This window comes from Segatella copri (genome assembly GCF_009494835.1).
GTDB lineage: Bacteria > Bacteroidota > Bacteroidia > Bacteroidales > Bacteroidaceae > Prevotella > Prevotella copri_F.
Genome location: NZ_VZBE01000089.1, coordinates 1 through 57,671, shown reverse-complemented (window position 1 = coordinate 57,671; position 57,671 = coordinate 1). Strand labels below are relative to the sequence as shown.

Sequence of the window (57,671 nt, the reverse complement as noted above, 5' to 3'; positions counted from 1 at the left end):
TGCTGAGGCTTTGCAGTATGCCAAGCATAAGAGAATCCATACCGGTATCGGTACCAGCGACAGTCATATCAAGTATAAGTTCAATTCTACCCGCGAGGAAATCATCGAACGTGCTGTAGCTGCTGTCAAGTATGCTAAAAAGTATGTTGAGGACGTAGAGTTCTATGCTGAGGATGCAGGCCGTACCGATAATGAGTATCTGGCTCGTGTCGTAGAGGCTGTTGTCAAGGCGGGTGCTACTGTAGTGAACATTCCTGATACTACAGGTTATTGTCTGCCTGATGAATATGGTGACAAAATCAAGTATCTCATGGAGCATGTTGATGGCATTGACAAGGCACGCCTTTCTACCCACTGTCATAACGACCTCGGTATGGCTACTGCCAATACCCTGCAGGGTGTTTTGAATGGTGCACGCCAGGTTGAGGTTACCATCAATGGTATCGGTGAGCGTGCAGGTAATACTTCGCTCGAAGAGATTGCCATGATTCTTAAGTGTCACAAGCATATCGATATTGATACCAACATCAATACCACCAAGATTATTCCTACCTCACGCATGGTGAGCAGCCTGATGAATATGCCTGTCCAGCCAAATAAGGCTATTGTGGGTCGCAATGCCTTTGCTCATTCTTCCGGTATCCATCAGGATGGTGTCTTGAAGAATGTTCAGACTTACGAAATCATTGATCCTAAGGATGTGGGATTGGATGACAATGCTATCGTATTGACAGCCCGTTCTGGTCGTGCTGCATTGAAGTACCGTCTCCATGTCAATGGTGTAGAGATTAATGATGAGGAGAAGCTCGACAAGATTTACAAGAAGTTCCTCCAGTTGGCTGATAAGAAGAAGGAAGTTACCGATGAGGATGTTTTGATGCTTGCCGGTGCTGATTCTGCTGATAAGCATGGTGTTCAGCTCGACTGGTTGCAGGTTACTACAGGTAAGGGCGTGAAGAGCGTGGCAAGTATCGGTCTTGATATTGCAGGTCAGAAGTTTGAGGCTGCATCATCTGGTAATGGTCCGGTAGATGCTGCTATCAATGCTCTCAAGAAGGTCATCACCAAGGAGATGAACCTCAAGGAGTTCACCATCCAGGCTATCGACAAGGGCTCTGATGATGTGGGCAAGGTTCACATGCAGGTAGAATACGATGGTCATGTATATTATGGCTTCGGTGCAGATACCGACATCGTTACGGCTTCTGTTGAGGCTTATATTGATTGTATTAACAAGTTTAAGATTAGATAAACATATATATAACAAGAGATATTATGAATACATTATTCGACAAGATTTGGGACAAGCATGTTGTCCAGATTGTTCCGGACGGTCCTACACAGCTTTACATCGACCGTCTCTACTGTCACGAAGTAACATCACCTCAGGCATTCGCTGGTATGCGAGCACGCGGACTCAAGATGTTCCGTCCAGACCAGATTTTCTGTATGCCTGACCACAATACTCCTACTCACGATCAGGATAAACCAATCGAGGATCCTATCTCAAAGAAGCAGGTAGATACCTTGGCAAAGAATACCGCTGATTTCGGTGTTACTCACTTTGCCATGAACACAAAGGATAATGGTATCATCCACGTAGTAGGTCCAGAGAAGGGTCTTTCTCTTCCTGGTATGACTATCGTTTGCGGTGACTCTCATACTTCTACTCATGGTGCAATGGGTGCCGTTGCTTTCGGTATCGGTACTTCTGAGGTGGAGATGGTAATGGCTTCACAATGTATTCTCCAGAGCAAGCCAAAGTCTATGCGTATCAGCATCAACGGTAAGCTCAGCAAGGGCGTTACTGCCAAGGACGTTGCTCTCTATCTGATGAGCCAGCTCACTACTTCAGGTGCTACCGGTTACTTCGTTGAGTACAGTGGCGATGTAGTGAAGGATATGTCTATGGAAGGTCGTCTTACCCTCTGTAACCTCTCTATCGAGATGGGTGCCCGTGGTGGTTTCGTAGCTCCTGATGAGACAACATTCGAGTACATCAAGGGTCGTGAATATGCACCTAAGGGTGAAGAGTGGGACAAGGCTGTGGCTTACTGGAAGACCTTGAAGAGTGGCGATGATGCAGTCTTCGACAAAGAGTTGACTTTCGAGGCAAAGGATATCGAACCACGTATCACCTATGGTACCAACCCAGGTATGGGTATCGGCATTACCGAGAATATCCCAACTCTCGATGAGATTCCAGAGGAAGAGCAGGCTGGTTTCAAGAAGAGCCTGAACTACATGGGCTTCCAGCCAGGCGAGAAACTCGAGGGTCATCCTATCGATTATGTATTCCTCGGCGCATGTACCAATGGTCGTATCGAAGATTTCCGTGCCTTTGCTTCATTGGTTAAAGGAAAGAAGAAGGCAGATGGCGTAACTGCTTGGCTTGTACCAGGTTCATGGTTGGTTGATAAACAAATACGTGAAGAGGGAATTGATAAGATTGTTGAGGCAGCCGGTTTCGAAATCCGTCAGCCTGGATGCTCTGCCTGCCTGGCAATGAACGATGATAAGATTCCTGCAGGCAAGTACTCTGTAAGTACCTCCAACCGTAACTTCGAGGGTCGTCAGGGACCAGGTTCCCGCACCATCCTTGCCAGTCCATACGTAGCAGCAGCTGCCGCTATTACAGGTAAGATTACCGACCCAAGAGAGTTTATGTAATTTTTAATTAATAATGTACAATTAATAGTGTACAATTGATAAGTACAGTTATGAAACAGAAATTCAATGTAATTACATCAAGCTGCATTCCTCTTCCTTTGGAGAATGTAGATACAGACCAGATCATCCCAGCCCGTTTCCTCAAGGCCATCGATAAAGAGGGTATGGGCGACAACCTCTTCCGCGACTGGCGCTACAATGCCGACGGAACTCCAAAGCCAGACTTCGTGATGAACGACCCTTCTTACAGTGGTGTCATCCTCGTAGCTGGCAAGAACTTCGGTTCAGGTTCTTCACGTGAGCACGCTGCCTGGGCTATCGCAGGTGCAGGCTTCCGTGTAGTCATCAGCTCTTTCTTTGCTGATATCCACAAGAACAACGAGTTGAACAACCTCGTATTGCCAGTAGTAGTAAGCGAGGAATTCCTGAAAGAACTCTTCGAGAGCATCGACAAGGATCACAAGACAGAGGTGAAGGTAGATCTTCCTAACCAGACCGTGACCAATCTTGCTACCGGCAAGAGCGAGCACTTTGAAATCAACGGCTACAAGAAACACTGTTTGGAGAATGGTTTGGACGATGTAGACTTCCTCGTTCAGAACCGCGACAAGGTTGAGGCTTGGGAAGAGAAGAATAAATAGGTAATGTTGAATGTTGAGTGTTGAATGTTGACTTGCAGGGTAAGAAGCAGGTTGATAGGGCGAAAGCCTCATTTAACACTTAACATTTAACACTTAACATTAATAATTAAGATGAACGTTAACGCAAAGAGAGATAATTCCCGCATCAAGGAGATTGAGATCATGGACTGCACGCTGCGCGACGGCGAGCAGACCAATGGTGTCAGTTTCCTTCCTCACGAGAAGTTGATGATAGCAAGAATGCTGTTGCACGACATCAATGTAGATCGCATTGAGGTGGCTTCAGCGCGTGTGTCAGAAGGTGAAAAGGATGCTGTCGCTCGAATTTGCCGTTATGCTAAGACTATAGGTAAACTGGATTCCGTTGAGGTATTGGGATTCGTGGATAACAACAAGAGCGTGGATTGGATTGCTGAATGCGGCGGTCATGTCATCAACCTCTTGGCTAAGGGTAGCTACAAGCACTGTACCCAGCAACTCAAGATGTCGCCTGAGGAGCATCTCGCTCATATCAAGCAGACTATTGACTATGCTTTGAGTAAGAATTTCACCGTGAATCTCTATTTGGAGGATTGGTCGAGTGGCATGCGTGATAGCCGTGACTATCTCTTCATGATGATGGACGAGCTGGTGAAGTTGCCTATCAAGCGCTTCCTGCTTCCTGATACGCTGGGTATTCTGAATCCGTTACAGTGTGTGGAGTACATGCGACAGATGGTTCGCCGGTATCCGAATTCTCACTTCGACTTCCATGCCCATAACGACTACGATTTGGCGGTGAGCAACTCTCTGGCTGCCGTATTGAGCGGCGCCAAGGGTCTTCATGTTACCGTGAATGGCTTGGGCGAGCGCTGTGGTAATGCACCATTGGCGAGTGTTCAGGTGATTCTGAAGGATATGTTCGAGGCAAAGACCAATATTAAGGAAGACCGTCTGAACGATATTTCCCGATTGGTTGAAGGATATAGTGGCATTGCCGTGGCTCCGAATACTCCGGTAGTAGGAGACAACGTCTTTACCCAGGTAGCTGGTGTGCATGCCGATGGTGACAACAAGGACAAGCTTTATTGCAACGACCTGGTACCTGAGCGTTTCGGCAGACATCGTGAGTATGCGTTGGGTAAGAACTCAGGTAAGGCGAATATCGTGCAGAACCTCAATGAACTGGGATTGGAACTGACGCCTGAGCAGACCAAGGCGGTGACCAAGCGAATCACAGAACTCGGCGACCGCAAGGAACTGGTAACCCAGGACGACCTGCCATACATCGTGAGTGATGTGTTGAAGCATGGAGCTCCAGAGGATAAGGTGAAACTGGTAAGTTACATGGTATCAACCTCCTACGGTTTGAAGCCTATCGCCAGTGTAAAGGTAGAAATAGAGGGTAAGGAGTATGAAGACCGTAGCTCTGGTGATGGTCAGTATGATGCTTTCGTAAAAGCCCTCCGCAATATCTACAAGGTGAAGCTCGGCAAGACCTTCCCTAAGCTCGACAACTATCAGGTAACCATCCCACCTGGTGGTCGTACCGATGCCCTCGTTCAGACCGTCATCACCTGGCGTGAAGGAGATCGTATCTGGCGCACCCGAGGCTTGGATGCCGACCAGACAGAAGCAGCTATCAAGGCAACGCTGAAGATGATTAACATGTACGAGGCTGACAAGAGCGATGAACAGGCTGTTTCGCCTCGAAATCTGGATATGGAATAATATCTCCGAAGATTACAGAAATATCTCCGAAGGTTACGAAATTATCTCCGAAGGATATGAAAATATCTCCGAAGGTTACAAAAAATAAACAATTAAAAAATCAAATAAGATGAAATTAAACATTGCAGTTCTCGCCGGTGATGGTATCGGACCAGAGATTATGAAGCAGGGCGTAGCAGTTATGCAGGCCATTGCAGAGAAGTTCAACCACGAGTTTACTTACAACGAGGCTATCTGCGGCGCTCACGCTATCGACGAGGTAGGTGATCCATTCCCAGAGGAAACCTTCAAGACTTGTATGGATGCTGACGCTGTGCTCTTCGCAGCCGTTGGCGACCCACGTTTCGACAACAACCCTACAGCCAAGGTTCGTCCTGAGCAGGGCTTGCTCGCTATGCGTAAGAAGTTGGGTCTCTTCGCCAATGTTCGCCCAGTAGCTACATTCGATTGCCTGCTCCACAAGTCACCATTGAAGGATGAACTCCTGAAGGGTGCTGACTTCGTAGTTATCCGCGAGTTGACTGGCGGTATGTACTTCGGTGAGAAGTATCAGGATAACGATAAGGCATACGATACAGATATCTATACACGTCCTGAGATTGAGCGCATCCTGAAGGTAGCTTTCGAGTTTGCCATGAAGCGCAACAAGCACTTGACAGTAGTAGATAAGGCAAACGTATTGGCATCTTCTCGTCTCTGGCGTCAGATTGCCAAGGAGATGGAGCCACAATATCCTGAGGTAAACACCGATTATATGTTCATCGACAACGCTTCTATGCGCGTATTGACTGAGCCTACATTCTTCGATGTTATCGTTACAGAGAATACCTTCGGTGATATCCTGACCGATGAGACTTCTTGCATCACCGGTTCTATGGGCTTGCAGCCATCTAGCTCTCTCGGTGAGCACACACCATTGTTCGAGCCTGTTCATGGTTCATGGCCACAGGCAGCTGGCAAGAACCTGGCTAACCCTGTAGCTCAGATTCTTTCTGCAGCTATGTTGTTGGAGCACTTCGGTTTGAACGAGGAGGGCGCCTTGATTCGCAAGGCAGTAGATGCTTCTCTCGATGCCAATGTCCGCACACCTGAAATTCAGGTTGAGGGTGGTGCTCAGTATGGCACAACTGAGGTTGGTGCATGGATCGTTAACTGGATTAAGAATGCTTAATCTGTAAATGGATTTTTCGGCGCTGGGTGAATTTTCTATCCAGATGCTTTCTTGATAAAAGCCTTAAGAGGAGTGTTCCTTTCTCTTAAGGCTTTTCTTGTTGATTGTCCTGTCTTTCTGAAATTTAGTTCTTTTTGTAAACTCAAATAAGTTTTATAGTTTTTTATTTGGCAGTTTGCAAAAGTCTTCTTAACTTTGCACCATGAAAAGTTTTTATACATTATTATTGGCATCGATGGTTTCTTTGTCTGTATCTGCGCAGAACGTAGATGCCGACAAGGCACGTGCTGCTCAGAATAATGCCTTGCGCGATTCACTCTCCAAGGCTACAGAAGTGCTTGCATATCATCCCGACAGTATCGATCTGCGACTGAAAAAGGCTGCTTGGAATATCCAGCTGGAGCAGTGGCAATATGCGAAGGATGATCTTGATAAGGTACTCTTTCTGAACAATACCAATATCGCCGGTTTGTTCTATCGTGCCTTTGTCAATGAGAAGTTGCTCCGTTATAACTTTGCGCGTCTAGATTATCAGAATCTTCTGGTACTTGTTCCTGGCAATTTCCAGGCGCAACTTGGTCTGGCTTTGCTCAATGAGAAAGATAAGCATTATACCGAGGCATACGACGGCATCAATAGTCTGATAGAGCAATACCCTGACAGTGCGATGGCTTATGCTGCAAGAGGTGGCATGGAGAAGGAGAGGGGTATGCTTGAGCTGGCAGAGTTTGATTACGCCAAGGCGATGGAGTTGGATGCCGGTAATGAGGATTTTGCTTTCAATCATTTAGACATCCTGATTCTGCTTGGAAGAAAAGACGAAGCCTATCGTGATTTGAAGAAACTGCTCGATGCCGGTTGCCAGCCTGGCAGGTTGCAAGGTTTCTATGCAAGGTTGAAAAAGAAGAAAAAGTAGTATTTAAGAGTTATAAGAAAGAGTTTTTAAAGATAATAAGATAAGAAATGCATAAAATTATTCCCTATATCCTGGCTGCCTGTTGTCTCTGTATGGTGGCATCCTGCGATACCGTCTTCGATGTTCATCCGTATGATGTGCATGTCGACGGCGATAGAAATCTGAATGTTGCCAATATTCAGAAGATTGAGGCTGCAGTAAAGTCGAAAGATACAATCCGTTTTGCTATGATCAGCGATTCACACCAGTGGTTGGATGATTTGAAGAGTGAGGTTAATGATATCAATCGCCGCAGTGATTCCCTCGATTTCGTGATTCATTGTGGAGACCTTACCGACTTTGGTGCTACCCGTGAGTTTCAGTGGACCCGTGACCATCTTCAGAAGTTGAAGATACCTTTCGTGGCTCTGCTGGGTAATCATGACTGTTTGGGAACAGGTAACCAGTCTTATCAGAAAATCTTTGGTAATCCCGATTTCAGTTTCATTGCCGGTAAGGTAAAGTTTGTCTGTCTCAATACCAATGCCATAGAGTTTGACTATTCCCGCCCTGTACCTAATTTCGATTTCATGGAAGAGCAGGTTAAGGCAGATGCAGATGACTTTTCGCGTACCATTGTCTGTATGCATGCTGCCCCTTATTCAGAGCAGTTTAATAATAATGTAGCTAAGGTCTTCAATTTTTATACGCATCAGTTCCCGGGTTTGATGTGCTGCCTTTGCGGTCATGGTCATCATACCAAGCAAGAAGATATTTATGGCGATGGAATTATCTATTATCAGGTGGCTAATGCCGCTAAGCATCAGTACTATATATTCACCATTACTCCAAAAGGTTATCGTTATGAAATTATTGAGTTTTAAGCATATATTCATTCTGGGAGCTTTGCTTGCTGCTGGTTCTGTACAGGTTCATGCTGCCGATGAGGTTACCGGGAAAAGTGAGGAGTTGGAACTGAAGGATAGTATCGTTCATGATACTCTGGTGTTGGCGGATGGCAAACTGACCCGATATGACCGCCGCGTCATGCGCTACCGTAAGCATTGGGATTTGCTGATACCTACTAGTGGCATCATTCAGACCTGTGGCAATATGGGTATCATTTCGCTGGGTATCGGATGGGAATATGGTAAGCGCCGCCAGTGGGAAACGCAGCTCTTGTTTGGCTACATCCCGAAGTTCAGTTCTGACGATGAGAAGTTAACCATGACGCTCAAGGAGAATTTCATTCCTTGGCGTCGCAATATCGGTAAGGGCTGGTGGTTTGAACCGCTGGAGTGCAGCCTGTATTTCAATACGGTGTTCGGACATGATTTCTGGACTAAGCAGCCTACCAAGTATGAAAGCGGCTACTATCCGTTCTCTACCAGAGTCCGTCCTAATATCGCCTTGGGTGAACGTTTTAAGTATGATATTCCGCACAATAAACGTAAGCGTATCAAGAGTATTACGTTCTTCTATGAGTTGGGTACAACGGATATCTACTTTATGCGTTTCTACCGTAACGGAAATGCCGGTTTCTGGGATGTCTTCGGCCTCTCTATCGGTGCCAAGGTGCAGTACCTTTAAACCAAGAACTGGTTGATGAGTTTGCTTACTCTGATGATATCTTCATCGTTGAGCGATGAGTTGCAAGGCAGACTCAGTTCTTCGTCAGCTATTCTCTTGGCTACCGGAAATTCCAGATGGTTCATTTCCGGATAGCATGGCTGCAGATAGGGTGGGCGGAAGTAATGAATCTTTGTGCCGACCCCATTCTCTGCCAGAAATGCTTTCAGTTGGTCTCGCTTCGGGGTAAGGAAAGGGAAGACGTGGAAAACATTTTCATGAGCAGGAGAGATGAGTTTCGCAGCGATGCATCTGTCCTTGATGCTGTCATCCAGATGCTCCAGATATAGCTGTACCTGTCTGTATCTCGCTTTCTGTTCGTTTTCAGGATATTGCAGTTTCACATTCAGTACTGCAGCCTGCATCTCATCCATGCGCGAGTTTACGCCCTGATATCTGAAGATGCCGTCTTCAATCTTTCCATATTCATGTAGTGACATGATGGCTTCCGCCAATTCCCTGTTATTGGTAGTTACAGCTCCGGCATCTCCCAAAGCTCCCAGATTCTTGCTAGGATAAAAACTATGGGCGGCAGCATCCGAAAGATTTCCGGTATATCTTCTTTTCGATGGTTTTTCAGAAGAATCAGCTAGAGTAGTGGAGCATCCGAATCCCTGCGCATTGTCTTCGAAAAGCAAGAGATGATGCTTCTTGCAGATTTCAGCAATCTTCGGAGTCCATGCCAGTTTGCCATAGAGATGAACAATCATGATGGCTTTGGTCTTCGGTGTGATTCGGGCTTCTATCAGCCGGTCATCTATCTGTAATGTATCGATATTGGCATCCACCAATACAGGAGTCAGTCCTACGCTGCTGATGGCAAGTACGGTAGCGAAATAAGTGTTGGCAGGCACAATCACTTCATCACCTTTCAGCAGATTTCCGATAGCCAGTTCGCCCATCAGCATCAGTTTGAGCGCATCCGTCCCATTAGCGCAGCTGATGCAGTATTCTGTACCGATAAACTGTGCATACGATTTCTCAAACCTTTTTACGGCTTCACCTTGCAGATACCATCCGCTGTTGACCACCTTGTTGATAGCATCCTTTATCTCCTTCTCGTATGGCTCATTGATAGCCTTCAGGTTGAGATAAGGAATCTTCTTAACTTCTGTTTCCATTGTTTCTTCTGTGATGATTTATACAAGTGATAAGACTTGTTTCTATAAATAAAAACGGATGTTTTGCGGTATTTATTATATGGGGAGCTATAAAAAAGACAAGAGCAGCTATCTTCTCAGACAACTGCTCTACATTCAATAGGTATTAGTTTTCTTTAAGGTAAAAAGATTGTATTCAGGATAACGTTTGCAAAGGTACTAAAAAAAACTGAAATAAAAAAATAAAATGGCAACAAATTTACCATCAACTTAAAAAAAATTTTAAAAACCTTTTGCAGAGTCTTTTCTATTTGTACGAGAAAACAGATTTTTATATAAATAATGCCAAATAAAAAGCTGTGAAATGGAAAAACTGTCACGAAACCGTCTTTTTCCCTTTCACAGCGTTCGATGTCTAAAATCTTTCGATTTGTATGGTTGAAATTACTCAACTGAGCCCTTCGGCCTGTTTCAACCATACAGTTCGCACCAATTTCTTCTGCAACTTTCGAGAATCGGATATATTTTTCAGTCCTTATCGTTTAAAAGATTCTAAAAACCAATAATTATTATTTAAGAGTTCCCACTGTGGGAACTCTCATTTATTTTATTTTTTGTATCTTTGCACCGTGTTACACAGATTAGAACCTTATTACCTACTTTGGAGGCGTCGCGACAAAAACAGTAATGTACGGATCTCTACTTCCGAAAGCCAACGGAGGCGGAGACAGGAGAGATTATGCCCATAGCAAGAGAGCTATACAGCGCATTCTCAGCTCTGTGTTCACGGTGACACGGTGACAGGGTGACACGAGTTTTCCAACTTTTCGCCTCGCACGCGGGCAGGCAGGAAAAATCAGGCCGAAAGTTCCTGCCTGCCCGCGCGAGAGTAAATCTTCAGAATTCCCTGTCACCTCTGTCACCCTGTCACCCAGAAGTCGGTTGCTTCCGAGACGGAAATCAAAGACTTACGATGCAAAAGTCAGTTACTTACGTTGCAAAAGTCAGGGACTTATGATGCAAAAGTCAGTTACTTGCGATGCGAAAGTTAGTTACTTACGCCCCGTAATCCACTGGCTTACGACGCGAATTACAAGTGTTAACTCCTTTAAGATCAAACAAGCTATGGAGATAGAAGTTACATCAGGAGCAAACAGAGTCAGATCTGTTACCTTCATTTTTATGTTAATTCTTTAAAAAATCAATAAATAATCATCTATTTATTTGCATATATAAAAGAATTACCATATCTTTGCAATCGGATAAAGGCTTCTTTATTCAGGATTGGGGTGTCCCCGGTCGGGAAAGGGTTACTTCACTGTGACTCTTTTTTTTGTATTATTTTCCTTGTTCTTTTGGGAAAATCTTCATACCATATACCTTTCCGTTTAATTGGAAGATATTCTTTTTCAGTACATCAAAAGCAAGATTCACTCCATTAGGATTCAAAACATGTCGAGTTACCGGATAAGCTATCAAGTCAGCAATCTGAAGTCCAATTATATTTTCAGATTTCCATCTCATGTCGAACTTTTTAAAAACTTTTTTCATTCGATGACTATCCACCCAATATGTTCCTCTGTCTAACAGCTGATTATAATAATTAAGAAGGGATGCATCTTCCTTTTTGCCACGTTTTTCGATAATGGTACAAAGTTCTATGTCAGTCAAACCAAGAGAGTCTAAATAAAACACGACTCTTTCCATGATATACGATAAAGACAACCCATATACATCATTCAGTTTACCATACTGCCTGATATATGGTTCTTTTAATATCGAGCAGCAAACTACGACATATCCATTATCTCCAAGTATATCATTAACACCCTGGAAGAATCGTTTTTTGACATCAAGGTCAAACAAAACCTCGAATCCATTTTGACACTTTCTTATATCCCGACTATGAAAAATAATATTTATATTGTTCCAGATTTCCTTTTTAAGGACATTGATTCGTTCTGTCAACACTTTGTCCTGTTCCTCGGAGACAACAATACCACAAAGTGTAAATATAGGGAATTGTGGGTCAAAACTTGCTAAGTTTTGATCTCCGCATTCATCAAGATACAATATAAATTTATTCGCCATAATTTTTGCCTATTTAGAATGCAAAAATACAACTTTCTTTTCTATTTACAAAGTTTGCTGAGATAAAATAACTTAAAAGATCGCTATGAACAAGTATTCACCCCTTTATTGCATCAGTAGCTCATCATTAAAATATTTTGCCAAACATGATGTTCATCATTGTTTTGAACAGAATCTTGGCATCAAACCACCAGGATCTGTGCTCCAGGTAGTAGAGGTCAAGACTCAGTCTTCTCAGCATCTTCGGCATTGTATCCGTATATCCGTTATACAGGGTGGCATAAGAAGTAGCACCCGGTCGGATCTGATACAGATAAGTATAGCGAGGATCATGCTTGATGATTTGGTCGATGTAGTATTTCCGTTCCGGTCGGGGACCGACTAATGACATATCGCCTTTTACGATGTTCCACAATTGAGGAAGTTCGTCCAAATGGTGGGCCCTAATGAATTTTCCTACACGTGTGAGTCGAGTGTCGCCTTCAATCTCTAGTAGATTTGGACCATCTTTTTCTGCATCAGCCTTCATAGATCTGAATTTATAGATGTTGAAAGGTTTCCCGTGCAAACCTATACGTTCTTGCTTGTAGATGATAGGTAATCCATCTTCCCATTTGATAGCTAAGGAGATAATGACAAATAGGGGAGAAGATAGAACGAGACAAGGTACAGAAACAAGAATATCTGTAGAACGTTTTACGAAACGCTCCATTCTGTTGTTTCTATTCTTGGTTTCTGTTTTGTTTTGTATGGTCATTTCTCTACTTTTTTCTTTAGTTTGATTTTTTGATTGATACCGATGTGTAGCATCGTATAGAGGGCTATATCGATAAGTAAGATACCTGTTAATCCTACATTCATATTGCCAAGTATTACGTTGGTGCCAACGAAAGTTAGGGTTAGTAGGATGATAAAGAATAACGTATAGTGTTGGTTATATCCCATAGCCAATATCTTGTGATGTATGTGGCTTTTGTCTGCATCAAAGATTGGTTTCCTGTTTCTGATGCGATGTAACACTACTCGTACGACATCAAAAGTAGGTATGATGAGCAAACTGTATGCTATCAGTACGCGTTTTGGAGACATTGGCATAATATTGGGATTTACGGCAATTGCTTTGACAAATAGGAATGCCAAGAAGAATCCCAACGTTAAGCTGCCCGAATCACCCATGAATATCTTGGTACCTTTTTCTACTTTCCCCCACATATTATAATATAGGTATACTGTCAGTACGCCAACCAAACCTGCAATCATTACTTCATAAGCAATCAGGTTGTATGGTATGAAACAATAGAAGAAACCAAGCAGAGCAATGATGGAGAGACTTGTTGCCAATCCATCAATGCCGTCTATCAGATTGAGTGCATTATCTATGAACACAAACGTAAAGATTGTGAGAGGAATACCAATACTCGAAGGTATCTCGTAAATACCAAACAAACCATAGAGGTCATTAATCTGGAGCCCACATATAGGCATGATGCTGGCAGCGAGAATTTGAGCGGCAAATTTCACTTTAGCATTAAGACCGATTAAATCGTCAATGATTCCTACAGAGTAGATAATCGACAGACTCAAGATAAAACCTACGCTCCACATACTGAGAGAGATTTTGTCTTGAATATTATTTGTAGCTATGATAAGCAATACTGCCACAGCTGAAATCATCATGCTTGGTATGAATGCAATGCCACCCAATCGTGGTATAGGTGCGCTATGCACTTTTCTTAGGGTTGGAATATCATACAATTTTTTCTTCTTGCAGAATTTCAGCACTGATGGAATGAAAAATGCACCACATGTCATGCTCAGTATGAATGCTCCTATGATTGGTAATAATTCAGTTAACATATTTATATCTTCATTTTATTATATAAACTGAAAAGGTACGTGAATATTGTATAAAACATAAAAATTGTTTGGCTGTTTCATATAAAAGGAGTATATTTGCAGAAAAATGAGACAATATGACGCAACTGAATAGAAAATTGCCTTTAGGCATACAGGATTTTGAAGAGATGCGTAGAGATCATTATATCTATGCTGATAAGACTGATATGGTTTGGAAACTGGCTAATGGTACTAAATACAATTACCTGAGCCGTCCACGCCGTTTCGGTAAGTCTCTTTTGTGCTCTACCCTTAAGTGTTATTTTGAGGGTAGAAAGGAACTCTTTGAAGGTCTCAAAATTATGGAACTTGAATCGGAGTGGGTAAAACGTCCTGTAATCTATTTCAGTATGAGTTTGGGCGGTTCTTCTGCACAGACGCTTACAGAATATTTGAACAATGTATTGTCTTCATACGAGAAGATATATGGCAGAAATCCGGATGAGCAGTCTTTAGGTAATCGTTTAAATGGTATCATTCAGAGAGCATACGAACAGGCGGGAGTACAGATAGCCATTATTGTAGATGAGTATGATATTCCTTTGCAGCATACCTATGAAACCAATCATCATGATGCATGCCGTGAGATATATCGTAACTTCTTTACAGGGTTAAAAGACTATGGTTACTGCATCAAGTGCGTCTTTATTACTGGCATTACTAAGTTTACTCAGATAAGTTTGTTTAGTATGCTTAATACATTAACTAATGTCAGTTTTAGGAATGAGTATGCAACAATATGTGGTTTGACTAAAGATGAAATTCAGTTCTATTTTTCAGAACAGCTATCTGAATTGGCAGATAACTATGCTATCACGAAGAGTGCCCTTATGGATACAATGAGTTCTATCTATGATGGCTATCATTTCTCTCGTAGTCTCGTCGGTGTTTACAATCCTTTTAGTGTCTGTAATGCCTTGGCTAATCTGCGTCTAAATTCTTATTGGATAGCTTCTGGTTCCAACGAAATGTTGCTCAAGGTCTTGCGTAAATTCATCAACGAGATTCCTGAGCTGGACAATTGTTTGATTGATTCTGACTATTTGGAAATGAGTGATGTCAATATGAATGATCCAAAACTCTTCCTTTATCAGTCCGGTTATCTTACAATCAAAAAGGTAGTAGGTAGCAGTTATATATTAGGTTATCCTAACCGAGAAGTCCGAAATGCGATGTTTGGTATGATTCTTCCGATAATGTTGGATAAGGAGTCTTCGCAAGTAAGCAATGCTATTCAAGAATTAAAGATATCGATGCTAGCTGCTAATATCGATAGGAGTATGCTTTGTCTTAAGCAGTTGGTTGCTGGTACTCCTTACAGTACTCAAAAGAAGGAAAACTTTGTTTTTGAGGAGCATTTCCGTTTTATTCTGAAGAACATTTTCTATCTCTGTGGCTTTAAGGTCTCTGAGGAACAGCAGATGTCTGCAGGTAGAATAGATTTGGTGGTTGAAACTTCAGAAAATATCTACATTTTAGAACTTAAGATGTCTGATAATGGTGGTGTAGTTTCTGCCTCATATCAAATCTCTTCTCGTCATTATGTTGATGCCTATGCTGCATCTTCCAAGCCTGTTATCTCTTTAGCCCTCGAGTTTGACAGGCAAAGTAGAGGGCTGATAGATTGGAAGATGCTTTAAAGGAGTATAGTGAAGTAAAATTCTTATAGGTAGAAATAATGAATTATTTTTGAGCTAATGTTCAGGTAAGAAAGTGTGTCCTGAGACAGAATGAAGTCTGATATTGGCTATATTTGATAGATTTATTAGATTTCATTCTGTCTCAGGACACACTTACAAACTGCAAAGATAAGCTAATATTATTAATTTTCATTCACGTTGGTGACTATTTATTTGTCATGAGGGCTTCATTCTGATGAATAATCTTTGTATATTTAGCTATTACTCTTTGGACATCAAATAGGTTTTCGGCTTTTTTACGGCTCTCATCCGAAAAGTCCTGTTTCTCTTGTGGAGAGAGGTGTAGGTATCTTAACATAGCTTCCGCTAATGCGTCAGCATTGCGGGCAGGTACAAGAAAGCCATTTTTGCCTTCAATCACAGCTTCACGACAGCCTGGTATATCTGAAGTAATAATAGGCTTGCCTGATGCGCATGCTTCCATTAGGGCACGATTCATACCTTCGCTATATGACGGCACAGTAATAACAATGCCTTTTCTTTGGAACACCTTGTCCATATCGTGTGTGAAACCGATATATTTTACTATTCCATCTTCTTCGTCTTTACGAAGGCGCACTTCAGGTACGCTTTTCGGATATTTGGGGTCAAGAGAGCCTAATAACTCAAAGTTCACATTAGGATATAAAACTTTTACCTTACGGGCTGCTTTCGTAAACTCATCATAACCCTTATCCCACAAAATTCTGCCGATAAACAAAAATGTTGTATCATTAGAGGCATTGTTATATTTCTTATAGTTGTCTATGTTGATGCCTTCACCGCCTTCTAAAAAAACAATTTTTTTAGGAGCACATAAATGCTTTTGTTCAATTAGCCGGCGATTATAGTCATTGAGCACTATTATATGTTCTGCAAATGAAAGTCCAAATTGATAGAATGCTCTTGCTGCACGTAGTATGATACTGTCATTTATGAAAATATATCCTAACCCAGCCATCATAGCAGTAGAGCGACATCCTGCTAGTCTTGCGGCAATTGATCCATATATGTTTGGCTTGATGGTATATGTAAAAATGTAATCTGGTTGTTCTTTGCGGAAAATATGAAGCATCGTACGAAAATATTTCATGTCCTTTATTGGGTTCAGAGATGTGCGCTCCATTTTGATTGGAATGTAATGCACACCATCTGGAATGGTTGTTCTCATTTGTTTGTCTTCTTTTTCTGGAGCGACAAGTACAACTTCATGTCCTTTGTTTTTGAGATATTTTATAACTTCGCCTCGAAAATTTACCAATCCCCATAAGGTATTATCGCAAAATATAATTTTCATAATTTGATCTTCTTTAAAATAGATTTGTTATTTATCTTTCTTTTGTTTTAGCAACTGATTGTAGAAATTTACATATTGAGCTGCCATGTTCTTGATGTCAAATTTACTAGCCTGTTTTTGGCATCTTATTCCAATGTCTTTGAGCATTTTCTTATCGTTATAAAACTGCAATATTTTTACTGCAAGCTCATGCTCGTCGTTTGGAGAAAATAAAAGTTGTTTGTTACCAACAACTTCGGCAAGTCCAGGAACATTTGATGCAATGACAGGCTTGGCGTATGCCATACCTTCCACAGCAGCTAAGCCAAAACCTTCCCAGTGTGATGACATTACACCTAAGTCTGCTATACTCCATAGTTGGGCAATATCTTCTCGCATACCTAAAAAATGAGTTCGCTCAGATACACCTTCTTCCTCAGCTAATTGGCGACAGACTTCTTCACGTTTCCCATATCCGGCAAATAGTACATGAATGTTGTCTGGTAGCAATTTTAGAGCGCGAATTAAGCAGTCTTGATTCTTTTGCGTAGAGAAACGTGCAACTTGTAATAATACGAAGTTGGTATCTGACAATCCGCTAACAATGTCTTTGCGCTGGCTATTCAAGTTTTTTTGGCTGCTGATAGATGGTAATCGAACACCATTTTCTATGACCTTGATAATGGCTTTATGGGGTGTACGCTTACGAATAAAATCAGCAGTTGCTTCCGAAATGCAGATAATGCCATCATACAAGCCATATATACATTTGTCAATTTGTGTAGTGAGCCAATACTTCGCACGTGTATTTGATGTACTATGCTCTGTTGTTACTAGTATTCCTTTTTTGATGCCACAATGAGCTAGTGCAGCCCAGTATTGTGATGGAAACAAATGGGAGTGTACAACATCTGCATCTTTTATTAGTTGGTGGAGTTTGGCTATGAGGCAAATATTATACGCTTCATGTTTATGGTTGAGAGCAATCACTTCAATCCCATTTTGTTTCAGCTTCTTTTCAAAATAGCTGTTTGACGAATATAGTAGGATAACTTTTACGTCATGTTTCATTTGTTTGATTTCTGGCAAAGTTTCTACTAATAGTCTCTCTGCTCCTCCTATTTCAAGAGCGTTTATAATATGAATAATATTCATTTCTCGTTTTCTAATTATTTGATGATTTTTAAGTCCATTATATGAATAATATATCCGAAAGGTTTGATGATTTTTGACCATTGGGGTATTTTGAACAAATTGTCATACAGTTCTTCTGGCTTATGACAGGCATGAAAACGCCAAAAGTTGAGCCATGAACGCAATTTGACCTTAAAGGGTACAGAACTATTTGCAAGTTCAGAATAACACAAGCAGGTTCCTTTCCAACTGTTCATTCTAATCTTTGTGATTTTTGCAGAGAGTCCATCAGTCAAGTATTCACACAAGTATACATTTTTATTAAAATAATGTGTCTTGTATTTTCTTGCTATCCGATTAAACAGAAATGCTTCAGGGCAAAATCGTTCATCATCAAATACAGGAAATGGATATTTCTTAATAACGGTTGTACGAATAGCTTCTGCAGCATCGCCTTTAATATGATATTTATATCTAAAATCAAGAGCAGAACAATCGATTTCTTTGAAATTTAAATTGCCTCCAACTCGTTCTCCATTTTTATAAAATCTCATGCCACAGAGTACAGCAATATCTTTGTTGTCACTAATTTTTTTTGATTCTTTTATGATATTTTCTATACTGTGTTCTGGTAATTGGTCATCGCTGTCAACAATGAAGAACCATTCACCCAAAGCTTTTTGTGCCCCAAAGTTTATAGCAACATGTTTGCCATGGTTTTGAGTTTTAAAATAGTGAATGGGAAACAAATCAGAATTAAATCTATGGCATAGTTCCTCTGTATTGTCCGTAGAGCCATCATCAACAATAATCCATTCAAAATCTAGACAAGTCTGCTTTCGCAGGCTTTCATACAGCGCACCTAAGGTATAGGCGCGATTATATGTTGGTGTAAATATTGATATTTTCATACAAATTTTCTTAATAAAACTTTTATTGCCAATATAGAAGTTCGTCCATATAATTTATAGCCTTTTGCAAGTACATGAAAGAATCTTCGTATACGGCATTCTTTTTCAAAACGGAAATAGTCGGAAAATATTTTCTTGTTGTCATCAGAAATATACGTTTCATACTTTTGGTACAAACTTTTTAATGCCTGATAGTGTTTGTGAGACATAACTGTTTTGTCCATATCAAAGAATGAATTGTATCTATCTGACAGTTTCTTAGCAGTATGTCCAGTAACAGTAGATTGGTGTCTACGATATAGCATCAGCCTCTTGTTGAGATAAGATAATTCTCCTAGGGCAGCAGCACAAACTGTCAATACATGATCATGCATTGCTACTATGTCTGGTGCATTTTTACAAATGTCTCGCAGTGCTGCGTTAAACATTAGAGCACAACCCTGTATGCCACTGTTTAGAAACAATACATCTTTTAGTTTTTTTGGAAAGCAAAGAGTAGCATAGCCGCTAATATCAGATGTTTCCGGTATATATACATAAGAATTAGAATATACAGCCTGTGGTATTGTATTATCTTTTGCTTCAATGAATCTAAGCATCAGTTCTAGTTTGTTCTCTAGCCAGATGTCATCTTGGTCGCAGAAAATACAGAATGGAGCTTTTGAAAATTTTAGAAGGTGCATGAAATTGAGCCCACTTTCATGAAATCTTATCCCGTCCTCAATTATATTGATTCTACTGTCCATTGCTTTCATTTCTTTTAAGATGCTCATGGTGTCATCATAAGAACCATCGTCATGAATATATAATTTCCAATCGGTCAAAGTTTGGGCTTGTAACGACTGAATTTGAGTTCTTATGTAAGATGCTCCATTGTATGTTGCCATCAAAATATCAATGTTGTTCATTTCTTCAAAATTAAATATTTAAAACCGAATTAGTTTCAAGCCAAATTACCTTTTTGCTTGCTGAAAAGAAAAGGTAAAGAGGCAAAGAATACATACTGTATCGTAATGGAAAAATTTGTAAATATAAATTCTCCGATAAATTCCATCAATACAAATGTTAAAAAAATCGCGTAGAGTATCAATTCTAGTTTTCCTCCAGTTCTACTTTTTTTGTATAAGTACCCATAAAAGATGCCATATATTATTGAAAATAGAAATACTCCAGCGATACCAAAATCTTCATAAAAGGGATACATATTTGTATATGTATTGGTAATATCTGGTATTGATACAAATTCAAGTATCGTGTCTGTTGGCGCTTCTGTAAGTCCGATAGCATGGCCTATTGCATAGATAATTCGGAATGTATGCATGCCTATTATAGGGGAAGAGCATGGAACTGCATAATAGTCGAATGCAACCATACTGCTGGATAAATAAAGTGCAAGGAAATTAGTAGCTTCCATGTCTTCTCCAACGGCACGCACAGATTGTAATACGAAACTAAATCCAATAAAAATTATCAATCCTATAATCAAATGCTTAACTTTGATTTTTCCTTGTTGAAAACAAAGGTATAACGATGAGAACATTACACCCAAGAAGGAAGTTTTTGCCATAGTTACTGTTGCCAATAAAAGATTCAGTAGAATTATGATGATTTTCATTGTTTTACTTTTGAAATAAAGCAAAGAAAAAAATATCATAACAAAGGAAAGTGATACAAAATAGAGTAATATGCCAAGTTTTGGCATCTCTATATTTTCATCTTGACCAGTGCTCATCATTCTCATGTATCGAAATATATTTTCTGGATCTTCCATAAATGCTTGTTTTATAATTACTGCACAAACTATGGGAATAGAAATACATGTTATGATAGAATAGACCAATAAAATATTCTGGTTCGGCTGTATTTCTTTTGAAATTTTTGAGGCTGGTGGTGCTATATAATCACATGCGATAGATGCAACAACAAATCCTACAATCCATACTGTAAGGATGAATGGAAAATTATTCTTGATAGGATAAAATGTATTTGGCAGGAAATAGTATATAAGTATAGCAATAGCCCATACACCTGGTACTGCTACGTATGGCGAAAATATATCATGCGATATATAATAGCCTATGCCAACTATTAAAATTGCTAAAAGAAAAGTTACAATCAACATTATTTCATATATTTTTTATAGTTATATATCATTAAGATAGCCACGGCAACTTCTGTTGTTGTTACAACAATACTAGCGCCAACGGCTTGAAGGGAGGGTATGAAAATTAACATCATGCAGATTGATGCAATCGCTGCTATGAAATATACATCACGAAAACGATGGCTAGTGTGCTCGTTCCCTAGAGCTATTAGCCCCATTTGCCCATAAACACCTCCAACTCCAATAGCAAATGGAGTAAGTGCGAAAATTTTCAAATAGATATCAAGACCAGAGTAGTCTTCACCAAGTACTGATGGTAGCCAAATACTACTAGTCCAGATTGCTACTCCTACAATTGCCATGACCATTAATACAAGTATGCGTACTTGTCCAAATAAGCGGCGTGCCTCACTGCAATTCTTTGCAGATACAGAACTGATCTTTGGAAAGAATACCTGGTTGAGTGGGGTGTAAACAAGAAAGCACACTGCTCGCATGATACGCTCTGCAGAAGAGTATTTGCCAATGATATCTGTTGTACAATAGAAGCCGAGTACAACAACGATTAGTTGTGTATATATGCTTGTTGAAGCCGATGAGAGAAATAGAGGAAAACTAGTATGTAGCTCACTTTGTATCCCAGTCCATATTGGTGGCACCCAATTTATAAGTCGTTTGTATATTATATATACATTAGAAATAATTGCAGTAAACAGAAATACTGCAGCTTGAAGAAATGCTGCTAGTACATAGTCATTAGGACTCTTCACGAAAATAAATATGAGTGGCAGAAGGGTAGCCTTAGATATTGTGTTTATAATAGAAAATAAACGTATTTTACCTACTCCTTGAAAAAACCACATAAATGTAAATACCGAGCCTAGTAGCATTGGAAATGTAGCGATGATTGCTCTAGAGTAGAATTGAAAAGTGGGTACAGCGACAAGCAAAGTACCAAGTATAACTGCTGAAACAGTTAACAATACTGATTTGGCTGCAATTACATTCCAAAAAACACGACTCCGTTCAACATAGTCATCTTTTACCATTGCTATATGTTTGGTTGCACTGAGATTAAATCCAAAATCAACAATGATAATTAAGTATTGTATAACAGACAGAGCAAATCCAACATAACCATAACCTGTGGCACCGAGTTTTATCATGAGATATGGCATCACAAAAATAGGAAGTAGCTGGTTGATACCTTGTAACATCATAAGATATAAGGTATCAACCAGTTCCTTGCGGTTTGTTGAAATTTGTTGTTTAATTTTTATTGGTTGCATGTCCCATTTTTTGATTGTATATATCTTTGACCATAAAGAACGAAAAACTACAGAAAAAGGCTAAAAACAACATTAGAGCCATTGTCATCATTCGTTTCGGTCCAGATGGCTTAGATGGTATAGCTGCAGGTTGTATCGTAACGAATATTGGAGTTCGTTCTTGTAGTTTTGCCTGAGCAAGTTGCATCTGTTGTACTGATTGTTGATACATGTTGTATGCCATTTGCATCTCATTCTCTAATCGGTCTCTAACCTGTGTAAAAGACATGAGACCAATGTCTTCATTGGCATCGCAATAAGCTGAGTACTTTTGTTGTGCTTTAATATATTGAGCTTTTGACTCTGCAACGATCTTTCTTGTGTACTCTACGTCTTTACGAGATTTGTTTGTACGATACTGTGTGATGTATATTTGCAATCTTTTGCGAATTAAATCTGCAATTTGGGCAGAAACATCTGCATCAAGAGTTGTTACGCTTACCGAAATCATATCTGTTTTCTTATCCACACTGCAAAAAAACGAACCAAATAGAGCATCAACAATAGTCTGTTGCTGTTTGGATATATGTGTAGGATTTATATTTGACTTTATAATTTCCTTCTTTAAATTGAACAATTTGCCCCACCATGGTTTAATCTGACAATTTTCAAAATACTCAAAGATGCTTACCTTCTTATGAAGGCGAGATACGGTTATTTCTTGTTTGAGCAATTCGGTAAGGAATATAGTAGAGCCTAATACTTTTGGATAAAACTCAGGGTAGATAGCATCTTCTGTTGAACCTGTATTCATTTTTATTCCAGCAATTGCTGCTATTGACCCTAGATTTCCCGATACCGAATTTGCTGATGATTCAGGCAAGAGTATTGTATCTGATTTCCACTTTCTTGGCAAACTGAAAATGTATATGCCTGTCAGTATCATCACACTAAAGGTAAATATTAGGATAGCTAAAAGTTTCTTTTTTAGTAAAGAAACCAGATGAACGAGATTAGCGGATGCTTGATCTGCTGTTTTATAACTATATTCTGTATTTTCACTCATTTTTCTATCTACTTTTATTTTTCTATGCAAAAGTACAACGATTACCCAGATTCTCCGAGTTTTTGGCAAAAAACTATTTTAGAATCTCGGCTTGCCTTTCTTAAAGATTTCTACATTAACTCGATAGCCATATTCGGATGGTTCATCAAGTTCATTAGACTCGTATTCGCGCTGGAGAAATTCTATTGCTTGTGCAATAGCTTCTTTTCTTGTATCACCATGCGTACTGCAAGAGCTTGATGGTCTGTCGTTGCCCATCATTTCTAATCTAGCATTTATTAATGTATTTAAGTCCATTTTCTTTATTTTTATGTTATTTCTTGTAAAATTACAACTTTTCTTCGAATCTGCCAAACTTTTGGATGAGAATCTGTTATGCAGTTGTTACCAATTATTGTCTATTCTTTCAGCGAATTTGATACTTCAGTTTCAATTGTTGTTATCCATTCATTGAAATGAGGACATTTGGTAAGAGTTTCAGTGCCGTCATACTTCACTCAATTATTTACTCATATTAGCAATCGTAGCAATCATGGCGGCGATGCTGCTCATGCTGCTTCCCATACTCATCATTTCGGCGGTACTCATCTTGCGCTTCAGCTTGGCTGGGACGACAATCTCACTGCCTGGCTGCACTTTGGCACCATGAGAGAGCTTGGCTACCTTGCCATTCATGTAGATGATGTATGCCTTGCTCTTTAATGCATCTGAGGCAAAACCACCTGCCTGGTCGATGTAATAGCTTGCCTTTTTGCCCTTTTCGTAGGCTACCGTGTTAGCAAACATTACGGCACCATTGATCTTTACCGTACCATTGTACTGAGGAATGATCAGACGGTCGCCCTCGCGCAAGATGATGTCGGCATCGCTGCCTGGATTCGCCAATGCCTCAGGAAGATCGATACCTACAGGGTATTCACTAGGTACATTGAACTTCTCTATGTTGGTGCGCTCTACATCCTTAGAGGTCTGCGAGATGGCACTGGCATTGTTGCTGCTGGAGGCTAGCTGCAGAAGATTTTTCTGCATCTCTTCGCGCTGCATCTTCAATACTGCCTCCATGCGCAGCTTCTCTTGTTCGTTGGCTTTGCGGATGATGCGGGCTCCCTTGAGATATGCCTGGTCGGTAGCTCCACCTGCTTTCTTGAAGAGTTCACTCAGGCGGGCGTTGCGACGGTCTAATGTATAGAGACCGGCAAACATCACTTCACCGGTAATCGATACGTTCTGCTGCTCTACATAAGCCGGACTCTGACGGATCATTACTTCATCAAATGGCATCAGCTTGAAACCTGGAGTGCCGTCGATAACGAAGCCGTCTTTAAGAGATAGGGTGTAGGTCTTGGCGATAACGCTATCTGGACGTAAAGCCTTGGCATCCATTACTCTACGGCTTACCATTACATTAACGGTTGAAGCCTTGTCGGTTAAGCCGCCTGCCTGAAGAACGAAGTCTTCGAGGGTCTCATTGTCGGCATATTGATAGACGCCTGGATACTGCACTTCGCCACGGATGGTGAGGGTGCGCTCTACAATCTTTTCCTGTCGGGTAGGGATGAAGAGAACATCGTTTTCCTTCAATGGGATATCTGGAGTCTTGCCGTTCATAATGCCGGCAATGTCTACACTTACTACTTCGAGCGAGCGGTCAGACTTCATGCGGTGCATTACGGCACGGTTGGTGAAGGCTTCCTCTGTCAATCCTTCGGCATGCTCTACAAGGGTGCGTACACTGTTGATTTCTTCGCCGAGATTGTACATGCCCGGACGGAATACGGCTCCTTTCACCTCTACGGTGTTGGCGTAGCGTGGCAGGATGCTGTCTACGCTGATTGAGTCGCCGTCATCGATACGGAAACTGGAGAAGTCGAACTCTTCTATATTATATACGGCACGTTCTCTGCCGGTCTTGCGGTTCAGTCTTACTGATTTCTTGTAGGCATCGCCTGTAAAACCACCGGAATACTTCAGAAGGGAATTGACGCTCTCGTTCTTCTTCATTTCGTAAATCATCGGGCGCTTAACCTTTCCGGCGATGGTTACGAGACAATCGTATGGACCTACTACGATGACATCGTTGTCGGCAAGACGGACATTACCCGTCAGTTTGCCGTTCAGAATATAGTCGTAGATATCAACAACCGTTACCAGTTTGTTGTGTCTGTATACCTTGATGTTTCGCAATGTACCCAGATCGTTGGTTCCGCCAGCCATGTAGAGTGCATGGAATACGGTAGCGAAGGCTGAGAGGGTATAGGTGCCCGGAATCTTAACCTCGCCCATTACGTTTACCATGATGGTCTTGGTCTGTCCTACGGTAAGCTTGATGCGGCTTGAACGGTATCTGCTGCCCACGGTATTGCGCAGGCGGGCATTAGCCTGAGCTACGGTTAAGCCTGAAACGCTGACCGGTCCATAACCCTCGATGGTTACTTCACCATCTGGCGAAACGGTGCTCTCGATGGTTTTCTGAGAGGCGCCATAGATATCTATGATGACGGCATCGCCAGGCCCCAGACGATAGTTCTGTGGGGTAGCGATGTTCATATTTGGCTCGAAACTGAGGTCTTTGTTATTGAAGATGTCACGGCCGAAAACCTTACTGCGCTTCTGGTTGAGCTCAGCCTGCAGCTGTTTTACCATGGTAGCTGTATCGGGTACCAGGGCGTTCATTTCCTTGCTGAAATCGTCATAATCTGGGTTGGTTTCATCATAAGATGAGTAGTAGCTGTCGTTCTGCTTGCTCTGGATGCGATAATTGCTATAGGTTGAAGCCTGCTTCTCATTGTCCTTGTCCTGGTAATCTTCTCTATGCTTACCATTGTTGGTCCGCATTCTCTTGTTGCCTGCATTTCCTGCAGCGGTTGTGCTGTAGAGCTCGTTCTGCTGCGACATCTTCTGATACTTATTGCGTACACGTCGAATCTGGGAGATGTCTACGCCCTTCTGCATCAGTTTGGTAACAATCTGCGAATTGGCTGTGCCACGCTCATGTTCTTTCACCACAAAGCTCATGACCTGATCATCGGTCATGTGTGAACTCTGTGCGAAAAGTGGTCCTGAAGACAGGACAAGCGCCAGTACAAGTATGATATGTTTCTTCATTATTATTCTTTTATCTTAGTTTAATTTATATAATAACTCGAAAAAAGTGATTTTGTTGCTATAGAAGGCTGAAAAGATGTTAATAAAACCAAGAAACCCAGGGTTTAACCCTGGGTTACTGATGTTCTGAGCGAGATACGGGAGTCGAACCCGCCTCACAGGCTTGGGAAGCCCGTGCACTACCGATGTGCTAATCTCGCGAAGGAAAATACTAACTCCTTTCACAAGAAAGAGCCACGAGCGGGACTCGAACCCGCGACCCACGCATTACGAATGCGTTGCTCTACCAACTGAGCCATCATGGCTTTTTGCCCGAAAGCAGATGCAAAGGTAATGAATATTTTTTGAAATAAGAAATTATTGCCTAAACTTTTCTCGTGGTTAACTCTTATTAACTAAAGTTCGTTGGTTGCTATACCGGGTTCATAACAAAAGAGGGACTATCGCCAGTGGATAGTCCCTCTTCTGATTATAGTTTCTTGAATGTCAATTCTTCTTTTTTCGAATTTTTGCCTACCGAGATGGTGTCGCCTGGCTTCATTGTGCCATCGAGTAACATCTCGCAAACGGAATCTTCGATGTAGGTCTGGATGGCGCGGCGGAGTGGGCGGGCACCAAACTGCACATCGTATCCCTTCTTAGCTACCATCTCCTTTGCCTTTTCGGTAATCTGGAAATGGAATCCCAAGTCTTCTATTCTCTTGACCAGTCCTTCCAGGTCGAGGTCGATGATGCGCTTGATGGCATTGAGATCCAGCTGGTCGAAGGTGATGATGTCATCGAGACGGTTCAGAAACTCTGGAGCAAACTGCTTGCTCAGACTCTTCTGGACGATGCTGCGGGCATACTCCTTGTCTTTCTCATCCATCGCCAATCCGCCTTTTATACCTGCAGAAGTAAAGCCGACGCCTCTGCCGAAATCTTTCAGCTGGCGGGTTCCTGCGTTAGAGGTCATGATGATGATGGTGTTGCGGAAGTCGATGAGTCTGCCGTTGCCATCGGTAAGTCTGCCTTCGTCGAGTACCTGTAAGAGCAGGTTGAATACCTTGCTGTTGGCTTTCTCGATTTCGTCGAGCAATACGATGCTGTATGGTTTGCGGCGTACCTTTTCGGTCAGCTGTCCACCTTCGTTATAGCCTACGTATCCTGGAGGTGCACCTACCAGACGTGAGGTGTTGAAACTCTCGGAGAATTCGCTCATGTCTATTCTGATGAGTGAATCTTTCGAACCAAACATTTCCTCGGCAAGTTTCTGGGCAAGATAGGTCTTACCTACACCTGTAGGACCCAGGAACATGAATACGCCAATAGGATGGTTAGGGTCGCGCAAGCCTACACGGTTCCTCAGAATGGTCTTTACCATCTTGTTGATGGCATTATCCTGAGCAATCACCTTGTGCTTCAGGTTGTGTTCCAGATCTTTCAGACGTTTGCTTTCACCCTCTGCCATGCGTTGGGCCGGTACGCCGGTCATCATGCTGATAACGTTGGCAATGTCTTCGGCTGTCACCTCAACATATTTGCCAATCTCTCCCTGCTGCCATTGCGCCTTCATGTCCTCAATCTCTTTCTCGATCTTGGTCTGGGCATCTCTGCATGAGGCTGCCATCTCGAAGTTCTGGTTTGCTACAGCCTGCTGCTTCTTGCTGATAATCTTTTTCAGTTCTTTTTCCAACTTGATATATGGAGCAGGAACACTTGCATTATTAATATGTACGCGCGAGCCGGCTTCATCTATCACGTCGATAGCCTTGTCTGGGAAGTGGCGGTCGGTGATATAGCGCTCTGTCAGTTTGACACATGTGTCGAGAGCCTCGTCTGTATATCTCACACAGTGATGCTTCTCGTAATGTTCCTTGATGTTGTGCAGTATCAGCAGGGTCTCTTCGCGTGTAGTTGGTTCAACGATAACCTTCTGGAAACGGCGCTCCAAGGCTCCGTCCTTCTCAATGCTCTTGCGATACTCATCGAGCGTGGTGGCACCGATACACTGGATGATACCTCTTGCCAGGGCTGGTTTCAGAATGTTGGCGGCATCCATGCTTCCTTCGCCGGAACCTGCGCCTATCATGGTGTGAATCTCATCTATGAAGATGATGATCTCCGGATGGTCCTCCAGTTCCTTGATGACATTCTTGATACGCTCTTCAAACTGTCCGCGGAATTTGGTTCCTGCAACGATAGCAGTCAGGTCAAGACTTACCAGACGCTTGTTGAAGAACATAGGCGATGTTTCCTGGTTGTTGATGAGCTGTGCCAGTCCTTCTACGATGGCACTCTTTCCTACGCCCGGTTCACCTATTAATACTGGGTTGTTCTTCTTTCTGCGACCCAGAATCTCGAGCACGCGCTGAATCTCCTTCTCTCTGCCCACGACAGGATCCAGTTTTCCATCGGCTGCAGCCTTGGTCAGGTCGAAACTGAATTTGTCGATGGTAGGGGTGCTGCTCTTTTTGCGCGGAGTTCCATTTGAACGGGTAGACAGTCTCATCGGATTCTGGTCCTTTTCCATATCGAATGGCTCTTCGTCAGTTTCCATCATGTCGTTTTGCTCGTTGTAGTCATCTTCTGCTTCTATTCCACCAGCCATCTCCAGGCTCTCTGCTTCCTCCTGCCTGTCAGCATCAGGGATTTCTGAATCTGGTGTTTGGGGGGCCATTTTGAAATCCTTCGGCTCTTCTGTCTTCTGCTCATCATCCTTGTCAGTAGGATAGAGCATTTCGATGGCACGGTCGTAGCTTAAGCCCAGTTGACTCAGCCAGTTGGCTACAGGGTTCTTGTCATTTCTCAAGATGGCAAGCAGCAGATGTCTTGGCTCTACAATCTTGGAGTGCTCGTAGTTGTTTGCCTCGCGGATAGAGTCTCTGATAATGCTGTCTGTTATCTGGCTGAATGGGATGTGGCTATTCTCCTTCACGTTATCGGCAGGAGTTTCTTCCACATGCTTTTCCAGTTTGCTGTTAAGGACTCCGCTGAAAGCCATCGGACTGATGTCTGCGCCCTTCAGAAGCTTGTTGACATCGCTGTCGTTCTGGCTAATCAGACTCAGCATCAGATGCTCCACGCTGATTTCTCTTCCCAAGGTGCGTGCTGCTTCTTTGCTGCTTCTGTTCAGTATGTCCTGTATATGTGAAAACGGATTTATCATATTTGCTTATATTTTTAAAAAATCTCAGTGCAAAAGTACACATTATTTTCAATAATAGCAAATGATATGCCAACTTTTTTGCATTGTTAAAATACAAATAATGCTAAAATAATGCGATTTTTCGCCTCTAAAGCGTTTTAGTATCATTTTTTTTTGTATCTTTGTCGGGAATTTCAAAAGGGTAAAACGGCTTAGAACGCAAGGAAATGCCCTTAAACGCGATTTCCGGATGGAAAACAGGCGTTTTGAAAGTAACGAATAAACAATAATACATTAATATAAGAAATGGACGAAAATCAGACAATGGATCATGATAGAATCATGAAGATCAACATTGAGGAGGAGATGAAGTCGAGCTACATCGATTATTCGATGTCTGTTATCGTGGCTCGTGCCCTCCCTGATGTACGCGATGGTTTCAAGCCTGTGCACCGCCGTATTCTTTACGGTATGCTCGGCATTGGAAACACCAGTGACAAACCTTATAAGAAATGTGCGCGTGTTGTTGGTGAGGTGCTCGGTAAGTATCACCCTCACGGTGACTCTTCTGTTTACGGCGCTCTGGTGCGTATGGGACAGGAGTGGAACATGCGTTATACCTTGATTGACGGACAGGGTAACTTTGGTTCTGTTGACGGTGACTCTCCTGCTGCCATGCGTTATACTGAGTGCCGCCTCTCCAAGATGGGTGAGCATATCATGGATGACCTTGACAAGGAAACGGTTGATATGACCAACAACTTCGATGATACCCTGCAGGAACCTACCGTGATGCCTACCAAGATTCCTAATCTTCTGGTAAATGGTGGTAACGGTATTGCAGTAGGTATGGCTACCAATATGCCTACCCACAACTTGGGTGAGGTAATTGACGGTTGCTGTGCATATATCGATAATCCTGACATCGACACCGATGGATTGATGCAGTATATCCCTGCTCCTGACTTCCCAACCGGTGCTACCATCTATGGTATACAGGGTGTGAAGGATGCATACGAAACGGGTCGAGGCAGAATCGTGGTTCGTGCCACAGCCGAGATTGAAAGTGGTGAAAACCATGACAAGATTGTTATCACCGAGATTCCTTACGGTGTAAACAAGGAACAGCTCGTAATGGCTATTGCGGACCTTGCCAAGGAAGGCAGAGTAGATGGCATCGCTAATGTAAACGATGAGTCTGGCCGTCAGGGTATGCGTATCGTTGTTGATGTAAAGCGTGATGCTAATGCCAATGTTCTTTTGAACAAGCTCTTTAAACTGACTGCTCTTCAGAGTTCATTCTCAGTGAATTGCATCGCTCTTGTTAATGGTCGTCCACGTCTCTTGAGCTTGAAGGAGTGTGTGAAGTATTTCGTAGAGCATCGTCATGATGTTACAATCCGACGCACCCAGTTCGAACTGAAGAAGGCACAGGAGCGTGCTCATATTCTCGAGGGCTTGATCATCGCCTGCGACAACATCGATGAGGTAGTACATATTATCAGAGCCAGCAAGACTCCATCTGATGCACAGCGCAACTTGGAGAAGCGTTTCGAACTCGATGAACTTCAGAGTAAGGCCATCGTGGATATGCGCCTCAGCCAGTTGACAGGCTTGCGTCTGGAGCAGTTGCATAATGAATTCAACGAGTTGATGAAGACTATCGACTACTTGAACCAGATTCTGAATGATCCTGAGCTCTGCAAGAAGGTAATGAAGGACGAACTCAACGAGGTGAAGGAGAAGTATGGTGACGCACGTCGTACCATGATTAAGCCTGATGACCATGAGTTCAATCCAGAAGACTTCTATCCAAACGACCCAGTGGTTATCACCGTGAGTCATCTCGGATATATCAAGCGCACCCCATTGTCAGAGTTCCGTGAGCAGGCTCGTGGTGGAGTAGGTTCTAAGGGAGCCCGTACCCGTGATAAGGACTTCACCGAGTATATCTATCCTGCTACCATGCACCAGACCATGCTGTTCTTCACTAAGAAGGGCCGCTGCTACTGGTTGAAGTGTTACGAGATTCCTGAGGGTGACCGCAATTCCAAGGGTCGTGCCATCCAGAACCTCCTCAATATCGAGAGCGATGACCAGGTGAATGCATTCCTCCGTCTGAGAGGTTTGAATGATACTGAGTTCATCAACAACCATTATGTAGTATTCGCTACCAAGAATGGTACGGTGAAGAAGACCTGTCTGGAGGCATATTCCCGTCCACGTGCCAACGGTGTGATTGCTATCAACATTGTAGAGGGCGATGAGGTGGTAGATGTTCGTCTGACAAATGGTCATAACGAACTGATTATTGCCAACCGCAATGGTCGTGCTGTCCGTTTCGACGAGAACGAGATTCGTACAATGGGCCGTACGTCTACCGGTGTTCGTGGTATGCGCCTCGATGAGGGTAATGATGCCGTAGTAGGTATGATTGTTGTCAACGATCCTGAGAAGGAAACCGTGATGGTAGTGAGCGAGCAGGGTTATGGTAAGCGTTCTGATGTACTCGATTACCGCGTTACCAAGCGTGGCGGTAAGGGTGTGAAGACCCTGAATATTACCGATAAGACCGGTCGACTGGTAGCTATCAAGAACGTAACCGATGATAACGACCTCATGATTATCAACCAGAGTGGTATCGTAATTCGTCTTGCCGTAGCCGATTGCCGTGTCATGGGCCGTGCTACTCAGGGTGTCCGCCTCATCAATCTTGCCAAGAAGAATGATGTCATTGCCAGCGTATGCAAGGTGATGAGTTCTGAGCTCGAGGCTTCTGTAGAAGAGGAGAGCCGTTCTGCCTGGGCTAAGAAGAGCGAGGAGATAGAGAATGATACCGTAGGTGCCAAGACTGCTGAAGAGGCTGCTGAGGCTGAGGCTCATCTCGCTGACGAAGCATCTGAAGCTGAGGATACCGATTCGGGCAACGTAGATTTCGAATAAAAGAAAAGACGCGTAAAAAATAAATAACAACAACTTTTAAACTCATTAAGAAAAATGAAAAAGTTTTTAGTAGCTGCAATGATGGTACTAGGTGCCACATCAGCATTCGCAGGCGACAGTGACGCTCTCAAGGCTGTCATGAAGGCTAAGTCTTATGCCGAGGCTGAGGCTTTGGTTAAGCAGAATTTGGGTCAGATGGCTAACGATGCAGAGAAGGCCAAGGCTTACAACAAGCTCGTTGATCTCGCTATGAAGCAGTTCAACGACCAGCAGAGCATCCAGCAGACCAATCAGATCATGAAGAAGAACGACCCGGTTGACGAGGCTGCTATGTCTGAGGGCGCATACAATGCATTGATCAATGCTATTGAGTGCTACAAGTACGACCAGCTTCCTAACGCTAAGGGTAAGGTTGCTCCTAAGTTTAACAACAATGCTAGCCGTGTATGGGGTGCTCGTGTTCAGCTCGTTAATGCGGGTCAGACTGCAGCTCAGAACAATAAGGCTGATGAGGTATTGAAGTATTGGGGTGCATTCCTCGATACAGACAATGAGCCTCTCTTCGCTTCTGTAGACCAGAAGCAGAAGGATAGCGAGAAGGACTATATCGGTCAGGTTGCTCTCTTTGCAGCCCGTTATGCATACCAGGCTAAGGATGCTGCCCGTTGCGAGAAGTACTGCGACATCGCCATGAAGAGTGAGAAGGAGGCTAAGGATGCCCTCAACCTCAAGCTCTATGTGATGAAGGATGGTTTGAAGACTCATGAGGATTCTCTCGCCTATGTTAACAAGCTCAAGGATATCTTTGCAAAGGACGAGACCAATGAGGTTGTTCTCGATGGTTTGAACTCTATGTTCTCTTCATTGAAGATGGAGAAGGAGCAGACTGAACTTTTGGACGCAGCTATTGCAAAGAACCCTAACAACTTCGTTGCTCTTGCCAACAAGGGTATGATGTATATCCAGAAGAACGATGCAGACAACGCTATCAAGTGTTTGAAGCAGGCTCTTGCTGCAAAGGAGGATAACGTAGTTGTTCTTACTTATCTGGGTGCTTGCTACAACAGCAAGGCTGGTAACTTGCAGGATCCTAACGGACGCAAGGTTGTTTACCAGGAGGCTATCAAGGTTCTCGACAAGGCTAAGCAGCTCGATCCAGAGAAGGCTCAGGCTAACTGGGGTTACACCCGTTACCAGGCTTACTATGGCTACTATGGTCCTAACGCAGCAGAGACCAAGCAGGCTGAGGCTGAGAGCAAGTAAAGTTTAAGCTTCAAATAAGTATTTGTTTCTCATAGGGGGATGTCACCTAGTGTGGCATCCCTTTTTTGGGTTTCTTTGAGATAGGGTTGATCCGGTAAGATAACAAATAGGACTGTGTTTTTTGTGGCAAAATGATTGGTAAAAACATCAGCGAGTAATGTTGGTTTGCTGTAGGCGCCCATCAGCTGGTCTACGCATGCACAACAGGTGTTGTGCGAGCGCATATCAGCTGTTATGCAAGCGCACAACAGCTGTTGTGCGGCCTACGGAGTTAACTTCTCCGATAACCTATACTGTCTTTTCCGGCAATTTCATCTGTCTTTTCCGACAACTTCTTCCGTATTCTGCAATTGTATCTTACGCTTGTGTGCATTTATTGAAGTTGTTCATGTGTCGTAAAAATCTTCTTGGTATGTCCGTCTTCCATAAAAATAGGCTGAGTCATCGCATGATGACTCAGCCTTAATTCTTTTTTATCCATTCAGAACTTTACTGCTGAACAGGAATCTTCTTGACGCGACGCTCGTGACGGCCACCCTCGAATGTTGTGGCAAAGAACTCGTCGAGAATAGCCTCGGCGGTCTTGTTGTCTACGAAACGACCTGGAAGTACCAATACGTTGGCATCGTTGTGCTGACGAACCAAATGAGCTATCTCCTTGCACCATGCCAATCCGGCACGTACACTCTGATGCTTATTCAATGTCATGGCGATACCTTCGCCGCTGCCGCAAATGCCGATACCTGGATATACTTCGCCGCTCTCAATGCCTTTGGCAAGAGCATGACCGAAGTCAGGATAGTCTACACTCGCATCGCTGTATGTACCATAATCCTTTACAGGATAACCCTTCTTTTCCAAATATTCCAATACAAATTGCTTCAATGGAAAACCTGCGTGATCGCATGCAATACCAACTGTCTTTACTTCCATAATACTTAAGTTTTTAAGTGAAGAAAACGGGGTAAACCCTTATCCTTCACAAGGTTAATGTTAAAAGAGTGAAAGGAGTCGGATGCCGGAAATGGAAATCTGCCATACGGCAAAATCTCCAACTCCAGCTTCCAACTCCTGTTTAGTTTATGCTAATTAAGCCTCTGCCAAGAAAGCCTTTACCTGCTTGTAAACGTTCTCGCCTGTGTAACCGAGCTTCTCATCAAGTACCTTGTAAGGAGCTGAGAAACCGAAGCTCTCCATACCCCAAACCTTACCATTAGCGCCTACGAGACCCTGGAGTGTTACAGGAAGACCGGCAGTCATACCGAAGATCTTAGCGTTCTTTGGCAATACGCTCTCCTGATATTCCTTGCTCTGACCGCGGAACAAGCCCTCTGATGGAGCACTTACCACGCGAACCTTGATGCCGTCGGCACGCAAAGCATCGCAACCAGCCTCCAATGTAGAAACCTCAGAACCGCTAGCTACCAAGATAACGTCTGGATTCTCGTCGCTGCCTGCTACGATGTAAGCACCCTTGGCTGCCTGCTCATAGTCTGTACCCTCTGGCAACTTAGCGATGCCCTGGCGAGAGAAGATCAAAGCTGTAGGAGTCTCAACATTCTCCATAGCGAGCTTCCAGCAAACTGTAGTTTCGTCAGCATCAGCTGGACGGAATACGCGGACGCTGTCCTTACCTGCGTGGTTCTTCAACTTCTCCATGAGGCGAATCTGTGCCTCCTGCTCAACTGGCTCGTGAGTAGGTCCGTCCTCACCAACGCGGAATGCATCGTGAGTCCAGATGAACTTCACTGGAACCTGCATCAGGGCTGCGAGACGTACAGCTGGCTTCATATAATCAGAGAATACGAAGAATGTACCCATTGCTGCAACCACACCACCGTGGAGCATCATACCGATACACATATCAGCCATAGTCAACTCTGCAACACCAGCCTGGAAGAAAGCACCAGAGAAGTCACCGCGAACGATGCTCTTGGTCTTCTTCAAGAAACCGTCTGTCTTATCAGAGTTAGAAAGGTCAGCAGAAGCACAGATCATGTTAGGAACCTGCTCTGCCAAAACACCGAGACAAGCAGCAGAAGCTGCACGAGTAGCTGAACCAGCCTTCTGCTCAACCTTGCTCCAGTCTACCTTAGGAGCCTTGCCGCTGAACCACTCATCCATCTGGGCAGCCTTCTCTGGGTTAGCCTTGCGCCACTCAGCCTCTGCAGCCTTGCGCTCAGCTACGATCTTCTTCAACTCCTCAGCACGCTTAGCGTAGATTTCCTTTACATCGTCGAAGATAACGAATGCATTCTCAGGATCACCACCGAGGTGCTTGATGGTATTAACGTAAGCGTCGCCACCGAGAGGAGCACCGTGAGTATTGATGCAAGCCTCGTAGCTTGTGCCGTCTGCGCGGAGAGCACCCTTACCCATTACGGTCTTACCGATGATGAGGGTAGGGCGATCCTGCTCCTTCTGAGCAGCATCGAGCGCCTCACGAATCTGAGCTACGTCGTTACCGTTGATCTTGATGACATTCCAGCCCCAAGCTTTGTACTTCATCTCTGTATCCTCGTTCATTACAACGCCACACTCTGTAGAGAGCTGGATGTCGTTAGAATCGTAGAACATGATGAGGTTGTTCAGACCGAGGTTACCGGCGATACGACCAACACCCTGAGAAATCTCTTCCTCTACAGCACCATCAGAGATGTATGCGTAGATCTTGTGCTGCATCATGGTTGAACCCAAACGAGCCTCGAGGAACTTCTCTGCAACAGCTGCACCAGCTGCGAGGGCGTGACCCTGTCCGAGAGGACCAGATGAGTTCTCGATACCACGCTGAAGGTCGAGCTCTGGGTGACCAGGAGTTACAGAACCCCACTGGCGGAACTGCTTGAGGTCTTCCATAGAGAAGAAACCACGCAAAGCCAAACCAGCATAGAGCATTGGGCTCATGTGACCTGGGTCGAGGAAGAAGCGGTCGCGGCCAGTCCATGTTGGATCTGCTGGATCATAAACCAGGTACTCAGAGAAGAGCACGTTGATGAAGTCAGAACCACCCATAGCACCACCTGGGTGACCGGAATTTGCCTTTTCTACCATTGAAGCAGCCAAGATACGGATGTTATCAGCTGCATGATTCATTACTTTAATGTCGTTCATAATTTTATATTTATTATTGTTGTTATTTCTGCTGAAATATTCTTGTTTTTCTAGCTCTGTAGGCTACTCAAAAGAAGGATACTTCCTTTTTCGCCTTCAAAGATACTATTTTATTTTCAAAACTACGATAGATTTTGCAGGAATTTTTACTTTAAGGGTGTTTTTCTTTACTTTTGCATCCTTAAAAACTGCAGGCTTCACTACATCCGGGTGTGCGAAGTCGTTGTAATCGCTCACCTTGTTGCAGGAAAGAATCTGTCCTGTTACAGCTTTTGGAGCAGCTGCACCATCCAGATTAAACTCTACCTGCTGAGCCTTGTCAAGACTGACATTGGCAAGTGCAACCACAATGGTTCCATCTGCCTTCTTGGCTGCTGAAGTAGATACCAATGGAATCTTTCTTCCATCTTTTGCGTGATCATCGCCGCGAACATCCATAGAGTCGCACTTTACATCCATTGGGAGATAGGTTGCCTCCTGGAAGTCCTTGTACATGTTGAATACATGATAGGTTGGAGTCAGAACCATGTGACCTGTTCCCTTTGTATCTGTCAGGATCATTGACTGGAGTACGTTGACAATCTGTGCGATATTGGTCATCTTCACACGCTCTGTATGGCGGTGGAATACATTCAACGAGAGTGCTGCAACGAAGGCATCGCGCATACAGTTCTGCTGATAGAGGTGGCCCTTGATAGTGCCAGGCTCCTCATCCCACCAGGTTCCCCATTCGTCAACGAGGAGGGCTACCTGCTTCTTTGGATCAGCCTTGTCCATGATAGCCTCGTGCTTCTTGATGACATCTTCTATGCCGAGCGCCTTGCCCATGGTCCAGTAGTAATCCTCATTGTTGAACTTGGTGGCAGAACCCTTGCTGCCTGTCCAGCCAGTTACTGTATAATAATGTAGAGAGATGGCATTGGCACGGTTGCCGATACGGTCCATCAATACCTTAGTCCAGTTATAATCGTAATCGCTCGCTCCAGATGCAATCTTATAGAGCTGGTTGCCGTCATAGTTGCGGCAATAAACAGAGTAGCGGCGGAAGAGATCTGAATAATACTCAGGACGCATGTTGCCACCGCAGCCCCAACTTTCGTTACCAACACCGAGGTATTTTACCTTCCAAGCCTTGTCGCGGCCGTTCTGTCGGCGGAGTTTTGCCATAGGAGTATCTCCATCGCTGGTCATATATTCCACCCACTTTGCCAATTCCTCAACAGTGCCGGAACCCACGTTACCGCTGATGTAAGGCTCGCAACCCAACATCTCGCAGAGATTCAGAAACTCGTGTGTACCGAAAGAGTTGTCCTCAATGGTTCCACCCCAGTTGTTGTTCTGCATCTTTGGTCGCTTCTCACGTGGACCGATACCATCCATCCAGTGATACTCGTCAGCGAAGCATCCTCCAGGCCATCTTAATACAGGCACTTTCAGGTCCTTGAGGGCTTGGAGCACGTCGTTGCGGTAACCCTGAGTGTTAGGAATCTTAGAATCAGGACCTACCCAAAGACCACCATAGATACAACTTCCGAGATGCTCGGCAAACTGGCCATAAATCTCTTTATTGATTTTCTGTGTTCCCTGGTTGGCATGGATTGTTCCTGTTACATCCTGAGCTTGAGCTGAGAATGCAACTGCTGTTGAAAGCAATGTGGTAGCGAATAGTTTCTTCATCATTGTTCTTATTAATTGTTGTCGATTTTAAGTATAATACGTTTGTGGAGGTAGAATCCCCACAAACGTATTTATCGTTTATTTACTTTTTGTTCTCAACTGCTGCCTTTTCGATAGCAAGACCAGCCTTGTAGGTTTCAATATATTTATCAAAACCGGCTACATCTTCGGCAGTAGGTGCAATCTCTACACCAGTATTGCCTGCAAATACCTTCTTGTCGAGATAATCTGCCAGGCTCAACTTCTCTTCGTTGTTAACGAGATAACCTGCGAGCAGGGCGATACCCCATGCACCACCTTCGCCTGCTGTCTCCATGACAGAGATAGGGGAGTTAATGGCTGCAGCGAGGATGCGCTGACCTACACCCTTGGTCTTGAACAAACCGCCATGACCTGTGATGCGATCTACCTGTACCTTCTCGTCCTTGAACAATACATCGTTACCAATCTTCAATACAGCTACTGAAGCATAGAGGTTGGCACGCATGAAGTTGGCAAGGTTGAAGTGGTCGTTGGCAGAACGTACGAACATAGGGCGACCTTCTGCAAGACCTGTTACAGGCTCACCAGAGATATAGTTGTAAGCAATCAATCCTCCGCAATCAGCATCGCCTTCAAGAGCGTGGTTGTAGAGCTTTCCGAATACCTCGTTCATATCTACAGGAACACCGAGCAACTCCTGATATTGCTTGAACAAACCTACCCAAGCGTTGAGGTCGGAAGTACAGTTGTTGCAGTGAACCATTGCTACAGGGCTGCCGTCTGGAGTAGTCACCATATCAATGACTTCGTAAGGTTGGCTCAAGGCTTTCTCCAATACAATCATAGAGAAAGAAGAAGTACCTGCACTTACGTTACCGGTGCGCTGACGTACAGCGTTGGTAGCTACCATACCAGTACCTGCATCACCTTCTGGAGGACAGAGTGGGGTGCCTGCCTGGAGTGTGCCTGATGGGTCGAGCTTCTTTGCACCTTCCTCGGTCAATACGCCAGCATCTTCGCCTGCGTTCAGTACCTCTGGGAGAATGTCGAGAATCTTCCAGCCCAGGTTCTTAGGCTCGATGAGCTTATCGAACTTAGCTACCATCTCTGCATCGTAGTTGTTGGTGTTAGAGTCGATAGGGAGCATACCTGATGCATCGCCTACGCCCAAAACCTTCTTGCCTGTGAGCTGCCAGTGGATATAACCGGCGAGAGTGGTAAGGAAGTCAATCTTGTTGATGTGTTCCTCACCATTCAGGATAGCCTGATATACGTGAGAGATACTCCAACGCAATGGGATGTTGAAGTGGAAGAGCTCTGAAAGTTCAGCTGCAGCCTTGGCTGTATTGGTGTTACGCCATGTGCGGAAAGGAACGAGAATGTTCTCATCCTTACCGAAAGCCATGTAGCCGTGCATCATTGCAGAAATACCGATGGCAGCCAACTGCTTGATTTCGCAGTCGTACTCAGCCTTCACGTTCTTGCGGAGGTCGGCATAACAATCCTGCAAACCTTTCCAGATTGTGTCGATGCTGTAAGTCCAGAGACCATCAACCAACTGGTTTTCCCACTCAAAGCTACCCTGTGCGATAGGGTTGTTGTCGGTGTCGATCAAGACAGCCTTGATTCTGGTAGAGCCAAACTCGATACCGAGAATGGCCTTACCTGATTCTATAATAGTTTTTGCGCTCATTATTGATTCTTTCTTTAATGTAAGGAACAAAGAGAAAAGCAATGGAATTCTTCACTCTTCGTTCTTCACTCTTCACTTAAATTATCTCAACGCCTTGTTGAGCATGTAGTAAATCTCGTTGTTGCGGAGCTGCTGCTTGAAGCTGCTGATAGTTGTGTTCTTGTCGATGTTGACGAACTCAATACCGAGAATCTCGCAGAAGTCTTCCCAGTACTCAGCAGTGATATCGTAAGAGAATGCACTGTGGTGAGTACCACCAGCGAGGATCCAAGCACCTGCACCAATCTCGAAGGTTGGCTGTGGAACCCAGAGAGCTGAAGCTACAGGGAGCTTAGGCATTGCCTTTGGCTCGATGCACTCTACCTCACTTGCGATGAGACGGAAACGGTTGCCAAGGTCAACTACAGTTGCCTTAACACCCTTACCTGTCTTAGATGTGAATACCAAACGGGCAGTCTGCTGCTTGCGGATACCGATGCCGAGGAAGTGAACCTCGAGCTTTGGCTTGTCTGTTGCGATCAATGGGCAAACCTCGAGCATGTGGCTCTGGAGGCTAGATGTGCGGTCGGCAGCGAAGTTGAGTGTGTAGTCCTCGAGGAATGAGCAACCCTTCTCCAAGCCCTGGTTCATTACCCAGAGTGTGCGGTAGAGGCAAGCTGTCTTCCAGTCACCCTCTGCACCGAAACCATAACCCTCTGCCATCAGGCGCTGTGAAGCCAAACCAGGAATCTGGTCGAAACCGCAGAAGTTTGGATCGTCGATGTCAGCATCGCCGAGGTCATCGAAGTTGGTTGTGAATGCTACTGCGTTCTCATCCTTCAATACGCGACGGAGAGCGATCTCAGCCTTAGCTGCGTTCTTCACCTTCTCCCAATAAACTTCCTCGCCAGACTCATCAATCTTGATGGTGTACTCTTTCTTGTACTCCTCAACGAGGGCATCAGCCTCTGCATCAGTTACCTTCTTGTAGTACTCCATGAGTGAAGATACTGGGTAGTAATCTACATGGTAACCCAAGCGCTGCTCGAACTCTACACGGTCGCCATCTGTTACGGCTACGTTGTTCATGTTCATACCGAACATCAAGCAGCGTACGTTGTGAGCATCAGCAACACCAGCAGCTACGCGAGCCCATGTTGCAATCTGCTTCTGAGCCTCTTCGCTCTTCCAGTAACCTACAACTACCTTTCTAGGGATGCGCATACGGGTGCAGATGTGACCGAACTCGATGTCGCCGTGGGCAGACTGGTTGAGGTTCATGAAATCCATATCGATAGAATCCCAAGGGAGTTCTGCATTGTACTGAGTGTGGAAGTGGAGGAGAGGCTTCTCGAGAGCCTGCAAGCCCTTGATCCACATCTTAGCTGGAGAGAAGGTGTGCATCCATGTGATGATACCTACGCACTTCTTATCGTTGTTGGCAGCCTTCATGACAGCTTCTACTTCAGCAGAAGAGTTAGCTGTGCCCTTGTAAACTACCTTGATTGGGATGATGCCACTGTTGTTCAGACCATCTACCATGTCCTTTGAGTGACCATCTACTATCTTAACTGTTTCGCCTCCGTAAAGAAGCTGTGCACCAGTTACAAACCATACCTCTAAATTTTCAAATGCTTTAATCATGATTGTTTGTTGTATTAATTGTTATTGTTAATGTGATTCAATATCTTTATTTGAAACACCCTTTAATTAGTGCTTTTTCTGTCCGTAGTAAGCGTTAGGACCGTGCTTGCGGTTGAAGTGCTTCTCTACGAGCAATGGGTTCATGGTGGTGTTTGGATTCACAGAGAATGAGATGAAAGCCATCTTTGCTACCTGTTCAGCTACTACTGCGTGATAAACAGCCTGGTCAGCATCCTTACCCCATGTAAAAGGACCATGGTTCTTAACCAATACGCCAGGAGTATGAACTGGGTTGATGTTATCTTTCTTGAAACGGTCAACGATGACAACACCTGTGTTGTGCTCATATTCTGCCATCATATCCTCTGTCATCGCATCAGTGCAAGGGATGCAATCGTGGAAGTAATCAGCATGAGTTGTACCAATATTAGGGATGTCCAAGCCAGCCTGTGCCCAAGCGGTAGCATAAGTAGAGTGAGTATGAACTACGCCACCCAACTCTGGGAATGCGCGGTAGAGAACCAAGTGAGTTGGTGTATCAGATGATGGATTCAGATCGCCTTCTACTACCTTACCTGTTTCCAAGTCTACCACTACCATATCGCTAGCCTTCATGGTGTCATAATCGACGCCTGATGGTTTGATGACAACCAGACCTTTCTCGCGGTCGATACCACTTACATTTCCCCATGTAAAGAGCACGAGGTTGTGCTTAACGAGATCAAGGTTTGCCTTGAACACTTTTTCTTTTAATTCTTCTAACATAATATCTTTTGTTTTAAGTTGTTTATTCTATTTCAAGTTGAACGATGGGTCTTCCTCGTATGCTTTCTTGTTGAAGCGGTAGAGGGCGGCGCCTCGTTTCGAGTTGACTTTATCGATGAGTTCTGTTTTCTCGATGAAGTCGATATCCTTCACGCGTTTGCGGAAGTTGCGCTTATCAATCTCTTCGCCTATTACTGCCTCGAATACATGCTGAAGCTGTGTCAGCGTAAAGAGGTCTGGGAGGAGTTTGAAGCTTAATGGCTCATGATTGATGCGGCGGCGTATCTGTGCGATAGCGTTGCGGATCATGAGTTTGTGGTCTGAGTAAAGTTCTGGAAGTTCGTTCAGACTAACCCATTCCAATCCGTGTTCTACACGGAGGCTGTCATCATAGTCTTTCACATTGATGAGAGTGCAATAGGCGATAGAGATAACTCGCTCACCTGGGTCACGGTCGATGCGGCCGAAAGCTCCTACTTGTCTTATATAGAGGTTTTTCATTCCAGTAAGTTCCAGGATGACTCTGTTAGCTGCATCTTCGAGATTTTCTGTTGCGCCAACGAAACCACCATAGAGTGACCATTCGCCTCTTCCCGGGTCCATCTTGCGTTTGCCTATCAGTACCTGGAGGTTACTACCGTCGAAACCGAAAATGATACAATCGACGGATACTAATACTTTGGAGTATTCATTATAAAACTGGGTCATGGTCTTTCTGCTGTTTTGATGTAATGATTCAATGTATGTATAGTTGTGTTCTTTTGCATGCTCTTCATAGAGCAGCTTCGAGAGGAAAATCAAGGAGTAAGAAGGAGAAGAAAGGATCGCGGATTTTTTCAACAGAAACAGTCTTGTCTGATCTTTGAGAAAATTCCAAACTCCTCACTTCTTACTCCTGACGTGAATAATATTTTACCAGAAGTATGCGTAGAATGCTGCGCAGAGGCCGATTACTACGAGGGTACCGATAATATCGAAGGCGCTCCAACTCTCACGGATAGACTTCTTGAAGTCTGATGTGAAGGTGATTGCCTCTACCTGCTCCTTGCTTGGAGCTGGAGTGAAGCAGCTTACTACTACCATGAAGATGATGAGGAATACGAGCAACCAGCACTCGAATACGAGCCAGTTGGTCTGCCAGAACCATGCGGTGTAATCCCAGAATGCACCATCCATTGTAGCCTTACCTGTGTCAGTGATGACGTTGGTAACGAGGCGGAGCATACCGATAAGGAAACCTGTAATCATGGTGTATTCACCTGCCTTTGGAGTAATCTTCTTGAAGAAGATACCCATTGCAAATACGGCTACCATGGCTGGAGCCAGGAGTGACTGGATACCCTGAAGATAGTTGTACAAAGTATCCATCTTCATCATGATTGGCAACCATGCGAAACCAAGAACTACAACTACTACGGTAGCGATACGGCCAACGAGTACGTAGTGAGCCTCAGACATGCCCTTCTTCAATGGCTTGTAGAAGTCCTCGGTGAAGAGGGTAGCACAGCTATTGAAGAATGCTGCCAATGAAGCAACCAATGCGCAGATGAAACCGATGGTTACAATACCCTTGATACCTGCAGGAAGAACGGTCTTTACCATGATGGCGAAGGCTGCATCAGTCTCGTTCATCTGGATGGCACCCTTCTGAGCCAAGGCTGCTGCAATCATACCTGGAATCAGGAACATGAAGCAAGGGAGTACCTTGAAGAAACCGGCTGCGATAGTACCGCGGCGGGCACGCTTCATAACCTCTACGTTGCTCTCGCCAGGAACCTGACCGAGTACACGCTGAACGATGTGCTGGTCTGTACACCAGTACCAGAAACCGATGATGGTTGCACCGATGAATACTACGAAACCAGGATAATCCTGATACATAGAGTCACCTGCCTCCCAGTGGAACATGTGGGTTGTACCGTAGCCGTTGTTCAACTTGCCGCAGTAATCCATCATGTCGGCCCAACCGGCAGAGATGCTGCCACCGCCGAGGGTAGAGAGGCCGAGGAAGAGTACGAGGAAAGAACCGATGACGAGGATAGGAGTCTGGATGGTTGACAATGTCATCACACCCTTCATACCACCGAATACGGTGAAGATGGTAGTGAGGATAATCAAGCCGATGGCACCAACCCAGAAGTTCAAGCCCCAAAGATATTCAAAGAAGATACCACCTGTAAGGGCTGTAACACTCACCTTAGTAAGGATGTAAGCTACGAGGGTGATGATAGAGAGCCATGAACCTGTGCGCTGGGTATAGCGGAACTTCAGGAAGTCTGGCATGGTGATGATCTTACCCATCTTGTTGATGAGCAACTGGTAGAAAGGTACGAACAGCCAACCCAAGATGAGGATCATCCAGCCCTGCATCTCCCAGTGTGCCATACCGACACCACTCTTGGCACCTGTACCAGCCAAACCAACGAGGTGCTCAGAACCAATGTTGGCAGCAAAGATAGCCATACCGATTACATACCATGGCTCACCCTTACCGAAGAGGTAGGCAGAAGAGTCTTCACCTTTCTGAGCCTTTCTGTCTTTCATGATTGCGTGCCAGACAGCCCAAATTACGCCGATAACACCAATGGCGAGTATAGCCCAATCAAGCCATACGAATTCTGTTGAATTCCAATTCATAATTACTATAAGATTGTTTGTTTATTATTATTTGTTTATTCTTTTCTTTTATTGGATGCTTATTATGTTAGTTTCTTATCCAGCACATTTCGTTTTTTGTCATTGCAAAAACTTCTTGTTGGATGTTAGCTGTTCCGGCGGACTTTATCCGCCGGTTCGCTAACTTTTAAACTAACTTACGCTTACTTTTTAACGCTGAATTTGTAAGCGAGGTGAGAATAGTATTTCTCTCCTGGTTTCAATGTGGCATCTGTCCAATCCTTTACACCCTGAGTAATCTTGGTTGGAGAATCAGGATATTTCTGGCTCTCGAAGCAAACGCTTACGTGTTTAGGATACTTGATGCCATGCTTGCAGGCGATACCTGTGCCTTGGAAGTTACCGGTGTAAACCTGAATGCCTGGCTCGTTGGTAAATACTTCAAGAAGGATACCGCTCTTTGGTGAGTAGAGGCTTGCGCAAACTGTTTTGTCATCGCCCTTACCATTCTTATATGTGTTCAAGCACCAGTTGTGGTCGTAACCTGTGGCATTCTTAATCTGATCAAAGTTGTAATCAACCTTCTTGCCGATTTCTGCAGGTTTACGGAAATCCATAGGGGTTCCCTCGACACTCTTGATTTCACCAGTTGGGATGTAAAGTGAATCTGCAGGAGTGAACTTATCTGCATTGATGTACATTACCTGATCGAAACCTTCCTTAGATGGATCGCCATTCAAGTTGAAGTAACTGTGGTTGGTCATATTGACAACGGTCTCTTTGTCTGTTGTAGCGCCAAACTCGATGTCGAGTGTGTTGTCACTCTTGACTGTATATTTAGCTGTTGCTGTTACGTTGCCAGGGAAACCATTCTCGCCATCCTTCGCATTGATAGTGAAGGTAACGGATGAGTCGTTCTTCTCTGTAATGTCGTAAACCTGGTTCAACCATCCTGTAGCACCACCACCATGCAGGCAGTTGTCATTATCATTTGCCTTCAACTGGTATGTTGAACCAGCAAGTGAAAGCTTAGCATCCTTGATACGGTTGGCATAACGTCCTACAGAAGAACCATAATCTGAAGGAGAGTTAAGGGTGTCAGCATACTGATGGATATTATCGTAACCAAGAACCACATCTGTTGGCTTTCCGTCCTTGTTTGGAACGGAAATGGAAACGACACGTCCACCATAATTGGTGAGGCAAACTTCCATGCCGTTTGCATTCTTGAGAGTTACTAACTCAGTCTTCTTGCCCAATACTGTTGAATCGAAATCTGCTGGATTCAAACCAGATTGTGTGAGACTTGCATTGCTGCTTGATGAACAAGCTGAGAGGGTAGCGATAGCCGCAAAACCAACTCCCATAAATAGGGTCTTAAATGTACTCATTTTTAGGCTGTTTTTTATTGTCTATTCATTTTGGGTGTAAAATTACAATTTTATTTCGAATCTGCAAGAGTTTTCCCTAACTTTTTTTCTTCTAAAGTGTCTTTTTAACACTATTTGTATGAAAACGCCTGTTTTTGTCTTATTTGGGACAAAAAAAACTGCAGTTAGCAAATACTAACTGCAGTTCCTTATATTATAATATAATGTATATATTAGCAAACCTTGTGAGAACCCTCAGAGATGATTACAGGGTAAATCTCTGGAGCATGACCATATTTGGCTGTGAACTTAGCTGTAACGTCCTCAACGAACTTGTCGTAGATATCGTCCTTTACCAGGTTGATGGTGCAGCCACCGAAGCCACCGCCCATGATACGGCTACCAGTAACACCGTTCTCCTTAGCAATATCGTTTAAGAAGTCGAGTTCCTCGCAGCTTACCTCGTATTCCTTGCTCAAGCCGTAGTGAGTCTCGTACATCTTCTGACCTACTGTCTCGTAGTCGCCCTTCTCAAGAGCATCGCAGACTGCCAATACGCGGTCCTTCTCGCCCAATACGAAGTGAGCGCGGCTGTAATCCTCTTCGCCTACCTCAGCGCGAACCTCTTCCAACTGTTCCCATGTGCAATCACGGAGAGTTTCGAACTTAGCTTCTGGGTGCTTTGCTGCAATGTGCTTAACAACATTTTCGCAAGAGTTGCGACGGTCGTTGTATGGAGAACCTGCCAGCTCGTGCTTAACCTTAGAGTTTACCAGGCAGAGTTTATAGCCCTTAGGCTCGAATGGGAAGTATTCAAATTCGCGGCTGTTGCAATCGAGGCGCATCAACTTACCTTCCTTGCCGAAAACAGAAGCAAACTGGTCCATGATACCGCAGTTAACACCTACATACTTGTGCTCTGTAGCCTGACCAGCGAGAACGAGATCCCATTTAGAAACCTTGTTGTCACCGAAAAGGTCGTTCAAAGCAAAAGCAAAACAGCTTTCAAGAGCAGCAGAAGAAGACATACCTGCACCGAGAGGCACATCACCATAGAATGCTGCATTGAAACCCTTTACGTCAACGCCCAATGCCTTCATCTCCTGGCAAACACCATAGATGTAACGTGCCCATGAAGCGCGAGGACCTTCAGGATCATTAACCTTGAATTCTACACGGTCCTTCAAGTCGATAGAGTAGAGCATGACGGTATCTGTTCCGTTGGGACGGATTTCTGCCATGATACCCTTATCTACTGCACCTGGGAAAACAAATCCACCATTATAATCGGTATGCTCTCCAATCAAGTTAATACGACCTGGTGACATGTAGATGTTACCTGTTTTACCATCGAAATGCTTGATGAATCGGCTTCTTACTTTTTCAATATCCATAATTAGTTAAGTTTTTGTTGTGTTGTTTTACTAAAGATTTGATTATATGATTTAGCCCCAAGACTATATATGCCTTAGGGCTAATTTATTTCGTGTTATTAATCAACAGGAATATCCTTGTTGATGTTCTTGCAACCAGCTACAGCATAGAAGAACATGTATGCCATACAGATGAGAGGCACAATGTAGCTGGCCATATAGCCAGCATTGTCTGCGATGAAGTTCTGTACCAATGGCATCAATCCACCACCTACTACCATCATCATGAAGATACCTGAAGCCTGGGCTGTATACTTGCCAAGACCCTCAGTAGCAAGGTTGAAGATTGAAGACCACATGATAGATGTGCAGAGACCGCAGAGTACCAGGAACATGGCAGCGATAGGCACTGTTACCATCTGGAATGATGTACCTGTAAATACAGGCATTTCTACTGTTGTTGACTTGCCGAGAAGTACGGCGAGGACGATAAAAATCATACCTGCACCATTGGCAATCATCATCATCATGCGGCTAGATACCTTGTCAGCAATAAAACTAGAGCAAAGACGACCAACCAGCATCAGGAGCCAATATGTACCTGCAACGAAACCACCGATAGCTGCTGCATTTGCCAAGGCTGTACCATTGATGAAACCACCACCATTTGCTGTTGTATCAGAAATGTAGAAGTTCAATGTTCCAGGAATGCCTACCTCAACACCTACATAAACGAAGATTGCGATAACGCCGAGGTTGAAGTGGCGGAAAGCCCATGGTGAATGCTCGAATACAGTCTTGTCTGTAGTCTTACCCATCTCTGGATCCTGAATAGGGATGAAGTTCAAGATAACGAATGCTGCTGCGAATACGGCAAGGGCAATGTAAAGCACGAGGTTCACATCTACCATTTTGGTATTAGCAGTAACAGTACCGATAAGGGCACCTACGAGCATTGGGGTTAAAGTTCCGGATAAACTGTTCAATGTACCACCGATGAGGTTCAACTGGTTACCGCGGTTACCACCACCACCGATGAGGTTCAACATTGGGTTTACAACAGTATTCAAAATACAAACTGCGAAACCTGAGATGAACGCACCGAAGAGGTAAACAGCGAAGCCTGAGATGTCGGCACCGAACTTACCTGAAAGGAACTGGATGAGCACGCCTACGAATCCGGTAGCGATACCGGTGAGGGCGGTCTTTTTGTAACCGATCTTGGTGAGCAACTTACCTGCAGGGATACCCATGAAGAGGTAAGCCAAGAAGTTCATGGCGTTACCCAACATACCGATCATGTTAGCACTTCCGCTGTCAGCGAATACATTTTTCCAAATAACTCCGATAGGAGCAGCCAAATTCGTTACGAACGAAATCATGGCGTAGAGGAACATCATCGTGATAATGGCGATGATATTGCCATTTTTACTTTGGTTTTCCATTTTTTTTGATAGTTGATATTGTTATTTGTTATTATTATTTGCGAAAAGCTTGTTTATATTCTTTTTGAAGAGGTTATTGATTCTCTTTTATGGTAAAGAGGTTGCTACTCTTTTCTTCTAAGAGGTTGTTTCTTCTTTAAAGACGTTAAGACTTCTCTTTAAGATTGTTGTCGCGCTGGATGGGGTTTGTCATTCAAGCGCGAAAATGGAGCAAGTGCTGTTTAGAGTACCTGCTCCATGATTTATTCTGATTTATTTGTCAATTCCAAACTTATAGATTGTCTTCTGGGTGTATGTTTCACCCGGATTTAATCTGCAACTTGGGAAATAGGTGTGATTTGGAGTGTCTGGGAACTTCTGTGCCTCGAAGCAGACAGCACTGCGACGTGGGAATGTTGCACCAAACTGTCCTGAGATACCTGCAAGGAAATTACCTGTGTACATCTGCAAACCTGGTTCTGTGGTATAAACCTCCATGGTACGGCAGCTTACAGGGTCTTTTATACGGGCAGCGAAACTCAACTCACCTTCTTCTGTCTTGTTCAATACATAGTTGTGGTCATAGCCCTGACCATTCTTGATCTGCTCGTTGTCTGCATTGATGTCCTGACCAATTGGCTTTGGTGTACGGAAATCGAATGGTGTGCCCTCAACCTTCAAAATCTCACCTGTAGGGATAGAATACTTATCGATAGGGAGATAGTAGTTTGCGTTCACCTCACAGATGATATTGTCAACTGTTGGGGTAGGATTAGCAATACCCTGGATTGAGAAGAAAGCGTGGTGTGTCAGGTTGCAGATGGTTGTCTTGTTGGTTGTAGCCTGATACTTGATAACGAACTCATTGTCGTCGGTCAATGTGTAAGCTACCCAAACTGTCAACTCACCAGTGAAGCCTTCTTCACCATAAGGGCTCGTGTATTTCAACACGACAGCGCTATCACTCATGCGGGTTGCATCCCAAACTTTGGTGTGGAAACCTGTAGGTCCACCATGCAGGTGGTTGGGACCATCGTTGCATGCCAAGTGATACTCCTTGCCGTGAAGTATGAACTTGCCTTCTTTAATACGGTTGCCATAACGACCGATGAGCACACTCAAGAATGGCTCTGGTGAGTTGATGACGTCCTGTATGTTGTCATGGCCTTGGATGAGGTTGGCATAGTTGCCATCCTTGTCTGGCATCATGATGGCTACGACTGCTCCACCATAGTTAGTCACTGCAACTTCGTTGCCTTGCTTGTTTCTTAACACGAAGAGATCAGTCTTCTTGCCATTCACTGTGGTCTGAAAATCTTCTCTTTTCAAACCACACTTATTTGCTGGTTCTGTATTCATAATATCTCACTTTTTTTTAGTTACCTTACTTTGGTTTAAGTAATGTACTGCAAAGTAACTAAAAAAAAATGAGTATTACAAATATTTTATGAACTTTTTGATTTAAAAAATCCTAAAACGATTCTGATAGCAAATCGGCAACGACGTAACTTGATCCGCCAATAAAGATAAAATCATCTTTTTTTGCGTTTGCTTTTGCTTTGTTAAATGCCTGTGCGATAGTTTGATAGCATGTTCCGTTTAAGCCGTGCTTTTGTGCGTATCCGTATAATTTGTCTACAGGAATCGCTCTTTTGGTTGATGGCTGTGTCCAATAGAAAATCGTGCTTTCTTTTGGCAACTTTTCTAATAGTCCCATTACATGCTCTACATCTTTGTCGTCAACCATTCCGAAGACAATATGTTTCGTATCGGCTTTGACGGATGCAATCTGAGGTTCCAGATACTCCCATCCGGCAAGGTTATGTCCCGTATCACAGATGGTGAGAGGGTGCTCGTTGAGTTTTTCCCATCTGCCACGTAAGCCTGTCAGCTCGCATACATGTTCGAAGCCGTTCTTTATGCTTTCATCTTTGATTTCTATTCCTTCTTCCTTCAGGCATTCTACGGCTGCGGATATGGTGCAGAAGTTCTTTTTCTGATAGTTGCCTTTCAGTTCGAAGTTCGTGTCTGCGTCAGTTGTATGTGCAAAATGGATAGGAGAATTCTGCTCATGGGCTTTTTTGATGAACACAGGTTGGGTCTCTTCGTTCCATTCGCCAATAACGACAGGAATCTGAGGCTTGATGATACCCGCCTTTTCGCCTGCAATTTCGCCGAGTGTATTCCCGAGGAATTGGGTGTGGTCAAAACTGATGTTCGTGATAACGGATAGGATAGGAGTGATGATGTTGGTACTATCCAGTCTTCCTCCCAATCCAACTTCGATGATGGCAAAGTCTACCTTTTGTTCTGCAAAATACTGAAATGCCATCATGGTGGTCAGTTCAAAGAACGAAGGATGTAGCGGTTCGAAGAATTTCCGGTTGTTTTCTACAAAGTTGATTACATACTCTTCGCTTACCATCTCACCATTTACGCGAATGCGTTCTCTGAAATCTACAAGATGTGGAGATGTGAACAGGCCGACCTTATAGCCCTGGCTCTGCAGGATTGCAGCAAGGGTATGGGATGATGAACCTTTTCCGTTGGTTCCTGCAATGTGGATACATTTATATTGGTTATGAGGATGTCCGAAGTGTTCATCCATTTTATACATCGTATCAAGCCCAGGTTTGTATGCCTTGGCTCCAATCTTTTCAAAAACCGGCGTGCTGGTGAAAAGATATTCAACAGTTTCTTGATAATTCATGTTATATGTTATACCTTATTATATATACAGATAATCCCCGAAAAGAGCGAACCGTTCTTTCGAAGATAGTTCGCCCTCTTCGGGGATTGCTCTTTACTGTTTATTTTTTAAAGAGATTCTTGAAACTTTCAAAGAGAGATTTCTTCTCTGCATTATCTGCTTTGAAATTATCGCATTCCTTGAATTTCACAACAAGTTCCTTTTCTTCCTTGGTCAGAGAGGTAGGTACGAAAACGGTAATATTGACGATAATATCACCACGACCATAACCATATCCCTTAATAGCCGGCATACCTTTGCCACGCAAACGAATCTGTTTGCCAGGTTGTGTGCCAGGTTCTATTTTAATCTTCGTCTTGCCATCCAAGGTAGGGACTTCTACCTCGCCACCCAAAGTGGCAGTTGCAAAGTCAAGAACAAGATTATGGTATAAGTCCTGACCAACACGCTCGAAATCATCGTTCTTTTCTACGCTTACCATTACCTGTAGGTTTCCGTAGAGACCATTGTGCTTGCCTTGGTTACCCTTTCCTTCAACGGTAACAACCATATCGTTGTCGACACCTGCAGGAATATTGATTTCTACGAGTTCCTCGCCCTTCACGATTCCGTCGCCACCGCATTCCTTACATTTGTTCTTGATGATAGTTCCCTCACCGCCACACTTTGTACAGGCAGCCTGAGTTTGCATCATGCCGAACATACTGCGCACCGTTTTTAAGACATAGCCGCTTCCATGACATTCCGGACATGTTTCTGGCTGGGCACCACCTTCGCAACCTGTTCCGTGACATGCAGAGCAAGTTACATCCTTGCGAATCTTGAAGCGTTTGGTAACACCTGTTGCTGCTTCCTGAAGAGTCAGTTTTACTCTTACGCGAAGGTCGCCACCCTGGTAAACCCGCTTCTGTGAGCCGCCACCGAATCCGCCGCCACCAAAGCCGCTGAAACCGCCGTGTCCGCCAAAGATATCTCCAAACATAGAGAAGATGTCGTTCATGTCCATGCTGGCACCACCGCCGAATCCGCCGAATCCACCTTGTGGACCGTCGAAACCAAACTGGTCATACTGCTGGCGCTTCTGGGCATCGTGGAGAACTTCGTAAGCTTCGGCAGCTTCCTTGAATTTCTCTTCCGCCTCTTTGTTGCCAGGGTTGCGGTCTGGATGATACTTGATGGCTATCTTTCGATACGCCTTCTTTATTTCGTCTTCTGATGCCGACTTGTCTACGCCCAGCACCTCATAATAGTCTCTCTTAGCCATTTGCTTATTTCAAATATTGAATTTTCTTGCAGAATTCTAATGGAATGTTCTGGATTTTGAAAAATAACCTTGATATTTCTTTCTTACTGACCTACAGCTACCTTGGCATGGCGAATCACCTTGTCGTTCATCGTATAACCTGTCTGGACGCAGTCAATGATCTTTCCCTTCTTGTCATCGCCCATTCCCGGAACCATAGCAATAGCCTCGTGGAAATCTACATCGAAATCCTTGTCGTTGGTTTCAATCTTCTTTACGCCAAGACCTTCGAGTGTCTTTACGAACTTGTTGAAAATCATCTGGACACCTTCCTTGATAGCCTTAGGGTCTTCGCTCTTGTCAGCGATGGCACGCTCAAAGTCGTCGAGAATAGGCAGAATAGCAGCTACAGTCTTCTCGCCGCCATTCAAAATCAGTTCTGCCTTCTCTTTGAGAGTACGCTTACGGTAATTCTCAAACTCGGCAGTCTTATAGAGCAACTGTTTCTTGAGTTCCTCTACCTCTTGCTGTGCTTTTGTTAAAGGATCAATCTCTTCTGCCTTCTTGTCAGCAGCGTCTGTATTGTTGTCACCTTCTTCTGCCTTGTTGTCAGTATTCTGATTTTCCTCAGTATTTTCATTTTGAGTTGTCTGCTCATTATTTTCGTTCTGAACAGTCTCCTGAACGTTTCCGTCCTCTATATTGATTTCTTTTTCTTTTGACATAGTCTTAAATTTTTTAAACATGATAATTCTTGTTATTGGTTGTTTGACAAAAAGTGTGCCAACCCGATTCTCATCGAATTGGCACTATTAAATTATAAGATAATTTGTGGTTGCTGTTTAAAACAGCAGAATAACTTTCTGTTTAGAATCCGTACATCTTAGCCTTCTGCTCCTTGATAGCTTCATCGTAGATATACTCATCATAAGACATGAGCTTGTCGATGGTGCCTGATGGAGTGAGCTCGATGATACGGTTTGCCACGGTGTTGATGAATTCGTGGTCGTGGCTAGAGAAGAGGATATTGCCCTTGAAACCTACCAGGTTGTTGTTGAATGCCTGAATACTCTCCAGGTCCAAGTGGTTGGTTGGTGTATCAAGAATCAGGCAGTTGGCGTTCTGCAACTGCATGCGTGCAATCATACATCTCATCTTCTCACCTCCGGAGAGGACATTTACCTTCTTCAGTACTTCTTCGCCGCTGAAGAGCATTCTTCCGAGGTAACCCTTCATGGCAACTTCGTTGCCTGGACCATACTGGCTCAACCAGTCTACCAGGTTCTTGTCGCTCTGGAAGAATTCTGTATTATCGAGTGGGAGATAAGCTGTTGTGATAGTAACACCCCACTTGTAGTCACCTGCGTCAGCCTTTCGGTTGCCGTTGATGATTTCGAAGAGTGCGGTCATCGCCTTAGGGTTGTGAGAAAGGAATACTACCTTCTCGCCCTTTTCTATGTTGAAGTTTACATTGTCGAAGAGCACTGTTCCGTCTTCGTCGCATGCTTTCAGTCCCTCTACCTCCAGAATCTGGTTACCTGGCTCACGTTCCATCTGGAAGATGATGCCTGGATATTTACGGCTTGAAGGACGGATTTCTTCGACGTTCAGTTTCTCCAGCATCTTCTTGCGGGATGTAGTCTGCTTACTCTTGGCAACGTTAGCTGAGAATCGGCGGATGAATTCTTCCAACTGCTTCTTCTTCTCTTCAGCCTTCATCTTCTGGTTCTGAGCCTGGCGGAGAGCCAACTGAGAACTCTCATACCAGAAAGAGTAGTTACCTGCAAACATCGTAATCTTACCGAAGTCGATATCTACGGTCTGGGTACTTACAGCATCGAGGAAGTGACGGTCGTGAGATACTACGAGTACGGTCTGTTCAATGTTGCTGAGATATTCTTCCAACCACTCAACTGTGTCGAGGTCGAGGTCGTTGGTAGGCTCATCGAGAAGGAGGTTGTCTGGGTTGCCGAAGAGTGCCTTTGCCAGCATCACGCGCACCTTCTCTGTGTTTGAAAGTTCACCTACGAGTTTGTCGTGGCGGTCTTCCTTTACGCCGAGGTTCTGCAGAAGTTGTGCGGCATTGCTTTCTGCCTCCCAACCATTCATTTCTGCAAACTTGAGCTCCAACTCAGCAGCGAGGTTACCATCTTCTTCTGTCATCTCTGGCTTAGCATAGAGGCGCTCGCGCTCCTTCATGTTTTCCCATAATGGCTGATGACCCATCAGAACGGTATCCATCACGCGGAAATCGTCATATTTGAAGTGGTCCTGTTCCAAGACAGAAAGTCGCTCGCCTGGCCCCATTTCTACTGTACCCTTGTTTGGTTCAAGGTCGCCGCTGATAGCGCGGAGGAAAGTAGATTTTCCGGCACCGTTAGCACCGATGATACCATAAATATTACCATGAGTGAACTTGAGGTTTACATCCTTGTAAAGCACTCTCTTTCCGAATTGGATCGCAAGATTTTGTACTGTAATCATTATTTGTTCCTAAATATCTTTTATTCTGATTATATCTTTAATTCTGCTGCAAAATTACAAAAAAATATTTGAAACACAATGATTTATTGGCAAAAGTTACTAATTTTTAGTTAAAAACATGGTGGCTTTTTGTTATTTTGCAGAAAAGTCTTACTTTTGTAGGCTGAAACGGAGAAAATGCAGCATTGATTCTGTGTTTTTCATGTTAAGAAAATGATATCGATAACAATATGAGACAACAAAATAGAAAAGGAAATTTTAATAAGCACACCAATAATGCTTATGGCTACGGAAACCCAAATGAATATGAGCATTATAAGGTAGAAAAGCCTGCTCCGTTGCTGGAATGGCTGATGGAGAATGTGAAGGGACCTAGCAAGACTAAGGTGAAGCAGACTCTGCAGGGTAGAGGAATCAAGGTAAATGGCAAAACCATTACCCAGTTTGATTATGCCCTGAAGCCGGGTATGAAGGTGAGTGTGAGCAAGACAAAGAAGAATCAGGAGGTATTTAAAAGCAGATACCTTAAGATTGTTTATGAAGACAGATATCTGATTGTTGTCGAGAAAAACATTGGTATCTTGAGTATGGCAGCCGGTCATTCTACTTTGAATGTGAAAACGGTGCTTGATGATTATTTTCATAAGACTCGCCAGAACTGCCAGGCGCATGTAGTACACCGCCTGGACCGTGATACATCAGGCTTGATGATTTATGCCAAAGATAAGCAGACGGAGTTGGCTTTGGAGGATGATTGGCATCATAATGTGTACGACCGCAGATATGTAGCTCTGGTTTCCGGAGAGATGGAAGAAGATGAAGGTACCGTTGCCAACTGGCTGAAAGATAACAAGGCTTATATTACTTACAGTAGTGATACGGATAATGGCGGCAAGTATGCTGTTACCCATTTCCATACATTAGAGCGTACAACGGCTCATTCTCTGGTGGAGTTCAAACTCGAAACGGGCCGTAAGAATCAGATTCGTGTTCATACAGCTGATATGGGGCATCCGGTGTGTGGTGATATTAAGTATGGTAATGGTGATGATCCATGCCAGCGCTTGTGCCTGCATGCCTATGTACTGTGTTTCTATCATCCCGTAACGCATCAGCCTATGGAATTTGAAACTCCGATACCGGCTGAATTCCGCAGGGCATTAAAGAATGATCGTTAATAGGGTGATGAATACTGATTGGTAGTTTATACTATATAATAATGTGATATGAATGATTTTGGATATTATGCGCTGGTATTGGTAGTCCTTGTTGTAGGACTGTTTGTCTTAAAGAAGGTGGCTACCTGCATGATTAAAGCAATGGTGGCTGTTGTTATGATAGCCGTGCTGGCAGTTCTTTACTGGCTCTTCTGTTGATGGCAGAGTTGTATGATGATGACGGGATAAGATTTTAGATATTTTTGATTGGTAAATTGGTTGCGGTTGTCTGAGTGTAAACTTTGGATGGCTGCAACTTTTTTATAGTGATATTTAAAGAGATATAAAGTGATATTTAAAGGTGATATGAAATGGTAGGGAGAAATATAAAACAAAAAAGAGCATTTCTATAAAGAAATGCTCTTTTTGTACACCCTTAGGGATTCGAACCCTAGACCCACTGATTAAGAGTCAGTTGCTCTACCAACTGAGCTAAGGGTGCAACTATTTGTTAGTGACTCCGCAAGGATTCAAACCTTGAACCTCTTGATCCGTAGTCAAGTGCTCTATTCAGTTGAGCTACGGAGCCAAAACCATTTATTTCAGTGAAGCTTTGATAGGAGAGTGACTCCGCAAGGATTCAAACCTTGAACCTCTTGATCCGTAGTCAAGTGCTCTATTCAGTTGAGCTACGGAGCCAATTCTTATCTTTTGTACACCCTTAGGGATTCGAACCCTAGACCCACTGATTAAGAGTCAGTTGC

At 43.7% G+C, this 57,671-nt stretch carries 43 protein-coding genes and 5 tRNA genes (1 of these 48 running past the window's edge); 13 read left to right on the top strand and 35 right to left on the bottom strand.

Annotated elements, in window-relative coordinates:
* The 8 genes from F7D47_RS14155 to F7D47_RS14120 form a co-directional block, all read left to right on the top strand.
* A protein-coding gene (locus F7D47_RS14155; protein ID WP_022120958.1) for a 2-isopropylmalate synthase crosses the window boundary here: on the top strand, positions 1 to 1,252 show its 3' portion. Its footprint begins 251 nt before the window's first position; the window shows 1,252 of its 1,503 coding nt (coding positions 252–1,503); its start codon lies beyond the left edge, outside the window; the stop codon is at positions 1,250 to 1,252.
* Positions 1,253 to 1,275: 23 nt separating this feature from the next.
* Positions 1,276 to 2,670, top strand: a complete 1,395-nt coding sequence (gene leuC, locus F7D47_RS14150) for a 3-isopropylmalate dehydratase large subunit (protein WP_118141592.1) — start codon at positions 1,276 to 1,278, stop codon at positions 2,668 to 2,670.
* A gap of 50 nt (positions 2,671 to 2,720) precedes the next feature.
* Positions 2,721 to 3,311: a 3-isopropylmalate dehydratase small subunit gene (leuD, locus tag F7D47_RS14145; RefSeq protein ID WP_118255473.1), complete on the top strand. Its 591-nt coding sequence runs from the start codon at positions 2,721 to 2,723 to the stop codon at positions 3,309 to 3,311.
* Between the two features lie 111 nt (positions 3,312 to 3,422).
* Positions 3,423 to 5,021 carry an alpha-isopropylmalate synthase regulatory domain-containing protein gene (locus tag F7D47_RS14140; RefSeq protein WP_153085487.1) on the top strand — a complete coding sequence of 533 codons (1,599 nt, stop codon included), beginning with the start codon at positions 3,423 to 3,425 and terminating at the stop codon, positions 5,019 to 5,021.
* 109 nt (positions 5,022 to 5,130) lie between these two features.
* The gene (gene leuB / locus F7D47_RS14135; RefSeq protein WP_006846817.1) at positions 5,131 to 6,192 is read left to right on the top strand and encodes a 3-isopropylmalate dehydrogenase; all 1,062 of its coding nucleotides are present in this window, start codon (positions 5,131 to 5,133) and stop codon (positions 6,190 to 6,192) included.
* A gap of 202 nt (positions 6,193 to 6,394) precedes the next feature.
* Entirely contained in the window at positions 6,395 to 7,108 is a 714-nt protein-coding gene (locus F7D47_RS14130) for a hypothetical protein (protein WP_228113392.1), read from the top strand.
* 47 nt (positions 7,109 to 7,155) lie between these two features.
* Positions 7,156 to 7,971 (top strand): metallophosphoesterase family protein, encoded by an 816-nt coding sequence (locus tag F7D47_RS14125; RefSeq protein WP_228113391.1) that lies wholly within the window; start codon positions 7,156 to 7,158, stop codon positions 7,969 to 7,971.
* Entirely contained in the window at positions 7,952 to 8,677 is a 726-nt protein-coding gene (locus F7D47_RS14120; RefSeq protein ID WP_153085488.1) for a hypothetical protein, read from the top strand. The genes F7D47_RS14125 and F7D47_RS14120 overlap by 20 nt, the downstream gene beginning before the upstream one ends.
* Here the strand turns inward: F7D47_RS14120 and F7D47_RS14115 are convergent.
* The 4 genes from F7D47_RS14115 to F7D47_RS14100 all read right to left on the bottom strand — a co-directional run bounded on the left by F7D47_RS14115 (position 8,674) and on the right by F7D47_RS14100 (position 13,764).
* A complete protein-coding gene (locus F7D47_RS14115; RefSeq protein ID WP_153085489.1) occupies positions 8,674 to 9,837 on the bottom strand; it encodes a DegT/DnrJ/EryC1/StrS family aminotransferase in 1,164 nt (387 codons plus the stop codon). The two genes, F7D47_RS14120 and F7D47_RS14115, sit on opposite strands and share 4 nt — an antisense overlap.
* A gap of 1,317 nt (positions 9,838 to 11,154) precedes the next feature.
* A complete protein-coding gene (locus F7D47_RS14110) occupies positions 11,155 to 11,907 on the bottom strand; it encodes a DUF3800 domain-containing protein (RefSeq protein WP_022120945.1) in 753 nt (250 codons plus the stop codon).
* A 127-nt stretch (positions 11,908 to 12,034) separates the two neighbouring features.
* On the bottom strand, positions 12,035 to 12,664 hold the full coding sequence (locus tag F7D47_RS14105; RefSeq protein ID WP_194252610.1) for a sugar transferase: 630 nt from the start codon (positions 12,662 to 12,664) through the stop codon (positions 12,035 to 12,037).
* Entirely contained in the window at positions 12,661 to 13,764 is a 1,104-nt protein-coding gene (locus tag F7D47_RS14100; protein WP_153085490.1) for an MraY family glycosyltransferase, read from the bottom strand. The genes F7D47_RS14105 and F7D47_RS14100 overlap by 4 nt, the downstream gene beginning before the upstream one ends.
* 116 nt (positions 13,765 to 13,880) lie before the next feature.
* Between F7D47_RS14100 and F7D47_RS14095 the strand changes: the two genes are divergently transcribed.
* The gene (locus F7D47_RS14095; RefSeq protein WP_153085491.1) at positions 13,881 to 15,443 is read left to right on the top strand and encodes an ATP-binding protein; all 1,563 of its coding nucleotides are present in this window, start codon (positions 13,881 to 13,883) and stop codon (positions 15,441 to 15,443) included.
* A 205-nt stretch (positions 15,444 to 15,648) separates the two neighbouring features.
* Here F7D47_RS14095 and F7D47_RS14090 read toward each other — a convergent pair whose 3' ends face one another.
* The 12 genes from F7D47_RS14090 to F7D47_RS14035 form a co-directional block, all read right to left on the bottom strand.
* A complete protein-coding gene (locus F7D47_RS14090; protein ID WP_153085492.1) occupies positions 15,649 to 16,779 on the bottom strand; it encodes a glycosyltransferase family 4 protein in 1,131 nt (376 codons plus the stop codon).
* 27 nt (positions 16,780 to 16,806) lie between these two features.
* Positions 16,807 to 17,913, bottom strand: a complete 1,107-nt coding sequence (locus F7D47_RS14085) for a glycosyltransferase (RefSeq protein WP_194252608.1) — start codon at positions 17,911 to 17,913, stop codon at positions 16,807 to 16,809.
* 14 nt (positions 17,914 to 17,927) lie between these two features.
* Positions 17,928 to 18,803 carry a glycosyltransferase family 2 protein gene (locus F7D47_RS14080; protein ID WP_153085494.1) on the bottom strand — a complete coding sequence of 292 codons (876 nt, stop codon included), beginning with the start codon at positions 18,801 to 18,803 and terminating at the stop codon, positions 17,928 to 17,930.
* Positions 18,800 to 19,711: a glycosyltransferase gene (locus F7D47_RS14075; RefSeq protein WP_153085495.1), complete on the bottom strand. Its 912-nt coding sequence runs from the start codon at positions 19,709 to 19,711 to the stop codon at positions 18,800 to 18,802. The genes F7D47_RS14080 and F7D47_RS14075 overlap by 4 nt, the downstream gene beginning before the upstream one ends.
* 35 nt (positions 19,712 to 19,746) lie before the next feature.
* Positions 19,747 to 20,925: an O-antigen polymerase gene (locus F7D47_RS14070; RefSeq protein ID WP_153085496.1), complete on the bottom strand. Its 1,179-nt coding sequence runs from the start codon at positions 20,923 to 20,925 to the stop codon at positions 19,747 to 19,749.
* Positions 20,925 to 22,196 (bottom strand): oligosaccharide flippase family protein, encoded by a 1,272-nt coding sequence (locus F7D47_RS14065; RefSeq protein ID WP_153085497.1) that lies wholly within the window; start codon positions 22,194 to 22,196, stop codon positions 20,925 to 20,927. The genes F7D47_RS14070 and F7D47_RS14065 overlap by 1 nt, the downstream gene beginning before the upstream one ends.
* Positions 22,177 to 23,241 carry a Wzz/FepE/Etk N-terminal domain-containing protein gene (locus F7D47_RS14060; RefSeq protein WP_153085498.1) on the bottom strand — a complete coding sequence of 355 codons (1,065 nt, stop codon included), beginning with the start codon at positions 23,239 to 23,241 and terminating at the stop codon, positions 22,177 to 22,179. The genes F7D47_RS14065 and F7D47_RS14060 overlap by 20 nt, the downstream gene beginning before the upstream one ends.
* A 78-nt stretch (positions 23,242 to 23,319) precedes the next feature.
* Positions 23,320 to 23,538: a hypothetical protein gene (locus F7D47_RS14055; RefSeq protein WP_153085499.1), complete on the bottom strand. Its 219-nt coding sequence runs from the start codon at positions 23,536 to 23,538 to the stop codon at positions 23,320 to 23,322.
* 204 nt (positions 23,539 to 23,742) lie between these two features.
* Entirely contained in the window at positions 23,743 to 26,346 is a 2,604-nt protein-coding gene (locus F7D47_RS14050) for an SLBB domain-containing protein (protein ID WP_153085500.1), read from the bottom strand.
* A gap of 129 nt (positions 26,347 to 26,475) precedes the next feature.
* Positions 26,476 to 26,546, bottom strand: a tRNA-Gly gene (locus F7D47_RS14045).
* A 32-nt stretch (positions 26,547 to 26,578) separates the two neighbouring features.
* Positions 26,579 to 26,651: transfer RNA gene (locus F7D47_RS14040), tRNA-Thr, on the bottom strand.
* 164 nt (positions 26,652 to 26,815) lie between these two features.
* The gene (locus F7D47_RS14035; RefSeq protein ID WP_153085501.1) at positions 26,816 to 29,494 is read right to left on the bottom strand and encodes an ATP-dependent Clp protease ATP-binding subunit; all 2,679 of its coding nucleotides are present in this window, start codon (positions 29,492 to 29,494) and stop codon (positions 26,816 to 26,818) included.
* Positions 29,495 to 29,779: 285 nt separating this feature from the next.
* Here F7D47_RS14035 and gyrA point away from each other — a divergent pair, with 285 nt between their 5' ends.
* The gene (gene gyrA / locus F7D47_RS14030) at positions 29,780 to 32,416 is read left to right on the top strand and encodes a DNA gyrase subunit A (protein ID WP_153085502.1); all 2,637 of its coding nucleotides are present in this window, start codon (positions 29,780 to 29,782) and stop codon (positions 32,414 to 32,416) included.
* A gap of 54 nt (positions 32,417 to 32,470) precedes the next feature.
* Positions 32,471 to 33,679 carry a hypothetical protein gene (locus F7D47_RS14025; protein WP_153081491.1) on the top strand — a complete coding sequence of 403 codons (1,209 nt, stop codon included), beginning with the start codon at positions 32,471 to 32,473 and terminating at the stop codon, positions 33,677 to 33,679.
* A gap of 489 nt (positions 33,680 to 34,168) precedes the next feature.
* Here F7D47_RS14025 and F7D47_RS14020 read toward each other — a convergent pair whose 3' ends face one another.
* From F7D47_RS14020 to F7D47_RS13945, 16 genes are all read right to left on the bottom strand, one after another.
* The gene (locus tag F7D47_RS14020) at positions 34,169 to 34,612 is read right to left on the bottom strand and encodes an RpiB/LacA/LacB family sugar-phosphate isomerase (protein WP_022122120.1); all 444 of its coding nucleotides are present in this window, start codon (positions 34,610 to 34,612) and stop codon (positions 34,169 to 34,171) included.
* 156 nt (positions 34,613 to 34,768) lie between these two features.
* Entirely contained in the window at positions 34,769 to 36,790 is a 2,022-nt protein-coding gene (locus tag F7D47_RS14015; protein ID WP_118191356.1) for a transketolase family protein, read from the bottom strand.
* 105 nt (positions 36,791 to 36,895) lie between these two features.
* Positions 36,896 to 38,470, bottom strand: coding sequence for an alpha-N-arabinofuranosidase (locus F7D47_RS14010; protein ID WP_118200311.1), 1,575 nt, complete (start codon positions 38,468 to 38,470; stop codon positions 36,896 to 36,898).
* 79 nt (positions 38,471 to 38,549) lie between these two features.
* Positions 38,550 to 40,142, bottom strand: a complete 1,593-nt coding sequence (locus F7D47_RS14005; protein ID WP_153085503.1) for a xylulokinase — start codon at positions 40,140 to 40,142, stop codon at positions 38,550 to 38,552.
* A gap of 81 nt (positions 40,143 to 40,223) precedes the next feature.
* A complete protein-coding gene (gene araA / locus F7D47_RS14000) occupies positions 40,224 to 41,765 on the bottom strand; it encodes an L-arabinose isomerase (protein ID WP_022122116.1) in 1,542 nt (513 codons plus the stop codon).
* 66 nt (positions 41,766 to 41,831) lie between these two features.
* Complete coding sequence (locus F7D47_RS13995; protein WP_006846778.1) at positions 41,832 to 42,530, bottom strand: L-ribulose-5-phosphate 4-epimerase; 699 nt, start codon at positions 42,528 to 42,530, stop codon at positions 41,832 to 41,834.
* A 27-nt stretch (positions 42,531 to 42,557) separates the two neighbouring features.
* Positions 42,558 to 43,238 (bottom strand): NUDIX hydrolase, encoded by a 681-nt coding sequence (locus F7D47_RS13990; protein WP_040552774.1) that lies wholly within the window; start codon positions 43,236 to 43,238, stop codon positions 42,558 to 42,560.
* Positions 43,239 to 43,442: 204 nt separating this feature from the next.
* Positions 43,443 to 45,167: a sodium:solute symporter gene (locus tag F7D47_RS13985; RefSeq protein ID WP_006846776.1), complete on the bottom strand. Its 1,725-nt coding sequence runs from the start codon at positions 45,165 to 45,167 to the stop codon at positions 43,443 to 43,445.
* A 182-nt stretch (positions 45,168 to 45,349) separates the two neighbouring features.
* Positions 45,350 to 46,537 (bottom strand): aldose epimerase family protein, encoded by a 1,188-nt coding sequence (locus F7D47_RS13980; protein WP_153085504.1) that lies wholly within the window; start codon positions 46,535 to 46,537, stop codon positions 45,350 to 45,352.
* A gap of 212 nt (positions 46,538 to 46,749) precedes the next feature.
* The gene (gene galK / locus F7D47_RS13975) at positions 46,750 to 47,910 is read right to left on the bottom strand and encodes a galactokinase (RefSeq protein WP_153085505.1); all 1,161 of its coding nucleotides are present in this window, start codon (positions 47,908 to 47,910) and stop codon (positions 46,750 to 46,752) included.
* A 98-nt stretch (positions 47,911 to 48,008) separates the two neighbouring features.
* Positions 48,009 to 49,334, bottom strand: a complete 1,326-nt coding sequence (locus F7D47_RS13970; protein WP_006846773.1) for an MFS transporter — start codon at positions 49,332 to 49,334, stop codon at positions 48,009 to 48,011.
* 252 nt (positions 49,335 to 49,586) lie between these two features.
* Positions 49,587 to 50,672 carry an aldose epimerase family protein gene (locus F7D47_RS13965; RefSeq protein ID WP_006846772.1) on the bottom strand — a complete coding sequence of 362 codons (1,086 nt, stop codon included), beginning with the start codon at positions 50,670 to 50,672 and terminating at the stop codon, positions 49,587 to 49,589.
* A 112-nt stretch (positions 50,673 to 50,784) separates the two neighbouring features.
* On the bottom strand, positions 50,785 to 52,023 hold the full coding sequence (locus F7D47_RS13960) for a bifunctional folylpolyglutamate synthase/dihydrofolate synthase (protein ID WP_153085506.1): 1,239 nt from the start codon (positions 52,021 to 52,023) through the stop codon (positions 50,785 to 50,787).
* A 100-nt stretch (positions 52,024 to 52,123) separates the two neighbouring features.
* Positions 52,124 to 53,287: a molecular chaperone DnaJ gene (gene dnaJ, locus F7D47_RS13955; protein WP_153085507.1), complete on the bottom strand. Its 1,164-nt coding sequence runs from the start codon at positions 53,285 to 53,287 to the stop codon at positions 52,124 to 52,126.
* Between the two features lie 83 nt (positions 53,288 to 53,370).
* Positions 53,371 to 53,991 carry a nucleotide exchange factor GrpE gene (locus F7D47_RS13950; protein WP_022122109.1) on the bottom strand — a complete coding sequence of 207 codons (621 nt, stop codon included), beginning with the start codon at positions 53,989 to 53,991 and terminating at the stop codon, positions 53,371 to 53,373.
* 142 nt (positions 53,992 to 54,133) lie between these two features.
* Positions 54,134 to 55,750 carry an ABC-F family ATP-binding cassette domain-containing protein gene (locus tag F7D47_RS13945; RefSeq protein ID WP_119237344.1) on the bottom strand — a complete coding sequence of 539 codons (1,617 nt, stop codon included), beginning with the start codon at positions 55,748 to 55,750 and terminating at the stop codon, positions 54,134 to 54,136.
* Between the two features lie 230 nt (positions 55,751 to 55,980).
* Between F7D47_RS13945 and F7D47_RS13940 the strand changes: the two genes are divergently transcribed.
* Positions 55,981 to 56,928 carry an RluA family pseudouridine synthase gene (locus F7D47_RS13940; protein ID WP_022120709.1) on the top strand — a complete coding sequence of 316 codons (948 nt, stop codon included), beginning with the start codon at positions 55,981 to 55,983 and terminating at the stop codon, positions 56,926 to 56,928.
* 48 nt (positions 56,929 to 56,976) lie between these two features.
* Positions 56,977 to 57,126, top strand: coding sequence for a hypothetical protein (locus tag F7D47_RS13935; protein ID WP_022120708.1), 150 nt, complete (start codon positions 56,977 to 56,979; stop codon positions 57,124 to 57,126).
* A gap of 210 nt (positions 57,127 to 57,336) precedes the next feature.
* On the opposite strand, the gene F7D47_RS13930 is transcribed toward F7D47_RS13935, so the two are convergent.
* The 3 genes from F7D47_RS13930 to F7D47_RS13920 all read right to left on the bottom strand — a co-directional run bounded on the left by F7D47_RS13930 (position 57,337) and on the right by F7D47_RS13920 (position 57,606).
* Positions 57,337 to 57,409 (bottom strand) — tRNA-Lys (locus F7D47_RS13930).
* A gap of 13 nt (positions 57,410 to 57,422) precedes the next feature.
* Positions 57,423 to 57,496 (bottom strand) — tRNA-Arg (locus tag F7D47_RS13925).
* A gap of 36 nt (positions 57,497 to 57,532) precedes the next feature.
* A tRNA-Arg gene (locus tag F7D47_RS13920) sits at positions 57,533 to 57,606 on the bottom strand.
* Positions 57,607 to 57,671 lie beyond the last annotated feature (65 nt).

Excerpts from the sequence above, each read along its gene's own strand:
- leuC (WP_118141592.1), top strand. The coding sequence starts at position 1,276 with ATGAATACATTATTCGACAAGATTTGGGACAAGCATGTTGTCCAGATT.
- leuD (WP_118255473.1), top strand. The coding sequence starts at position 2,721 with ATGAAACAGAAATTCAATGTAATTACATCAAGCTGCATTCCTCTTCCT.
- F7D47_RS14140 (WP_153085487.1), top strand. The coding sequence starts at position 3,423 with ATGAACGTTAACGCAAAGAGAGATAATTCCCGCATCAAGGAGATTGAG.
- leuB (WP_006846817.1), top strand. The coding sequence starts at position 5,131 with ATGAAATTAAACATTGCAGTTCTCGCCGGTGATGGTATCGGACCAGAG.
- F7D47_RS14130 (WP_228113392.1), top strand. The coding sequence starts at position 6,395 with ATGAAAAGTTTTTATACATTATTATTGGCATCGATGGTTTCTTTGTCT.
- F7D47_RS14125 (WP_228113391.1), top strand. The coding sequence starts at position 7,156 with ATGCATAAAATTATTCCCTATATCCTGGCTGCCTGTTGTCTCTGTATG.
- F7D47_RS14120 (WP_153085488.1), top strand. The coding sequence starts at position 7,952 with ATGAAATTATTGAGTTTTAAGCATATATTCATTCTGGGAGCTTTGCTT.
- F7D47_RS14115 (WP_153085489.1), bottom strand. The coding sequence starts at position 9,837 with ATGGAAACAGAAGTTAAGAAGATTCCTTATCTCAACCTGAAGGCTATC.
- F7D47_RS14110 (WP_022120945.1), bottom strand. The coding sequence starts at position 11,907 with ATGGCGAATAAATTTATATTGTATCTTGATGAATGCGGAGATCAAAAC.
- F7D47_RS14105 (WP_194252610.1), bottom strand. The coding sequence starts at position 12,664 with ATGACCATACAAAACAAAACAGAAACCAAGAATAGAAACAACAGAATG.
- F7D47_RS14100 (WP_153085490.1), bottom strand. The coding sequence starts at position 13,764 with ATGTTAACTGAATTATTACCAATCATAGGAGCATTCATACTGAGCATG.
- F7D47_RS14095 (WP_153085491.1), top strand. The coding sequence starts at position 13,881 with ATGACGCAACTGAATAGAAAATTGCCTTTAGGCATACAGGATTTTGAA.
- F7D47_RS14090 (WP_153085492.1), bottom strand. The coding sequence starts at position 16,779 with ATGAAAATTATATTTTGCGATAATACCTTATGGGGATTGGTAAATTTT.
- F7D47_RS14085 (WP_194252608.1), bottom strand. The coding sequence starts at position 17,913 with ATGAATATTATTCATATTATAAACGCTCTTGAAATAGGAGGAGCAGAG.
- F7D47_RS14080 (WP_153085494.1), bottom strand. The coding sequence starts at position 18,803 with ATGAAAATATCAATATTTACACCAACATATAATCGCGCCTATACCTTA.
- F7D47_RS14075 (WP_153085495.1), bottom strand. The coding sequence starts at position 19,711 with ATGAACAACATTGATATTTTGATGGCAACATACAATGGAGCATCTTAC.
- F7D47_RS14070 (WP_153085496.1), bottom strand. The coding sequence starts at position 20,925 with ATGTTGATTGTAACTTTTCTTTTAGCAATTTTAATAGTTGGCATAGGC.
- F7D47_RS14065 (WP_153085497.1), bottom strand. The coding sequence starts at position 22,196 with ATGCAACCAATAAAAATTAAACAACAAATTTCAACAAACCGCAAGGAA.
- F7D47_RS14060 (WP_153085498.1), bottom strand. The coding sequence starts at position 23,241 with ATGAGTGAAAATACAGAATATAGTTATAAAACAGCAGATCAAGCATCC.
- F7D47_RS14055 (WP_153085499.1), bottom strand. The coding sequence starts at position 23,538 with ATGGACTTAAATACATTAATAAATGCTAGATTAGAAATGATGGGCAAC.
- F7D47_RS14050 (WP_153085500.1), bottom strand. The coding sequence starts at position 26,346 with ATGAAGAAACATATCATACTTGTACTGGCGCTTGTCCTGTCTTCAGGA.
- F7D47_RS14035 (WP_153085501.1), bottom strand. The coding sequence starts at position 29,494 with ATGATAAATCCGTTTTCACATATACAGGACATACTGAACAGAAGCAGC.
- gyrA (WP_153085502.1), top strand. The coding sequence starts at position 29,780 with ATGGACGAAAATCAGACAATGGATCATGATAGAATCATGAAGATCAAC.
- F7D47_RS14025 (WP_153081491.1), top strand. The coding sequence starts at position 32,471 with ATGAAAAAGTTTTTAGTAGCTGCAATGATGGTACTAGGTGCCACATCA.
- F7D47_RS14020 (WP_022122120.1), bottom strand. The coding sequence starts at position 34,612 with ATGGAAGTAAAGACAGTTGGTATTGCATGCGATCACGCAGGTTTTCCA.
- F7D47_RS14015 (WP_118191356.1), bottom strand. The coding sequence starts at position 36,790 with ATGAACGACATTAAAGTAATGAATCATGCAGCTGATAACATCCGTATC.
- F7D47_RS14010 (WP_118200311.1), bottom strand. The coding sequence starts at position 38,470 with ATGATGAAGAAACTATTCGCTACCACATTGCTTTCAACAGCAGTTGCA.
- F7D47_RS14005 (WP_153085503.1), bottom strand. The coding sequence starts at position 40,142 with ATGAGCGCAAAAACTATTATAGAATCAGGTAAGGCCATTCTCGGTATC.
- araA (WP_022122116.1), bottom strand. The coding sequence starts at position 41,765 with ATGATTAAAGCATTTGAAAATTTAGAGGTATGGTTTGTAACTGGTGCA.
- F7D47_RS13995 (WP_006846778.1), bottom strand. The coding sequence starts at position 42,530 with ATGTTAGAAGAATTAAAAGAAAAAGTGTTCAAGGCAAACCTTGATCTC.
- F7D47_RS13990 (WP_040552774.1), bottom strand. The coding sequence starts at position 43,238 with ATGACCCAGTTTTATAATGAATACTCCAAAGTATTAGTATCCGTCGAT.
- F7D47_RS13985 (WP_006846776.1), bottom strand. The coding sequence starts at position 45,167 with ATGAATTGGAATTCAACAGAATTCGTATGGCTTGATTGGGCTATACTC.
- F7D47_RS13980 (WP_153085504.1), bottom strand. The coding sequence starts at position 46,537 with ATGAGTACATTTAAGACCCTATTTATGGGAGTTGGTTTTGCGGCTATC.
- galK (WP_153085505.1), bottom strand. The coding sequence starts at position 47,910 with ATGGATATTGAAAAAGTAAGAAGCCGATTCATCAAGCATTTCGATGGT.
- F7D47_RS13970 (WP_006846773.1), bottom strand. The coding sequence starts at position 49,334 with ATGGAAAACCAAAGTAAAAATGGCAATATCATCGCCATTATCACGATG.
- F7D47_RS13965 (WP_006846772.1), bottom strand. The coding sequence starts at position 50,672 with ATGAATACAGAACCAGCAAATAAGTGTGGTTTGAAAAGAGAAGATTTT.
- F7D47_RS13960 (WP_153085506.1), bottom strand. The coding sequence starts at position 52,023 with ATGAATTATCAAGAAACTGTTGAATATCTTTTCACCAGCACGCCGGTT.
- dnaJ (WP_153085507.1), bottom strand. The coding sequence starts at position 53,287 with ATGGCTAAGAGAGACTATTATGAGGTGCTGGGCGTAGACAAGTCGGCA.
- F7D47_RS13950 (WP_022122109.1), bottom strand. The coding sequence starts at position 53,991 with ATGTCAAAAGAAAAAGAAATCAATATAGAGGACGGAAACGTTCAGGAG.
- F7D47_RS13945 (WP_119237344.1), bottom strand. The coding sequence starts at position 55,750 with ATGATTACAGTACAAAATCTTGCGATCCAATTCGGAAAGAGAGTGCTT.
- F7D47_RS13940 (WP_022120709.1), top strand. The coding sequence starts at position 55,981 with ATGAGACAACAAAATAGAAAAGGAAATTTTAATAAGCACACCAATAAT.
- F7D47_RS13935 (WP_022120708.1), top strand. The coding sequence starts at position 56,977 with ATGAATGATTTTGGATATTATGCGCTGGTATTGGTAGTCCTTGTTGTA.